The 47,405-nt window shown below is 55.3% G+C and carries 44 protein-coding genes and 1 tRNA gene; 29 read left to right on the plus strand and 16 right to left on the minus strand.

What is annotated here, in order from left to right:
• On the plus strand, window positions 1-1,847 hold a 1,847-nt coding region (locus VNX88_25000), incomplete at its 5' end, for an ABC transporter permease (protein ID HWY71949.1).
• 138 nt (window positions 1,848-1,985) lie between these two features.
• Here VNX88_25000 and VNX88_25005 read toward each other — a convergent pair.
• Both VNX88_25005 and VNX88_25010 read right to left on the minus strand, forming a co-directional pair.
• Window positions 1,986-2,489 (minus strand): SRPBCC family protein, encoded by a 504-nt coding sequence (locus VNX88_25005; protein ID HWY71950.1) that lies wholly within the window; start codon window positions 2,487-2,489, stop codon window positions 1,986-1,988.
• A gap of 17 nt (window positions 2,490-2,506) precedes the next feature.
• Window positions 2,507-2,863: a metalloregulator ArsR/SmtB family transcription factor gene (locus VNX88_25010; GenBank protein HWY71951.1), complete on the minus strand. Its 357-nt coding sequence runs from the start codon at window positions 2,861-2,863 to the stop codon at window positions 2,507-2,509.
• Window positions 2,864-3,296: 433 nt separating this feature from the next.
• On the opposite strand from VNX88_25010, the gene VNX88_25015 reads away from it, so the two are divergent.
• The 16 genes from VNX88_25015 (at window position 3,297) to tsaE (ending at window position 22,195) form a co-directional block, all read left to right on the plus strand.
• The gene (locus tag VNX88_25015; GenBank protein HWY71952.1) at window positions 3,297-5,417 is read left to right on the plus strand and encodes a penicillin acylase family protein; all 2,121 of its coding nucleotides are present in this window, start codon (window positions 3,297-3,299) and stop codon (window positions 5,415-5,417) included.
• A gap of 631 nt (window positions 5,418-6,048) precedes the next feature.
• Window positions 6,049-6,288, plus strand: a complete 240-nt coding sequence (locus VNX88_25020; GenBank protein ID HWY71953.1) for a helix-turn-helix domain-containing protein — start codon at window positions 6,049-6,051, stop codon at window positions 6,286-6,288.
• Between the two features lie 11 nt (window positions 6,289-6,299).
• Window positions 6,300-7,349 (plus strand): type IV pilus assembly protein PilM, encoded by a 1,050-nt coding sequence (pilM, locus tag VNX88_25025; protein ID HWY71954.1) that lies wholly within the window; start codon window positions 6,300-6,302, stop codon window positions 7,347-7,349.
• Between the two features lie 50 nt (window positions 7,350-7,399).
• Window positions 7,400-7,963: a PilN domain-containing protein gene (locus tag VNX88_25030; GenBank protein HWY71955.1), complete on the plus strand. Its 564-nt coding sequence runs from the start codon at window positions 7,400-7,402 to the stop codon at window positions 7,961-7,963.
• A gap of 15 nt (window positions 7,964-7,978) precedes the next feature.
• Window positions 7,979-8,644: a type 4a pilus biogenesis protein PilO gene (gene pilO, locus VNX88_25035; GenBank protein HWY71956.1), complete on the plus strand. Its 666-nt coding sequence runs from the start codon at window positions 7,979-7,981 to the stop codon at window positions 8,642-8,644.
• 13 nt (window positions 8,645-8,657) lie between these two features.
• Window positions 8,658-9,347 (plus strand): hypothetical protein, encoded by a 690-nt coding sequence (locus tag VNX88_25040; protein ID HWY71957.1) that lies wholly within the window; start codon window positions 8,658-8,660, stop codon window positions 9,345-9,347.
• Window positions 9,348-9,661: 314 nt separating this feature from the next.
• Window positions 9,662-12,109 carry a type IV pilus secretin PilQ gene (pilQ, locus tag VNX88_25045; protein HWY71958.1) on the plus strand — a complete coding sequence of 816 codons (2,448 nt, stop codon included), beginning with the start codon at window positions 9,662-9,664 and terminating at the stop codon, window positions 12,107-12,109.
• 88 nt (window positions 12,110-12,197) lie between these two features.
• Entirely contained in the window at window positions 12,198-13,301 is a 1,104-nt protein-coding gene (locus VNX88_25050; GenBank protein HWY71959.1) for a Xaa-Pro peptidase family protein, read from the plus strand.
• 22 nt (window positions 13,302-13,323) lie between these two features.
• Window positions 13,324-13,800: an acetyl-CoA carboxylase biotin carboxyl carrier protein gene (gene accB / locus VNX88_25055; protein ID HWY71960.1), complete on the plus strand. Its 477-nt coding sequence runs from the start codon at window positions 13,324-13,326 to the stop codon at window positions 13,798-13,800.
• A gap of 24 nt (window positions 13,801-13,824) precedes the next feature.
• Window positions 13,825-15,189: an acetyl-CoA carboxylase biotin carboxylase subunit gene (gene accC / locus VNX88_25060; protein HWY71961.1), complete on the plus strand. Its 1,365-nt coding sequence runs from the start codon at window positions 13,825-13,827 to the stop codon at window positions 15,187-15,189.
• A gap of 15 nt (window positions 15,190-15,204) precedes the next feature.
• Window positions 15,205-15,855 (plus strand): thiamine phosphate synthase, encoded by a 651-nt coding sequence (gene thiE, locus VNX88_25065; protein ID HWY71962.1) that lies wholly within the window; start codon window positions 15,205-15,207, stop codon window positions 15,853-15,855.
• 12 nt (window positions 15,856-15,867) lie between these two features.
• Window positions 15,868-17,433, plus strand: coding sequence for an amino acid permease (locus VNX88_25070; protein ID HWY71963.1), 1,566 nt, complete (start codon window positions 15,868-15,870; stop codon window positions 17,431-17,433).
• A gap of 14 nt (window positions 17,434-17,447) precedes the next feature.
• Window positions 17,448-19,004: an amino acid permease gene (locus VNX88_25075; GenBank protein ID HWY71964.1), complete on the plus strand. Its 1,557-nt coding sequence runs from the start codon at window positions 17,448-17,450 to the stop codon at window positions 19,002-19,004.
• A 148-nt stretch (window positions 19,005-19,152) separates the two neighbouring features.
• Window positions 19,153-20,184 carry a potassium channel protein gene (locus VNX88_25080; GenBank protein ID HWY71965.1) on the plus strand — a complete coding sequence of 344 codons (1,032 nt, stop codon included), beginning with the start codon at window positions 19,153-19,155 and terminating at the stop codon, window positions 20,182-20,184.
• Window positions 20,181-21,758: an NAD(P)H-hydrate dehydratase gene (locus VNX88_25085; GenBank protein HWY71966.1), complete on the plus strand. Its 1,578-nt coding sequence runs from the start codon at window positions 20,181-20,183 to the stop codon at window positions 21,756-21,758. The genes VNX88_25080 and VNX88_25085 overlap by 4 nt, the downstream gene beginning before the upstream one ends.
• Entirely contained in the window at window positions 21,755-22,195 is a 441-nt protein-coding gene (gene tsaE / locus VNX88_25090) for a tRNA (adenosine(37)-N6)-threonylcarbamoyltransferase complex ATPase subunit type 1 TsaE (GenBank protein HWY71967.1), read from the plus strand. The genes VNX88_25085 and tsaE overlap by 4 nt, the downstream gene beginning before the upstream one ends.
• Window positions 22,196-22,299: 104 nt before the next feature.
• On the opposite strand, the gene VNX88_25095 is transcribed toward tsaE, so the two are convergent.
• The 3 genes from VNX88_25095 to VNX88_25105 are packed head-to-tail and all read right to left on the minus strand — an operon-like array spanning window position 22,300 to window position 23,534.
• A complete protein-coding gene (locus tag VNX88_25095; GenBank protein ID HWY71968.1) occupies window positions 22,300-22,485 on the minus strand; it encodes a hypothetical protein in 186 nt (61 codons plus the stop codon).
• Window positions 22,486-22,534: 49 nt separating this feature from the next.
• A complete protein-coding gene (locus tag VNX88_25100; GenBank protein ID HWY71969.1) occupies window positions 22,535-23,302 on the minus strand; it encodes an enoyl-ACP reductase in 768 nt (255 codons plus the stop codon).
• 19 nt (window positions 23,303-23,321) lie between these two features.
• The gene (locus VNX88_25105) at window positions 23,322-23,534 is read right to left on the minus strand and encodes a hypothetical protein (protein HWY71970.1); all 213 of its coding nucleotides are present in this window, start codon (window positions 23,532-23,534) and stop codon (window positions 23,322-23,324) included.
• 51 nt (window positions 23,535-23,585) lie between these two features.
• Here VNX88_25105 and VNX88_25110 point away from each other — a divergent pair, with 51 nt between their 5' ends.
• The 3 genes from VNX88_25110 (at window position 23,586) to VNX88_25120 (ending at window position 24,957) form a co-directional block, all read left to right on the plus strand.
• A complete protein-coding gene (locus tag VNX88_25110) occupies window positions 23,586-23,801 on the plus strand; it encodes a hypothetical protein (protein ID HWY71971.1) in 216 nt (71 codons plus the stop codon).
• Window positions 23,798-24,538 carry a septal ring lytic transglycosylase RlpA family protein gene (locus VNX88_25115; GenBank protein HWY71972.1) on the plus strand — a complete coding sequence of 247 codons (741 nt, stop codon included), beginning with the start codon at window positions 23,798-23,800 and terminating at the stop codon, window positions 24,536-24,538. Before VNX88_25110 ends, VNX88_25115 begins: the two co-directional genes overlap by 4 nt.
• 80 nt (window positions 24,539-24,618) lie before the next feature.
• On the plus strand, window positions 24,619-24,957 hold the full coding sequence (locus VNX88_25120) for a histidine triad nucleotide-binding protein (protein HWY71973.1): 339 nt from the start codon (window positions 24,619-24,621) through the stop codon (window positions 24,955-24,957).
• A 23-nt stretch (window positions 24,958-24,980) separates the two neighbouring features.
• Here VNX88_25120 and VNX88_25125 read toward each other — a convergent pair whose 3' ends face one another.
• Window positions 24,981-25,796: an isocitrate lyase/phosphoenolpyruvate mutase family protein gene (locus tag VNX88_25125; GenBank protein ID HWY71974.1), complete on the minus strand. Its 816-nt coding sequence runs from the start codon at window positions 25,794-25,796 to the stop codon at window positions 24,981-24,983.
• A 93-nt stretch (window positions 25,797-25,889) separates the two neighbouring features.
• On the opposite strand from VNX88_25125, the gene VNX88_25130 reads away from it, so the two are divergent.
• Complete coding sequence (locus VNX88_25130; GenBank protein ID HWY71975.1) at window positions 25,890-26,639, plus strand: methyltransferase domain-containing protein; 750 nt, start codon at window positions 25,890-25,892, stop codon at window positions 26,637-26,639.
• 226 nt (window positions 26,640-26,865) lie between these two features.
• Here the strand turns inward: VNX88_25130 and VNX88_25135 are convergent, their stop codons facing one another.
• From VNX88_25135 to VNX88_25155, 5 genes are all read right to left on the minus strand, one after another.
• Window positions 26,866-27,375 (minus strand): nuclear transport factor 2 family protein, encoded by a 510-nt coding sequence (locus VNX88_25135; protein HWY71976.1) that lies wholly within the window; start codon window positions 27,373-27,375, stop codon window positions 26,866-26,868.
• Window positions 27,376-27,711: 336 nt separating this feature from the next.
• Window positions 27,712-27,939, minus strand: a complete 228-nt coding sequence (locus tag VNX88_25140; GenBank protein HWY71977.1) for a hypothetical protein — start codon at window positions 27,937-27,939, stop codon at window positions 27,712-27,714.
• Window positions 27,940-28,125: 186 nt separating this feature from the next.
• Complete coding sequence (locus tag VNX88_25145) at window positions 28,126-28,305, minus strand: hypothetical protein (protein HWY71978.1); 180 nt, start codon at window positions 28,303-28,305, stop codon at window positions 28,126-28,128.
• Window positions 28,306-28,379: 74 nt separating this feature from the next.
• Window positions 28,380-31,463, minus strand: coding sequence for an efflux RND transporter permease subunit (locus VNX88_25150; GenBank protein ID HWY71979.1), 3,084 nt, complete (start codon window positions 31,461-31,463; stop codon window positions 28,380-28,382).
• Complete coding sequence (locus tag VNX88_25155; protein ID HWY71980.1) at window positions 31,464-32,588, minus strand: efflux RND transporter periplasmic adaptor subunit; 1,125 nt, start codon at window positions 32,586-32,588, stop codon at window positions 31,464-31,466.
• Between the two features lie 667 nt (window positions 32,589-33,255).
• Here VNX88_25155 and VNX88_25160 point away from each other — a divergent pair.
• From VNX88_25160 to greB, 4 genes are all read left to right on the plus strand, one after another.
• On the plus strand, window positions 33,256-34,374 hold the full coding sequence (locus VNX88_25160) for a DUF2235 domain-containing protein (protein HWY71981.1): 1,119 nt from the start codon (window positions 33,256-33,258) through the stop codon (window positions 34,372-34,374).
• 628 nt (window positions 34,375-35,002) lie between these two features.
• Window positions 35,003-35,386: a DUF5681 domain-containing protein gene (locus tag VNX88_25165; GenBank protein ID HWY71982.1), complete on the plus strand. Its 384-nt coding sequence runs from the start codon at window positions 35,003-35,005 to the stop codon at window positions 35,384-35,386.
• Between the two features lie 145 nt (window positions 35,387-35,531).
• Window positions 35,532-37,121 (plus strand): phage terminase large subunit, encoded by a 1,590-nt coding sequence (gene terL / locus VNX88_25170; protein ID HWY71983.1) that lies wholly within the window; start codon window positions 35,532-35,534, stop codon window positions 37,119-37,121.
• A 385-nt stretch (window positions 37,122-37,506) separates the two neighbouring features.
• Window positions 37,507-38,109 carry a transcription elongation factor GreB gene (greB, locus tag VNX88_25175; GenBank protein HWY71984.1) on the plus strand — a complete coding sequence of 201 codons (603 nt, stop codon included), beginning with the start codon at window positions 37,507-37,509 and terminating at the stop codon, window positions 38,107-38,109.
• A 318-nt stretch (window positions 38,110-38,427) separates the two neighbouring features.
• Here greB and VNX88_25180 read toward each other — a convergent pair whose 3' ends face one another.
• From VNX88_25180 to VNX88_25190, 3 genes are read right to left on the minus strand one after another with little or no spacing between them, the layout of a single operon-like run.
• Window positions 38,428-39,198, minus strand: a complete 771-nt coding sequence (locus tag VNX88_25180) for a hypothetical protein (GenBank protein HWY71985.1) — start codon at window positions 39,196-39,198, stop codon at window positions 38,428-38,430.
• A gap of 1 nt (window position 39,199) precedes the next feature.
• The gene (locus VNX88_25185) at window positions 39,200-39,766 is read right to left on the minus strand and encodes a hypothetical protein (GenBank protein HWY71986.1); all 567 of its coding nucleotides are present in this window, start codon (window positions 39,764-39,766) and stop codon (window positions 39,200-39,202) included.
• A gap of 30 nt (window positions 39,767-39,796) precedes the next feature.
• A complete protein-coding gene (locus VNX88_25190; protein HWY71987.1) occupies window positions 39,797-40,123 on the minus strand; it encodes a hypothetical protein in 327 nt (108 codons plus the stop codon).
• 1,541 nt (window positions 40,124-41,664) lie between these two features.
• Between VNX88_25190 and VNX88_25195 the strand changes: the two genes are divergently transcribed.
• A complete protein-coding gene (locus VNX88_25195) occupies window positions 41,665-42,396 on the plus strand; it encodes an AAA family ATPase (GenBank protein HWY71988.1) in 732 nt (243 codons plus the stop codon).
• A complete protein-coding gene (locus VNX88_25200; protein ID HWY71989.1) occupies window positions 42,393-42,974 on the plus strand; it encodes a hypothetical protein in 582 nt (193 codons plus the stop codon). The genes VNX88_25195 and VNX88_25200 overlap by 4 nt, the downstream gene beginning before the upstream one ends.
• Before the next feature lie 194 nt (window positions 42,975-43,168).
• Here the strand turns inward: VNX88_25200 and VNX88_25205 are convergent, their stop codons facing one another.
• Window positions 43,169-43,987 carry an alpha/beta fold hydrolase gene (locus VNX88_25205; GenBank protein HWY71990.1) on the minus strand — a complete coding sequence of 273 codons (819 nt, stop codon included), beginning with the start codon at window positions 43,985-43,987 and terminating at the stop codon, window positions 43,169-43,171.
• Between the two features lie 1,306 nt (window positions 43,988-45,293).
• On the opposite strand from VNX88_25205, the gene VNX88_25210 reads away from it, so the two are divergent.
• The gene (locus VNX88_25210; GenBank protein HWY71991.1) at window positions 45,294-46,214 is read left to right on the plus strand and encodes a hypothetical protein; all 921 of its coding nucleotides are present in this window, start codon (window positions 45,294-45,296) and stop codon (window positions 46,212-46,214) included.
• 286 nt (window positions 46,215-46,500) lie between these two features.
• Here VNX88_25210 and VNX88_25215 read toward each other — a convergent pair.
• Window positions 46,501-46,575 (minus strand) — tRNA-Glu (locus tag VNX88_25215).
• A 188-nt stretch (window positions 46,576-46,763) separates the two neighbouring features.
• Here VNX88_25215 and VNX88_25220 point away from each other — a divergent pair.
• Window positions 46,764-47,342 (plus strand): DUF2867 domain-containing protein, encoded by a 579-nt coding sequence (locus tag VNX88_25220; protein ID HWY71992.1) that lies wholly within the window; start codon window positions 46,764-46,766, stop codon window positions 47,340-47,342.
• Window positions 47,343-47,405: the final 63 nt, after the last annotated feature.

Below are 47,405 nucleotides of genomic sequence, written 5' to 3' on the forward strand. Positions count from 1 at the left end.
CTTTCTCCAAGCTCTCGGAGCCGGATGAGCCGGGAGAATCTGTCATGACTGAGCAGCGAGGAGCCCACTTCCTCGAGGTAATCGGACGCCTCAAGGCGGGCGTAACCAAGGTCCAAGCGACAGCCGACGTAACTAACATCGCGCAAGCTTTATCTGTACAGTATCCGAATTCGAATAAGAACAACGGACAAATGCGGGCACGGCCACTGGTGGAGTACTTGGTCGGAGATAGCGCGCGGGCGCTAAAGCTTTTGCTAATGGCAGTGGGTTTAGTTTTGTTGATTGCATGTGCGAATGTCGCCAACCTGCTGTTGGCCCGGAGCACAGCGCGCGCAAAGGAAATTGCCATCCGTTCGGCGCTGGGTGCAAGCATGAGCCGCCTTGTGCTGCAACTCATGACAGAATCGGTCGCTCTGGCGCTAACCGGCGCCGCAGCCGGAACACTCTTGGCAAGGTGGGCGCTCACAGCGTTGGTTAAGTTTTATCCGAGCAACTTGCCGCGTCTGCAGAACGTTTCGATCGATATGCGGGTGCTTCTATTCACCACGGTTCTCGCGCTCGTAAGCGCGGTGCTGTTTGGACTCGTGCCCGCGATACGCGCCGCTCGTCCCAATTTGGTCGAGGCAATGCAGGCAGGCATACGGAGCTCGAGCGGCTCACAGCACAATCGCTTCCGATCGGTGTTGGTCGTCTCTCAAACCGCGCTTGGGTTGATGCTGCTGATCGGAGCCGGACTGCTCATCCGCAGCCTCTATCGCCTCTCGCATGTGGACCTTGGCTTTAATCCATCGCATGTCTTAACTGTGAACTTTGATCTTTCGCAGACACGCTACAACTCCGATCAACAGGATCGGTTTTACCAGGAGTTGCTGCGCCGCTTGCGCAACCTGCCCGGGGTGAACGCTACCGGTGCGGCAATGCCGCTACCACTCAGCGACGATGACTGGACCATCTCATTCGATCTGGTGGATCATCCGCTGTCAGAATCGGAGCAGCCCTCAGCGGGTTTTTATATTGCGGCGCCCGGATTATTCGAGGCAATGCAGATCCCGCTGCTTCGCGGACGCTTTTTCGACGACCGCGACCAGCGCAATGCGGTGCAAACGATGATTGTTAATCAGGCATTCGCAGAGAAGTTTTTTCCGAATCAGGACCCAATCGGACGTCACATCAAAATCGGAGCGGGAGACGGCAAAGGCCGGACAAAAGAACGTGAGGTCGTAGGCGTCGTTGGAAACGTGCGCACTGGAACCCTCACCAGGAGCCCGCGCGCTGCATATTACGTTCCGCTATCGCAAATGATCTGGTCCCCTCCCAGCCTGGTGATCCGCACGACCGGCGATCCGCTCGGCAGCGCGGAAGACGTGCGCAAAACGCTCGCGGATATGGATCGGGAAGCTCCGCTGTTCAATGTCCGCACCATGGAAGACCTGCTCGCACTCGATATTGGCGAAGCAAAATTTCAGACGCTGCTCCTTAGTGTCTTTGGCGGAATCGCACTGTTGTTAACGGCAGTCGGCCTGTACGGCGTGATGGCTTACTCAGTCGCGCAACGAACGCGAGAGATTGGAATTCGTCTGGCGCTGGGCGCTTCTAAGCACGTCGTGCTAAGTATGGTGCTCCAACGAGGCGCGATACTAACTGCAGCAGGATTAAGCGCCGGCATCCTAGGCTCGCTTTGCCTCACGAATTTCATGGAAAAGATGCTCTTCGAAACAAAGCCGTTCGACGCACCGACGATCGGGGCAGTCAGCATCTTATTAGCTTCCATCGCGCTTTTGGCCTCATATCTGCCTGCCCGGCGAGCAACGAAAGTGGATCCTCTCGTGACGCTGCGCTATGAATAGTTCCCGAGAGTTCGCCGGACAGGAAGAAACCGAAAATCCCTTCTCGGTTCACTTGGAAGTCCCCAAGAGAAGTGGCCCGCTCGCGCGCGGCGTTCGCGAGTCCGGGCCAGGTACCCCATCTTTTGTCCGGTCTTCTCTCTACGACGCCTTTACACTCATTGAAGCCAGCAGTTCTTCAAGCCTGTTGTAGCCTGCCACCATGCCGTGTTCCATACCGGACCGAGTCGCGGCGTCGCGTGCTTCTTTCGATTGGTAGAGCACCGTGAGTTTCACTTTCGTGACCTCTCCCTTGTCTTCGAACACCGTCGTGTCGACGGCCTCACCCGGATACCACGCGTCGTCGAATTTCTCAGTTGCAACCAGTTGTTTGGGAGTAACGACTTCGCGGAACACGCCGCCCATTCCCATTTCAGTACCCGCTGATTCCTTGCGCCAAACGTAGCGGTAGCTACCTCCGACCCTCAGGTCGATCTCGCAAACCGGCATGGTCCAGCCTTCTGGGCCAAGAAGCCAGCGCCGGACCAATTCCGGCTTGGTGAACGCATCAAAAACCACCGCGCGTGGGGCATTGAAATCACGTTCGATCGCAATCTCCCGGTCGCTGGGTGTGGATAGTTTGAAACTCTCGGGATAAAACCGCATATTCGCTCCTTTGTCGTTTAAAGTTTCTTGGATTTTTCTTGGGTCTTTAGCTCCTCGAGAACATGGTCAAGCCGGGCAAACGATGTCTCCCAGAATTGGCGATATTGCTCAAGCCACGCGCTGGCCTTCGCGAGTCGCTCGGGCTCAAGTCGGCTTGGCCGGCGTTGAGCATCGCGATCTCTAGAAATCAGGCCAGCACGCTCCAACACCTTCAGGTGCTTTGAGATAGCAGGTTGCGTCATCGAAAACGGTTCGGCGAGTTCGTTCACCGCGGCCTCTCCCAACGCCAAGCGGGCGAGGATGGCGCGCCGAGTCGGATCAGCCAGAGCCCCGAAGATGGCATCGAGTTGGCTTGCTTCCAAGTTAATAACCATGTGGTTGTATAACTAGATGGTATATTAAAGGTTCGGCAAGATCTCTGTCAAGCTGATTTTTCAACCGAATGGAAGGTGGGGTTCCTGCGAGGTCCTGCCGCCGAAAAGGCGAACACGAAAGGTCACGAAGGAACAAAAGAAGGTCACGGGGGCTGAGTCTCCTCCGTGACCTCTTTTTTCGACTTCGTGACCTTCGTGTTCGCCTTTTCAGGGCCCCGCTAGTTCCCTAAATGCAAGTCGGTCCACATGGTGTGCCCGGTGCGACGGTAAGACTGCCAAAGAGGCCGAGCCACCCTTGAGATCGAACGTGTTGACGATGCCACGATGCCGGCCAGCCAAGTCGTCGTGCCTAGTCTTATCCTGCTTCGCGTATGTCACATACAACTCCGAACATCGAGTGCTGTCTCGCTATACTCCCAGAATGAATCGCTGCATGGAACAGAAAATCAGGCAACAGGTTATTGGGGACAGGGAAGACTACACAGAATTGGTTCGCGGGACTACCTGGTGGAGGATTGCGGCGATCGTGTTTTGCGTGCTGGTAGTGTTTGCTCTTCTGCCGCTACCAATCCGCGGCGACGAGAAGGTGGAAATCCTGCGCGACGAGTACGGAGTCCCGCATATTTTCGCGGCTACTTCGGCTGCGGCTGCATTTGGATCCGGTTATGCGCAGGCTGAAGACCGTCTGGAAGAATTGTTGCGCAATTACCGCAGGGCTGAGGGCACCATGGCTGAGGCTTTCGGGGAGGAGTATGTCTCGCAGGATTATTGGCAGCGGGTGTGGCGACACCGTGACGTTGCGCAACGGCACTACAGGGATCTGGATCCGCAGTTGCGTGCTGTGTGCGAGGCGTTTCAGGCTGGGGTGAAGAAGTTCATGAGCGAGCATCCTGAGCAGGTGCCCGCCTGGGCTCCCAAACTGGAACCGTGGCAGATCGTTGCTTTGAGTCGCTACATCATCTGGGCGTGGCCGGAAGACGAGGCGCGGGCTGATTTGAAGCGAGCAGGCATCGAGCCCGATCGCACCGGGCCATATCGTGGATCGAACGAGATGATACTCGGTCCATCGCGGACCGCGATGCATGTCCCAATCGCCATCGTCGATCCGCACGTGAGCTGGTACGGCGAGCGCCGCTGGTACGAGATGCGGATCTATGGCGGAGAGTTGAACGCTGCGGGTGCGGCGATTATAGGACTTCCGTTTCCCGTTTTGGGACACAGTCGTTATCTTTCGATTGCCATGACTACGGGCGGTCCGGACACGTCGGATGCGTACGAGGAAGAAGTCAAGGACGGCAAGTACAGATTCAAAGATGAGTGGCGGCGGTTGGATGTGCGTACCGAGCGCATCGGCGTGAAGGTGGGAGACTCGGTCAAGTGGCAGGAGATGCGGATCGAGTCCACCCACCATGGACCAATCGTCGCGCACAAGAATGGGAAGGCTTATTCCGCGGCGATTCCTTATGCCGAAGAGTACAAGCTTCCGGATGAGTTATGGCGGATTATGACGGCACGCAATCTGGCCGAGGCGAAGAATGCGCTGGCAGAACTACAGTTAATGCCCCAGAACGTGATGATTGGCACGGTCGACGGCGATATTTATTACGTTCGCACTGGGCGCGTTCCCGTCCGGCCAAAGGCGTGCGACCCGTCCAAGCCAATGCCGGGATCCACAGGCGAGTGCGAATGGCAGGGAATCCATGCCTTCGACGACCTGGTGCAGATTACGAATCCTCCGCAAGGCTACATGCAGAACTGCAATGCTCCACCGTTGACGATGATGAAGGACTCTCCTCTGGCGCCGGAAAAATGGAGCGAGCATCCATATCTCTACAACGACTCGCGGCGTGTGCCCCTTCAGCGTCCAGCAATGGTGTTGGATCTGCTGGATGCAACCAAGAATGCAACGCTGGAACAGGCGACCGCGATCGCGCTCTCACCCCAAGTGTGGCACGCGGAGCTTTGGCAAGAGAGAATCCGGAAGGCGGCTCCGGAAAGCGCATTCGGCAAGATGCTCGCCACGTGGGACCGCCGCAGTGACGCGGATTCGCACGCAGCGCTGGGCTTCTATCTCTTCAAGACAGCCTTGGGCGTCGATGGTCGGGCCGTGGATCCGCCGGACACTCTGAGCGATGACGCGGTCAGGGACGCGCTCGCAAAAGCGGATCAGCGTCTGAAGGCCGACTTTGCGCCGGATGCGGCATTCGGCACCCTGTTCCGAGTTGGGAGAAAGGGCGGCTCGCGCACCTGGCCGGTCAGCGGCGGAACATTGAACGAAGCTGCGATGGCGACTCCACGCGCGATCCATTTCCTCAAAGCAGGGAAGGAAATGGTGGGTGTCGACGGCCAGTCCGCAACGCAGATCGTGATTCTGACGAAGCCACCGCAGTCGTACATGGCCATGCCGCTAGGCGAAAGCGACCATCCTGAATCGGAACATTGGGACGATCAGGCAGAAAAGCTCTTCAGCAAGAGCAAGCTTGAGTCGACTTATTTCGCGAATCGCGCAGAGCTGGAGAAACATGTGACGCAGAGGGAGGAGCTTAGGTTTTGAGCGCTAGTTGTAGCTGTCTTCCCCCCAAGTGTTGAGTAACAAAGCGGTATCCCGATCGACTCTCGTGCCGCGAGACGGGGCACGTCACACAGCCGAGGGCGGCCGTGCCACACGGTGGGTCTCTGGTGCGTGTCTTCTCCGAGTGGGCCAGGTCGATCCGTTGCAGTACCGTCGGCGGTCTTTCAATCGAGGGCTCAAGCCTCTTTCGCGCACTCACCGCACCCAGCGGCTACCGCCGGTACTGAACCCTGATCGCCGTTACCCTATTCTCTGTGCCCTAAGGGGATGCAAACGGGGCGTTTTAGGGCTGACTTACGAAAGGGCTCGGTCTTCTTTCAGTCCAATCTGCATCAACACCACAAGGTATTGCGATCCACGTGAACGTTTGGCACAGCATGTCGCAGGGAGTACCAAGGTACATGTACGAAAATCGGAAGAAAAGGGGGCAAAACCCGGAAGAAACCCGGAACTCTCCCTTGACACACCCCGGAGTAACCGGGGTATAACACGCCTACCTTAAGTTTCCCCCCGAGAAAGCAGAGGGCTCTTCCTCTTCAGGCCCCAGTCAGATGAGGCAATTCCCGTGGAGTTCGATTCAGGGAAGCAACATTCGTGGAAAGGTCTAGGCATTATGGGCGCAGATTCGCGTGAAGTGATGAATATCCGCCAGGCGTCGCAGTACCTGGGCGTCAGTCCCGACACGCTCTACAAATACGTTTACGAAGAGAAAATCCCGGCTTTCAAACTGGGCAACCGCTGGAAGTTCAAGAAAACCATCCTCGACCAGTGGATGGAAGAGAAGAGCTCAGTTGGGGAAGCAAAGAGCACTAAGAAGCGACCGCGGGCCGCACGGGCCGCCATCGGTCAATAGCGAGGCTAAGCATGTTCGGATTTGGATCGTCGAAATCAGTGGTTGGGCTGGACATTGGCTCCAGCAGCATTAAGGCCGTTGAACTGAAGAAGGTCAAGGGCGAAATCCAGGTGGCCCATCTGGGCGTGGAACGGCTGGGCTCCGACATCGTGGTTGACTCCATGATCGTCGACTCCGGCAGCGTCTCCAGTGCCATTTCCAAGCTCTTTTCAGAGCGCAAGTTTGGCTCGAAGCTGGTAGCGACAGCGGTGAGCGGTCACTCCGTGATCGTAAAAAAGATCTCGATGCAGACGGTGCCGGAGAACGAGGTTCCCGAACTCCTGCAGACGGAAGCCGCGCAGTACATCCCGTTCGACATGAACGACGTAAATATCGACTACCAAGTGCTCACGGAAGATCCAAATGAGCCGCACATGGATGTTCTGCTCGCCGCGGTAAAGAAGGACAAGATCCTCAATTACACGAACGTCCTCTCGCTGGCCGGCAAGATTCCCGAAGTGGTCGACATCGATGCGTTCGCACTGCAGAACTGCTACGAATATAACTACGAGCCCTCCCCCACATCTACAGTAGCCCTGCTGAATCTTGGCGCGAGCGTGATGAACATCAACATCGTCAAGGGCAGCACGCCGCTGTTTACGCGCGACGTCAGCGTTGGCGGTAATCAGTACACCGACTCGCTGCAGAAAGAACTCGATCTGAGCTTTGACGATGCTGAGGCTTTGAAGATGGGAGAGACGAACGGGAAAGTAAGTCCCGATGCGAAGCTGCCGATCCTAAAGCAGGTGACGGAGATCATCGTTCTGGAAATCCAGAAGACGTTTGACTTCTTCCGAGCGACCGCCGCGGGACAGCACATCGAGAAAATCTATCTAGCAGGCGGCTCGTCCGCAGTTCCCGGCCTCACGGAAGCGCTGCGTCAAGAGTTTTCGATGCCAGTGGAGATTCTCAATCCTTTCCAGCGCATTCAGGCGAATGGAGCTGGTGATCTTGTTGGACAGAACGCGGGGCAACTCGCCGTAGCCGTGGGACTCGCCCTCAGGAGTTTTGAGTCGCTATGATTCGCATAAACCTTCTTGGGAAATCCAAACCGAAGAGCAGGCGTTCCGCGATGGCAACCACAGCCATCGAATTCGAAAGCAGTGGCTCGCCGAATTCCTCGAATGCACTGGCAGCCATCATTGTCCTTGCCATCACGGCGGGCGGCATTTGGTGGTACCAGAATCAACTGAACAACCAGGCGCTCGACATCAAGAAGCAGATGGATGCGGCTCAACGTGAAGCCCAATCCCTGGCCCAAACCAAGGCTCGCTTCGAACAGCGGCAGGCGGTCAGAGACGAGTACGAAGCGCGAGTGAGAATGATTGACACTCTGCGCGCCAATCAGTCTGGTCCTGTCGATCTACTCACGATGGTCAGCAGCACAGTCAACAACACTGATGAGGTGTGGCTCATTGCCATGAACGATGCCGGACCAAACGTGAACGTGGACGGTACGGCGCTGAGTTCAAACGCAGTCGCGAACCTGATGACCAACCTTATGAAAACCGGCTACTTCAAGTCCGTGGAGATCAAGGAAACCTACCAGGACGAAACGGAGAAGAAAATACAGGCATTTAACTTCAGCCTGACGTGCCAGAAGCAACCACCAACAGCATCGGGAAAGAAGTCGTAAGCACGGAGAACTACCATGAGTAAATTTAACGAGCTTCCATTCATAGCGCGCTTCGCAATATTCGCCGTGGTTGGCGCCGCGATCTTTGCGGGCGCCTGGTATGGTCCAGTCCCTGGCTTCGCGGCAATGCGCGCAGCGAACGATGCATCGATGGCACGATTGAAGGCGCTGCAGGCGGAAAACGCCCGCATGAAACCTTACGAATCGCAGCTCAAGGAGATTGAGTTGCAAATCGAATCATTACAACGACAGATGGAACGGCAAAAGCAAATCGTTCCGGATGAAAAGACAGCGGACCAGTTCATGCGAGATCTGCAACAGAATGCTCAACAGGCCGGCGTTTCAATTCGCAGCTACGTTGCCAAACCGGTTGCCCAGAAACAGTACTACAGCGAAGTTCCATTCGATCTTGAAATCGATGGACCGTACTTCTCAATGCTTAATTTTTTCGAGAGAGTGGGGACCAGTGAACGAATCATAAACGTCGAGAATCTACGGATGTCCGGAATCGGAAGCAAAGCTCCGTCCAGTGTGCGCCGCAAGTATGACTACCTCCCAGGCGAAACCGTAACCGTTGCTTGCACGGCAAAGACTTTCTTCAGCACACAAGTCACAGCCAAGCCGGTCCCGACAACCACGGCGACCGCTCCTGGGCAACCGCCGACGAAGAACGCGAGCTAACGAGAGGAGGCACATGAAAGTCAGAGCTTACATTTTTGCGACTGCCCTTCTGGCAGGAGCGGTCGCTGCGCAAACAGCACCTGCATCCCAGACAGTGAAACAGAATCCTCCTCAAGCGCAGGCCAAGAAAGATTCAACAACATCGAAAACTCCAGCTAAAAACCCGTTCAAGCCCAAGGCGAAGGCCCCGGAATCTTCCACCAAACTACCGGTGAAGCCGCAAGCGAAGGCCCAACCTGGCTCGAACAAAGCAACTCCGAAGCAAGCCGCTCCTGTACAGGCTAAAGCTGCTCCAACAAAGGAAACTGCCAAGCCAGCGGAGGTAAAAAAGGAAGCTGCTCCCGAGGTGGCACAGATCCCACCGAAAAAGCTTCCCAGCCCAGGGGGGCGTGATCCTTTCGTGAGTCCGCTTGCGGCAGCAGCGGAGCGCGGCCCGGGCGCGGGCTGCACGACGGGAAAGCGTTGTCTGATGGTTGACCAGCTTGTGCTCAAGGGCATCGTGCAAATGAGGACAGGGAATTTCGCCCTTGTCGAGAACATCTCGAAGCGTCCTTACGTGCTTCATGAAAACGATTCCTTGTTCAACGGCAGCGTTGTGAAGATTACTGGCGACAGCGTCGTCTTTAGGGAACAGAGCAACGACATCCTCGGAAGGCCAGTTTCCAAGGAGGTTGTCAAGAAAGTTTCTGCCCCCGCAGTTTAGTAAGCGGGTAGGCATCAAGTATGTAAGAGTGATTCCATGTCCCCGTGCGGGCTTGGAAGACGAACCCAGTTAGTAAACACGGGATCTTCGTGAACATCCGAACAGGTTCACGAAAGGTTTCAAAGCAGTTGTCGTAATTCGTTACTGGGCGGAATCCGACCAGGTTCCTGGGATGTAGTAACCGCGCTCGGCGAGATCGATTGCGGTGGGCAAATTCCAAAGCGGCGGTTAGGCTCCGTTGGTGTAACTTCACCGCGGACCTTTCACGTTGCGGCGCGTTCCGGCAGAGATGCTGAACCGTGAGGAGAGACGAGATGAGGCTCAAGCAACTTCTGGGTGTCGGGCTGGCGGTCCTCTTATTGACCGCGCTTGCCACTGCCGATTCGCAGTTGACGGATATCACTGTGCAGGGCAAAGGCAACGCTGCCACCATAACCATTCACGCGAATGGCACTCTTACTCATAACGAATACAGACCAGTCGACAATCTATTGTTGGTTGACTTTCCTGGAGTGGATGTCGGCACACTGGACTCGAATACTCACACCGTGAACGTTCCCGGAGTAACCTCCTACCAGGTTCACTCATACAAAGCAGCCAACGGAAGTCAGATCGCAAGAGTTGAGTTGACCCTTGCATCACATGCGAATGTTCGACTATCGAGTGAATCGAATGCTGTGCTGGTAGCGGTAAGCACTGACTCGCAAGCGCTGCCGACTATAGCCAAAACCTCTCCAAGCGCCGTACCAGCATTCACGCACTCTCCCGCGATTACTCCTTCTGCTCTCCCGGCTAGCGCACAAGTGGTACGTGTACGGGGTATCTCTGTGGTTCGCGGGCACGAGGGAACCAATGTGGAGATTCGGGCAACCGGGACCATCAGTCCAAGAACCCTGACGCTTAAATCGCCGGATCGGTTAGTCATAGACTTGCCAAATGCCTTGCCGGAATCACGGCCTCATAACATACCTGTGCATGCCGCAGATGTAGACATGGTTCGCATGTCGCAATACCAGGCGCAACCTCCGATGACGCGGGTGGTACTTGATCTGAAAGCGCCGCAGGATTTTCAGGTTGCAAGCGTGAACAACAAAGTGGTTGTGAAACTTCGCCCTCTGGCGAGTCGTGGGACCTCATTGGCAGCAAGCGGCACGCCTAGTGCGCCATCTATCCCGCCCTCTGCGAAATTGTCTTCTGAGCGCTCGACGATAACAACTTCTGCACAGGCATCCAAAGCTCCGGCCCGCGACTTTATTGTGGTGGAACCGCAATATCATGAAGTGACCAGGGAGCAGCAAGCACAACAGGAGAAGACGGCCGCCGAACGCGCTTCCGAGGCAGCTAAAACTCTGGGCGCGGCGCCTCCAGTCGAGATTCCGCTGTCGTTGGGTCCAACTCAAGCGGCCATGAAGCCACAGGTTGTCCAGGCAGCAATGATGCAGGCCGCACAGTCTGCTGGAAACGCTCAGGCTCTCAATGCAGTAACGGCAACTGCGAACTGCAATACGGGACGCTACACCGGCGAACCAATCTCAGTGAATCTCAAGGATGTCGATCTCAAAGACTTTTTTCGCCTCATTCATGAAATCAGCGGGCTGAATGTCGTTCTCGATCCCGGCGTTACTGGAAACTTGACGATCGTACTTGACGATGTACCGTGGGATCAGGCGCTCGCTATTGTGCTGCAGAACAACTCACTGCAATGCCAGTTGAATGGCAATGTGCTCCGCATCGCCCTTCCCGATACATTGCGCAGGGAGGCTGATGCTATCCGAGCTACCGAGGAAGCTCAGGCGCTGGCTGTCGATCGTGTCACGGTTACGCGCTACCTCAGCTATGCATCGGCAAAAAACGTTGTGCCAACCTTGAAGGCATTTCTATCTAAGCGCGGCAACATCATTGCAGATGATCGTACCAATTCATTGATCGTCCAGGACATTCCAAGCGTCATTCCCGGGCTTGATCGTTTGGTGAAGGAGCTGGATCGTAAGACTCAACAGGTTGAGATCGAAGCTCGCGTCGTCGCTGCGACCCGGAGTTTCGCTCGCGACATTGGCACACAGCTCGGCTTTGGCTTTGGAAACAAGAACAGCGCGGTCGGGGGAGCGGGAGCAGTCGGAACCTCGCCAATCCAGAACGCAGCAGCTACGGCCCCTCAATACATTACTGTGGGCAGCAACCAGATTCCGCTGTTCAGCAATTTCCCGGCTATCGGCCCGACGAGCGGTCTCAGTTTCCTCAACGCTACCAACAACTATCGGCTCGATGTGATTCTCACGGCCGCAGAGAATCGAGGACTGATCAAGATCCTCTCGCGTCCGAGAGTGGTAACTCAGAACAACATTCAGGCGTTAGTGCGGCAGGGCGTTCGCATTCCGGTAGTCACTGCGGCGCAGTTAGGCGGACCGCCTACTACGACGTACATTGACGCATTTCTCCGACTGCAGGTCCAGCCGCAAATTACGTCTGAAAACACGATCTTCCTGAATGTAGATGTAGAGAACACTACACCAGACTTCGGAACCCAAGTGGGTGGCAATCCGCAACTGCTGACGCAGCAAGCAACAACCCAAGTACTCGTATCTGACGGTGGAACTGTGGTCATCGGCGGCGTGATTCAGACAACGGATAACATCTCGCGCCAACAGGTTCCGCTACTCGGAGATGTTCCAATTTTAGGAAATCTGTTTAAACGGAGGGCGGTCAGCACCTCAACCCAGGAGCTGATCTTCTTCATTACGCCAAGAATCGTTCAGTCCTAAACCTGGGTAGCTAAACGGTTCGCGAGGGCCTCCGGTACAGTAGTACTGGAGGCCCAAAGTTTTTTGTAGGACAGCGTCCCGGAACTACATGAATTATCTTTCTCGTCTGAAGAGCCTTCAAACCAAATTCGAGTTCGACCGGCTCGATGCAGCCTTCGTTACGCACCTTGCCAATATTCGATATCTGTGTGGATTTAGCGGAAGTTCCGGCATTCTCGCATTCTCTCGAGGGGTCTGGGAGCTGTTCACTGATGGCCGTTACACAGAGCAGGCGAAAAGGCAGGTTAAAGGCGCGGCGGTACGGGTGGACGCGCTGCCTCCCCTTGCGCATGCCGCGCGATCGATCGGCAGCAAACTCAAACGGAGCCGGGGAGTAGTCCGCATCGCCATCGAACGTGATTACATGACCCTGGCAATGCAGGCGCGTCTTGCATCTGAGTTGGAACAAGCCATTCCCAGATCCCGACTCCGGCTGATCCCGATCGCCGGTGCGGTAGAACATCTCAGGATCAGAAAGGATAAAGAGGAGATCGACCAAATCCGCCAAGCCGCTGATCTCGCTTCGAGCGTATTTCCCGATGTATTGCGGGCAATCGAGCCACAAGTAACCGAGAATGCCGTCGCCGCTGAACTCGATTACCTGGCGCGCATGTCTGGCGCGGAAAAAATGAGTTTCGACACCATCGTTGCATCGGGTACTCGGTCCGCTTTACCGCACGCGCGACCGACTTCGGAGAAGATCGGACGCGGATTCGTCGTCCTCGACTATGGTGTTATACTCGGCGGTTATTGCTCAGACATGACTCGCACTGTGTGGGTCGGTCGCGTGGACCGGGCAATGCGAGAATTGTATTCTGCGGTCCTTGAAGCACAGCTCTCCGGGATTGCTGCCGTGCGCTCCGGAACAGAGGCTCAACAGGTTGATGCCGCTGCCCGGAGCGTGTTGCGCAAGCGCAAGCTGGACAGGTATTTCACCCACTCGCTGGGTCACGGAGTCGGAATTGAGATTCACGAGTCTCCCCGATTAGCCAAGGGAGAGACACGGATACTGGAAACCGGAATGGTAGTAACTATCGAGCCAGGCGTTTATGTTCCGGGCAAGGGAGGCGTGCGAATCGAAGACATGGTTTTGGTTACCGACAAAGGCTGTGAAGTGCTCACTCCGACATCAAAAGAACTCGTAATCCGCTGAGCCCAATTCCCCACGAGATCAAATGAATCAAAAAGAGCTTAGAGAGCTGATCGAGTTCCTCAAAGAGCAGGACATTGCGGAATTTGAACTAGAACGCGGCGATGTAAAGGTCCGCATTAAACGCGGAGTCCTGGCGGCAGCACCTGCGGTCCCAGTTCAAGCCGCTCCAGTTACGACTGCGCAGCTGTCAAGCCTTCCAGCGCAAGCTCCAACTGAAGCGTCGGGAGCGCCAAAGACATCTGCGGCCGCCGACGAAGGACTACACGTAGTTAAGTCTCCCATTGTGGGAACCTTCTATGAGTCTCCGTCACCTGGCTCACCGCCCTTCGTGAAGCCAGGGGATACGGTCGAAGCAGGACAAGTGCTTTGCATTATCGAAGCAATGAAGCTCATGAACGAGATCGAGGCCGACATTGGCGGTGAGATGGTAAAACGCTTGGTCAATAACGGACAGCCAGTGGAGTACGGACAACCGCTGTTCAGCATCCGCCCGCACTAATCGGACGAGGCCTGCAGTCTTAGCATGTTCAATAAGATCCTGATTGCCAATCGCGGAGAGATCGCTCTTCGCGTCATCTGTGCCTGCAAGGAACTCGGAGTACGGACCGTCGCGGTCTATAGCGAAGCCGACCGTAATTCCCTGCCGGTTCGCTTTGCAGATGAAGCTATCTGTATCGGTCCGCCACGTTCGGCGGAAAGCTACCTGAATATTCCTGCAGTCATTAGCGCTGCCGAAATCGCAAATGTCGATGCCATCCATCCGGGATACGGACTCCTAAGCGAAAACGCGAACTTTGCCGAAGTGTGCGAAACCTCGCACATTAAATTCATAGGCCCGCCTCCCGAAGTCACGCGCCTGATGGGTGAAAAAGAGAAAGCGCGCGTTGCCATGAAAAAAGCCGGAGTCCCCATTCTTCCTGGATCGGAAGGAGTGATTCAGAGCGAAGAAGAGGGTCTGGAATGGGCAAAGCAGGTCGGCTATCCAGTGATTCTCAAAGCCTCGGCCGGTGGCGGCGGTAGAGGAATGCGCGTCATTCGCAGTGGCGACGAGCTGCCGAAACTCTACCAGGCAGCACACTCGGAGGCGGCAGCCGCATTCGGCAACGGCGACTTATACATGGAGAAGTTCATCGAGCGGCCCCGCCACATCGAGTTCCAGATCCTGGCGGATCAGCACGGCAAAGTCATAACGCTTGGCGAACGCGAATGCAGCATTCAGCGCCGTCATCAGAAGCTGCTGGAGGAATCGCCGTCAACACGTGTGACTCCCAAAATGCGTAAAGAGATTGGGGAAAAACTAGAGTCCTCGCTGGCCGATATTGGATACCAGAACGCCGGCACCATAGAGTTCCTAATGGACGAAGACGGTAGTCTCCACTTCATCGAAATGAATACGCGCATTCAAGTGGAACATCCGGTTACAGAGATGGTTACCGGAGTGGATCTAGTGAAGGCACAGATACGAATCGCCGCAGACGAGAAGCTGGGCAACATCATCACCGCTCCGATTGAAATGCGCGGACATTCGATCGAGTGCCGCATTAACGCTGAGCATCCGGAGAAGTTCACCCCGTCGGCCGGAAAAATTACTGCTTTTAACACTCCCGGTGGCACTGGCGTTCGTGTAGATACTGCTGCATACACTGAGGGCGTGATTCCGCCTTACTACGATTCTTTAATCGCGAAACTGATAACTCACGGCAGAGACCGTGAGGAGGCAATCGCGAGAATGTCGCGCGCTCTGGAGATGTTCATTGTTGAAGGGATCCACACGACCATTCCCTTACATCGGCGAATTATGGAAAATGCAGATTTTCGCGCCGCCGAATTTGACACCAAGTTCATGGAACGCTTCCTGGAGAAGAGTAGGAACGGAACCGGCCGATAGCGCCGAATAGTACTTTTGACGGTCATTCCAAAGCCCGCCTTCGCGCTGCCACGCCTCTATCCCATTCTTGTACCTTCGCTTATTGGTTCGGGCACCCTGGCTGAGAGCTGCGAGTTTGCCCGCGAACTGTTCGCTGGAGGAGCAACGCTGCTGCAGCTAAGGGAGAAGAATGCGTCCGCAAAAGAAATTCTTCGATGGGCTCGTGAGCTGCGGCGTGTACTCCCGAATGAAGTCGTTTTGATTCTGAACGACCGCGCAGACCTCGCCATTGCCGCGCAAGCAAATGGAGTTCATGTTGGACAGGACGACATTCCTCCTGAAGCAGCTCGGCGAATTATTGGAAATCAGAGAATACTGGGCATCTCAACGCATAACGTGGAACAACTTGCTGTCGCGCAACAAACCTCGGCGAACTACTTGGCCGTCGGACCAGTTTTCACTACTACCTCCAAGAATAAGCCTGACCCAACAATAGGATTAGAAGGCGTTCGCCAAGCCCGCGCCAGCACTCGCAAGCCGCTGATAGCCATCGGCGGAATTACTCTCCAGAACTGCCAGTCTGTCATCGAAGCAGGAGCCGACTCCGTGGCCGTAATCGGCGAGTTGCTATCTAATCCCCACAAAGTGACTGCGCAATTCCTGCTCAAAATGGCTAAATTGGGGTAAAACTATCAGGCAGTGACTACACAAACTCAGGTCCGCGTTCTCGCCTCCAAATCCGCCGAGTTTGTTCAAGGCCTCAATCTCACCAGCGCAACGACCCTCGTTGTCGGCTCGATGATCGGCTCAGGCATCTTCATCGTCTCCGCCGACATTGCACGCCTGGTCGATTCGCCTGCGCTGCTGATTCTCGCTTGGGTAGTGACAGGATTCATGACTGTCGTTGGCGCATTGACCTATGGCGAGCTCGCGGCCATGATGCCGAAGGCGGGTGGGCAGTACGTGTTTCTGCGCGAGTCTCTAGGGCCGCTCTGGGGATTTCTCTACGGCTGGTCGATGTTTGCCGTAATTCAAACCGGCACTATTGCCGCGGTCGGCGTGGCGTTCGGAAAGTTTCTAGGGGTATTGTTCCCTGCTATTTCCTCAGACAAATGGCTTTGGCACATCGGACACGTTCCTCTGTGGAAGGTCGGTCCGCTGGCGCTCGGCAACATGGACGTTGGCTTGAACAGTCAGAACCTTGTGGCCATCGCAATGGTCCTGCTTCTCACCGCAGTGAATGTGCTTGGTGTCAAAACTGGCGCGATCGTCCAGAACATTTTTACGTTTTCCAAGACCGCCGCACTGTTCGGACTCGTTCTCGTTGGCGCAATCCTCGGCAGCAACGCTGAAGCCATTCGTCAGAACTTCGGACACTTCTGGCAAAATGCGTCATTCAGCGTACTTCATCCAGTGCAGGTCGGAGTTGGCGGCCCAATAGCTCTAGTAGGACTACTTACGATCGTGGCCGTCGCGCAAGTGGGATCGCTCTTTTCTTCCGACGCATGGAATAACGTCACTTTCACTGCCGCGGAAGTTGAGAATCCACGCCGCAACCTTCCCCTGTCTCTTGCAATCGGAACCGGGCTTGTAACCCTGCTGTATATCGCAGCGAACTTCGTCTATTTGATGGTACTGCCGCTGCACGGGGATGCGCATGGCACTACGGTGCTGGCGCGAGGAATTCAGTACGCGGCCGACGACAGAGTAGGCACTGCCGTGATGCAGCAGGCCTTCGGAGCATCAGGAGCCGTACTGATGGCGATCGCAATCCTGATCTCCACCTTTGGCTGTAACAACGGACTGATCCTTGCGGGCGCACGTATCTACTACGCCATGGCCAAGGACGGCCTTTTCTTCCGCTCCGTCGGTAAGCTCCATCCCGCCTACAAGACGCCTGCAGTCTCGCTGATCGTTCAAGCGCTCTGGACTTGCGTTCTCTGTCTCTCGGGCAGCTACGGGCAGTTGCTCGACCTGACAATGTTTGCAGTCATCATCTTCTATATTCTGACCATTGGCGGGCTGTTCGTTCTGCGGCGAACCCGGCCCGATGTTCCGCGCCCCTACCGTGCTTTCGGGTATCCTGTGTTGCCCGCGATTTACATTGTGATGGCAACATTCATCGAGATTGTGCTACTCCGCTACAAACCGCAATACACTTGGCCAGGATTGATCATTGTGCTGCTCGGAATTCCTGTCTATCTGTTCTGGTCGCGAAATGCACAGGTTGAATCCGTCCAAGAAAGTGCTGCTCTAAATCCATAGGAGATACGAACCGCATGGCCAATTTGCTGGCGACAAAGCCCCTAAGTGTCCTAATGAATGAGGCTCAGGAAACTGGCGAGCACAGCCTGAAACGCGCGCTGGGTCCGGTCAACCTCGTTACTCTCGGCATCGGCGCCATCATCGGAGCCGGAATCTTCGTGCTCACCGGAAATGCTGCCGCACAGTATGCGGGACCAGCTATCACTCTCTCTTATGTGCTTGCCGGCCTAGGCTGCGTCTTTGCCGGACTTTGCTATGCGGAGTTCGCTTCGCTCATTCCCATCGCGGGATCGGCATACACATACGGCTACGCGACGCTCGGCGAGTTCTTTGCCTGGATCATCGGCTGGGACCTGATCCTTGAATATGCTTTTGGCGCGGCGACCGTTGCGTCGGGCTGGGCAGGCACCATCATCTTCTTTTTGCAGAGCTTCGGGATCAACCTACCGCCTCGTTTGACCGCTACGCCGGGAACCGATCTGTACTTTGTCAATAACGCCTGGCAAGCGGCCGGAGCGCCCTCCCTAGTCGGGTTGAGTCCGTCTCAACTGGCGGCCTTGCCCCATGAAGTAGGCATCTTCAATCTGATCGCATTCCTTGGGATCATGATGATTACCGTCATCCTGGTTGTCGGCATCAAGGAGTCTGCCAACTTCAACACAACCATTGTGTTCATCAAACTCGTGGCCGTTGTGATTTTTATCGCGGTAGCTGCCAGTTGGGTAATCGCACATCCGGCGCAAGCGCGCGCAAATTGGACTCCGTTTATCCCCCTGAACACCGGATCATTCGGATCCCACGGATGGTCGGGCATAGCCCGCGGAGCCTCAGTCGTCTTCTTCGCATACATTGGCTTTGACGCCGTTTCTACTGCTGCGCAAGAAGCGCGCAACCCGCAGCGAGACATGCCGATCGGCATCATGGGGTCGCTCCTGATTTGCACTTTCCTCTATATCGTGGTCGCAGGTCTGCTCACCGGCGTCGTGCACTATCCATCGCTCAACGTCGCAGCCCCCGTGTCTTTGGCAATGCAGCAGATCGGGCTCAGATGGGGCAGCATCCTGGTGAATGCCGGAGCGATCGCCGGACTGAGTACCGTCATGCTGGTCATGATGCTGGGACAGACGCGAGTCTTCTACTCAATGTCACGCGATGGATTACTTTGGAAATGGGCTGGCGAAATCCATCCACGTTTTCGCACGCCGTGGAAAAGCACAATCATCATGGGATTGTTTGTTGGCGTTTTCACGAGCGTTGTTCCTATCGGCATTCTCGGGCAGCTCGTCTCGATCGGTACTCTGCTCGCATTCGTGATCGTCAGTGTTGGTGTGATGATCCTCCGGAAACGTCGTCCTGATCTTCACCGGCCGTTCCGCACTCCGTGGGTCCCGTTCGTGCCGATTATGGCCATCGTTCTGGCTCTCGGGCTTATGCTCGCGCTTCCACATGACACCTGGATTCGCCTGGTCGTGTGGCTGGCGATCGGCATGGTCATTTACTTCACCTATGGCCGCCATCACAGCAAGGTGCAGCAGGGGCATCCAGAAGCAGTACTCGAACCAACGCGGTAAACGCAAGAAATACTTCAGGCTTGGTATCATCCTCAATCGGGTGATTTCGTGATCGGGTGATTTGTGATCGCGAAATCACCAAATCGCGAAATCACGCAATCCTCCCATCCTCCGCTGCATTCTCGTCCTCCTATAGAATTCCTCCGCGATGGCGCTCTCACTTGCCAGAAATCCGCTTCATGCATTTCGCAGACTGCTATGGATCGGCGTTGCTCTATTACTGGTTTCCGCAATTGGAACCATCGGTTATCGCTCCATCGAAGGCTGGAGTTGGCTTGATAGCTTGTACATGGTTGTGATCACCTTCAGTTCCATCGGATATGGAGAGGTCCATCCGCTTAGCCCAACGGGTCGTGAGTTCACGATTGCTCTAATCAGCTGCGGAGCGGTGCTTGTCGCTCTCGGCATCGGGACACTCACCCAAGCTCTGCTAGAATTCGAGCTTCTTCAATTCTTCGGCAGGCGCAGAGTGGAACGGCAAATCGCTCGTCTTTCCGGACACTACATCATCTGTGGCGCCGGACGCGTGGGCCGCAGCACGGCTCGCGAGCTTGCCCGCAAGCCCGTCCCATTCCTGATCATCGAGAAGGATCAGGCAAAGGCCGAAGGTTTCCCTCCCGAATGGCTAACTATGTTCGGAGATGCCACGCAGGAGAGCACGCTAATCGCAGCGCGCATCGATCAGGCTGCGGGGCTCGTGGCTGCAACTACAACCGATGCCAGCAACATATTCATCGTTCTGAATGCGCGCAGCCTGAATGGAAAATTGAAGATCATCGCGCGGGCCAGCGAGGAGGAATCCGGCAAGCACCTTACCAAGGCGGGCGCCAATTCTGTAATCTCGCCGTACGCGTTCGCCGGGCATCAGATCGCGCAGGGTCTGCTGCGTCCCAACGTTGTCGATTTCCTCACCCTTACTACAGGGCGCGACGGTGGGCACGAAATGGTGATCGAAGAAATCGCGGTTGCACCTCGCTCTCCCCTGGCGGGAATAACAGTCGGGGAGTCGGGAATCCATCGCGATTACGGCATCATCATCCTCGCCATCAAACATTCAGACGGCAACACTTCATTTAATCCAAGAGCCCGTGATGAGATCCGAGCGGGCGATTACCTGATCGCCATGGGGGAACCCGCAAGCATGTCCAACCTCGAGCTGGCCGCCGGCAATCCCCAATGAAAATCGTTACAGCCGCTGAAATGCGGGAGATCGATCGCATCACCACTGAGAAATACGGCGTCCCTTCCTTAACCCTCATGGAGAATGCGGGTGGCGGGGTTGCGCGATTTGTGTTGCAACAGTACCCGCAAGCAAAGCGAATTACTGTCGTATGCGGCAAGGGAAACAACGGTGGTGATGGATTCGTCGCTGCGCGGAAGCTACATGAAGCTGGACGGGATGTTCGAGTCGTGCTGCTGGCTGAGCCCAACGATGTAAAAGGAGATGCACGCGAGAATCTGAAACGACTGCCCTTATCGCCAACAATTGCCAACTCGACGGCAATGCTCGATGCGAACAACAGCCTCTTCAGCGAAACGGACTTGCTGCTCGATGCGATCTTTGGCACAGGCTTTCGTCCTCCCCTGCCCGAGCTTGCGAACCATGCGATCGAGCTGATCGGGAAGTCCAGCGCTGCAGTGATCTCGGTCGATATCCCTTCCGGCGCTGATGCCGATTCATTCAACGTGGATCAACCCGGCTCTTGCCGCAGCAGTGCGATCGTAACCTTCACCGCATTGAAGCCGGGCATCGTTTTCTCTGCGCTCACGCGCGGCCCAATCGTGGTCGCGAGAATTGGCTCACCCGACGAAGCCATCGTCTCGAAGCTTGGTTTGGAGTGGAACGAAGTGCCGACGCTTCTGCGCAGGCCGCGGAAACTTAATTCCAATAAGGGACTCTACGGCCACGTGCTGATCGTCGGCGGTTCGCTCGGAAAGTCGGGGGCTCCGACGATGGCATCGACGGCAGCTTTACGAATCGGCGCTGGGCTTGTAACCTGTGCCGTGCCCAGGAGCGTTCAACCAATTGTGGCCGGAGCCATTCCGGAACTGATGACCGAGCCACTGGACGAGAATGCGGCCGGAACAATTTCAGAACGGGCTCTCGATGAAGCTGAATCGAAGCTCCTTCTCCAACGCAAGAATGTGGTGGCGGTTGGCCCTGGATTAGGTCGAGATGCGGAAACAGTGCGAGCGGTTCGTGGCTTCGTTGCGCACTGCCCGCTTCCATTAGTGCTCGACGCCGATGCGCTAAATGCATTCGAACGCGAGAGCAGGCTCCTCGATGGCAGCAAACGGCTCCTCGTGCTCACACCGCACCCGGGCGAGATGGCGCGCCTGACCGGAAGCACGGTCAAGGAAGTCGAAGCCAATCGCATTGATGTTGCGCGGAAATTCGCACGCGAACATCGCGTCATCTTAGTGCTCAAAGGTTGGCGGACACTCATCGCCGATGGCGAAGGCAACATCTGGGTGAACACCACCGGGAATCCGGGACTGGCGAAAGGTGGAAGTGGCGACGCGTTAACCGGAATTATTGCTGGTCTAATCGCCCAGCATTCAGATCACATCGTCGATGCTGCCCGAGCGGGAGTTTACCTGCACGGCTTGGCCGCAGATGCTGCGCTCTCCGCTCAAACTGAGGAAACCATGCTCGCCAGCGACGTAATAGGCGCCCTGCCTGCCGCTCTTCGCATCGCTCGAAAGCCCGCAGATGAATTCATGTTGATCCAACGCGGAGAGCCGCTCTGGTGAAGGCAAATCAAGAGTTGCACAGTCATTCTCCGGAAGAAACCATTGCCGTTGGACACCAGCTCACGCAGTATCTCGAGGCCGGTCAGATGGTTATTTTGCGTGGTGATCTAGGGGCTGGAAAAACAACATTGATAAAGGGCGTCGCTGAAGGCTTTGCCGCCGCTCCTCAGGAAGATGTCACCAGCCCAACTTTCACGTTGGTCCACGAATACCGCGGGCCGGCCATCACAATTTTTCATATCGATTTATACCGAATCGACACAGAGCGCGAACTGTTAACGTTGGGCATCGACGACCTTCGCGCCGAACTCGGAAGCATCTTACTAGTGGAATGGGGAGAGAAGTTTCAGCAAATCACGGCTCAGAGCGACGGGGAAATATCGATTACGAGAACAGGCGAGAGTGACAGAAGAATTATCTATCGTTCGCGAAAGTAGGTCGATTCGATTCTCCAAGGCACAGGCGCTCTCGTGTGTGTCGACTTTGGGCGGAGCCACGGCCGAGGGTCTGCCGCGGCGGATGCCACAAACTCACCAACAACTTACTTCTGCCGAGGCTCAGTTCTCCTCACCACAGTGACTATCAGAAATATTCCGTTAATCGCAGAGAACGCGATGAATCCCATCATCACGTGGAAAGGCTTCACGTGGCGCAGAACAGCGACAATCGCCACCGCCACAAGAATCAGGTCAACCACCACGAAGACAAGCAGTTGTTTTTTGGGCATCAGGTAAAAGCTGTAATCCAGCAGCTAGTAGCCGGCAACCAGTAGCTGCCTAAAACCCCATGATGTTGTAGCCGCAATCAACGTAGATCGTCTCGCCCGTAATTGCCGTACTGAGATCGGAGGCGAGATACAGAGCGGCGTCGCCTACTTCACTTGCTTCCACGTTACGCTTGAGCGGTGCGCGCTCGGCATGCGCCTTCAACATGTCTCCGAGGCCGGAGATGCCGCGCGCAGCCAGGGTCTTGATAGGTCCGGCAGAGATGGCGTTTACCCTTATCTTCTGTTGTCCCAAATCAGCGGCCAAGTACCGAACCGAGGCTTCCAGTGCCGCTTTGGCAACGCCCATTACGTTGTAGCGGGGCACAACTTTCTCGGCGCCGTAATAGGTGAGCGTAATCACGCTTCCACCTTCCGTCATAAGCGGCGTCGCGGCACGAGCAACGGCGATCAAGGAATACACGCTGACATCATGCGCAATTCGAAACCCTTCGCGTGTAGTGAAGATGAAATCATTCTTCAATTCATCTGGGGGAGCGTATGCCACGCTGTGCACGAGCGTGTGCAGTTTGCCGTAACGCGACTTGATCTGATCGAAGAGCTGATTGATCTCCAAGTCGTTCGAAACGTCGCATTGAAACGCTGCCGCTCTCGGAAGAGCTTCTATAAGATCCTTCGCCTCCTGCGCGAGGCGCTCGTTCTGGTAGGTGATAGCCAGCGTAGCCCCTGCCGCCTGCAACTTCTGCGCAATCGCCCACGCGATGCTACGCTTGTTGGCAATCCCAAAAACGATCGCCACTCGACCCTGCATGTTGATCATCAAGTGCTCCGAGAAACTTCTAAGAATACCAGAGGGCCATTTTCACCACGGAGGCACGGAGTACAGGGAGAACAATTCGCAAGTCTCTAGAAGGGTAGTAGATCACGAGCAATTCATCTGTGTGTTCCCCCATTCCTTCGTGATACTCCGTATCCTTCATGGTTAAATTTGTGCCTTTCACCGTGTTCTCCGTGCCTCCGTGGTGAAAGATGGCTTTGTCTTTTGGCTTCATCAGATTGCTTCTCACCATCTCCCCGTTCATAATCCAAGGATAGAGGTGCCCATGCCTTCGGATTTCGATCAGACAAAACGCAAGCTGGATGAAGCAGCATCTAAGATTGAGCAGGAACTCAGGAAGGTCATAAGAACTTTGAACAATGAGGTGGTACCAAAGATGCGAACCGAAGGAACGCAAGCGCTCCGCAGCGTTGCCCAGGAGCTGCAAAAGCTCGCTGACCGGCTCGACGACTCTAAGAAATCGGCTACGCAGCAAAAATGAGATTTACCTTCCTGTTCTTGCTGATGTTGTTGCTGCCACTTGCCGGGTGCGGGCACAAAGAAACTAAGGTGAGCGTTCCTCCGCCACCGGACTTGCCGCCACAACCTTCGGCTACGGCGAAGCCGGCTCCTCCACCAGTCGAAAATCGCGACGCAACGACGCCAACCTTGCCCGCACCAGCAGCCACGAAGCCTATATATACGGAAATGGGACTGGCTAGTTGGTATGGTGCTCCATATCACAATCGGCGCGGCTCTAATGGCGAGAACTACGACATGAACGCGATGACGGCTGCCCATCGCACGCTGCCGCTCAACAGTGTCGTGCGCGTTACGAATGTCAAAACAGGAACGTCCGCTGTAGTGCGCATTACCGACCGTGGGCCGTTCATTGGTGAACGCATTATCGATCTTTCGCTCGCTGCTGCGAAAGCTATCGATGTATGGGAGCCCGGGACCGCATGGGTCCGACTCGAACTCCTCGGAACTCCGGTACCTCTGAATAGCGGGGGGAAATGGGCGGTACAGATTGGCGCATTCGATACTCGCGAAGCTGCGTTGCAGATGAAGCAGTCCGTAATCGACCACTACCACCCGAGTGACGTGCGGGAGTTTACTGGCCCAACAGGGGAATGGGTACGCATCCGCGTCCAGAATGACGACCGCGAATTAGCGGAGCGCATTTCGCAGAGCATCACAACGCCGGAAGGCGGCGTTTTTCTAGTGCGACTAGACTAGGTTTTCCCGGCTGCTTCGTAGAGACGCAGCCCGCCGCGGCGGGCGCCTCTACCTGCGGAACGGGTTAAAGAGGAACGAGAATGGACTGCCTTTTCTGCCGCATTATCCGGGGTGAAATTCCCGCAAAGAAAGTCTATGAAGATGAGGAAACCTTCGTCTTCGAGGACATCAAACCACAAGCTCCAACGCACGTCCTGATCATTCCCAAGAAACACATCGTTGGAGTTAGGGAAGCAAAGGCCGAAGATGCTTCGATCATCGGGAAGCTTCACCTGGTCGCGGCGCAGATCGCGCGTGATCGCAAAATCGAGAATGGATATCGGACGGTGTTCAACGTTGGGCCCGGCGCGGGACAGTCAGTATTCCATTTACATCTGCACCTCTTGGGAGGACGGCTATTGAGTTGGCCTCCGGGATAAATCGATAGGCTGGGCCGGTAGCATCACCCGAACATCGCGTTCAAATCTGCGTACTTCACTGAATCTTCCGCGAAGGTGAATGTTCCGTGCGCCTGCATCTCCCGGGCTGCGCGAAGGAAAGCACTGATCGCCGCCCGCGCTAGCGCGCTGCCGACGCTGACGCGTCTTACTCCGAGCTCCGACAAGTCCGCGAGACTCAGTTGCACACCCTGCAGTCCCATAATGACATTTATCGGCCGATCCAACGATTGGACCACGGTTCGGATGTCCTCCCTGGTCTTCAATCCAGGTGCGAATAGCACATCGGCTCCTGCCTCCTGGAAGGCCTGAAGCCGCGCAACCGTGTCGCGCAGATCAGGACGTCCAACGATAAAGTTCTCCGCGCGTGCGGTTAAAGTAAACGGAAACGCCAAAGAATGTGCCGCCTCCGCCGCCGCACGAACTCGCTCGGCCGCCAGAGAGATTTCGTACGGCGACCGTCCGCGACCTTGGGGGACATCCTCGACCGAGCAGCCCGCGAGTCCGGCTTCGGCAGCGAGGCGAACTGTCTCCGCGACTTGCGCTGGTTTATCTGCGTAACCATTTTCCAGATCAGCACTCACCGGAAGGTCGGTGGCACTAACCAGAGCAGCAGCATGAGCAAGCATCGTGTCACGATCCACGGCGCCGTCCTGCTTGCCGATCGAAAATGCAAATCCGCCACTCGTCGTAGCGAGGGCCTCAAATCCCAGTGTTTGCAATAACCGTGCACTGCCGACGTCCCATGGATTGGGAATGATGAACGCTTCATCTCTCTGATGCAGCGCACGGAAGGCTCTTCCCTTTTCTGTTTGAGTCATTCTGGGCTCCACAATCATTCTAAGGCCACCTGAGGACCAAACTCTCTGAGGCCATTTCCTCTAGACTAGTCTCGCGTGATACCACCTGAACATATGCAGTCTCAACAGAATTTTGAAATACGCAAGTTGCTCGCTAAGGTCGCCTTCCGGACGCTTCAGGCGACGCTTGTTTTCGTCTTAGCGGTTCTGTTTCAGGAACAGTTTGTGCTCTGGCCTTCGCCTGTGGCTGCACAGACGGTCGCACCTCAAGAAACCGAGCATCGAAAGACAAGCACGCCCTACACAGGGGATTTATCGATCTTTGAGAATCCGGATCGTGACAAGAAGTTACAAGTTCAGCGCGTCATGGATATTCTCGGTATCCATTCGGGAAGCAATGTTGCGGACATCGGCGCAGGCTCCGGTTGGTTTACGGTACGAGCAGCAAAGCGAGCTGGAGCAGATGGCACTGTCTATGCAGTGGACATCAGTCCGGAATCGATTCAATACATAGATAAGCGCATTCGCAAAGAGAACATCCGCAATGTCCGTACCATATTGAGCGCTGCGGACGATCCGAAGCTCCCTGAGAACAGTGTCGATTCCGTCTTGATACTCAAGACCTACCATGAAATCGCCGCCCCAGTGCGCTTGTTACAGAATCTGCGGAAGTCCCTGCGAAGCGGAGCGCGCATCGGCATCATTGATCGCAACGGGAATGGCGAGGATCACGGAATCCAGAAGGACGTTGTTGTGAAAGAAGCTGCGCAAGCAGGCTATCGACTGACGGACCAGTACGACTTCGTGAAAGATGACCGGGAAGACTACTTCCTCGTCTTCCAGGTGAATTCAGATCATCCTTGACCGCTTTAGTTATTCGGGCGAATCGATGCCCTCGCACCAATCGCGAAGAGACACGGGATGTTTGCTGCGCACAATTTCTCCCTTCTCTGGCTCGACTTCTTTCGCCACGGGCGCTTCGGTTTTGGGCATTAATCTTCCAAGGCAAACGAGAAGATCTGTACCAGGCAAGCGGGTTGCTCCTGCTTAAGCAACCCGCAAAGTGCTGTTGTCTGAAGAAGCTCGCGAGCTACAGGCCCAGATCGCTTAATCCGGGATGTCCATCAGTACGCCGGCCGAGTGGCCAGCTGAACTTACGATCTGCTTCCCGAATTGGCAGATCGTTGATACATGCGTATCTGAGCCGCATCAGCCCATGCTCGTCGAACTCCCAATTCTCATTTCCGTAGGAGCGAAACCAGTTCCCCGAATCGTCGTGGGATTCATATGCAAAGCGGACGGCGATGCGATTACCTTCGAAGGCCCACAACTCCTTAATGAGGCGATAGTCCAATTCTTTGTGCCACTTCCGTGTGAGAAAGGCGACAATCTCTTTTCTTCCATTCACAAACTCCGCGCGATTTCTCCAGCGTGAGTCCTCCGTGTAAGCCAGAGCTACTTTCTCAGGATCACGCGAGTTCCACGCGTCCTCCGCCAGGCGTATTTTCTGGATCGCAGTCTCGCGAGTAAATGGAGGCAGCGGTGGGCGTGACACAATCTCCACCGGAGCTTCGACAACTGCATTTTGTCCCGGACTCATGGCATCCTCCTTTTCAAGCTTATGAATTGTAATGCGTCGGCCATCGAGGCTGACAAGGCGGAAGTTACCAGAGTCGCAAGTGTTACGAATCCCTAGATGGAGGTATCCGGCGCGGCACGGCTTTGGCGGTATGACAGGGCTCAACAGGCTGTCAGGCTGGTTTTTTATGACCGTCGTGATTCCTCGCGCAGCAAAGGGTGGTCGTCAACAACTGAAAACGCCAATGGCAGGAACAGTCATTTGCTTTCTCTTGCTCGCGGATTCCGCGCAACAGTGCGCTCAGTTTCTGCAGTGGCCGTCTTTTTTGCGTAAAGCCTCGTCAACCAGCGCGGCCGGTTAGGAGGCTGAGATTCCAAACGCAACATGACCAGGCACTTTTAGCTCAACCTCAGTCCCACCTGCCGGACGGCTCAAAACTTTCAGCCTTGCTCCGATCTTCTCAGCACGCTCGCGCATTCCCGGAAGTCCCCAATGTCCATCGCGCCCAGATTGAACTACGTGCGACTTCACCCGGCCCTCGATCACTCCGAATTTGATCGGGCCACCCGCATCCGCGAGCGGCACTATCCTGAACTCAAACGGACTGGGCTGTCCACGCCGCAGGCCGCAACCTCAGAGCAGAGAGAGAGCGATAAGCAAAATCGAGATATTGCGCAAGCCGCGACTCATTTGACGTCATTTAGCCAGGTAGCGGCTCGATTGTAACGGGAAACGAAGTGGGAAGTGCGCTTTCAGCAGACCCAAGTGCCACTAGCGCTGCAGATGGAAGGTTAGGTAAATCGCGCTCAAAAACAGAATCAGCCAGCAGAGGGCAACCGATACTAGCAAACCGGCTACGCCCTGACGTGATTCAGGATCCAGATAGCGGATAGCAGACCAAACCTCTCCATCGGAAAAGGTCTCCTCATCAAGTGTTCGTCTTGCCTTCACTCTATGTCCTCAAGGTTGGTTGCAGTGGAGACGCCCGCCACGACGGGCGTCTCTACCATGCATCGTGTCCCACGCTATACCGCAGCTTCCGCCAATTCGGGAATCTCCCCGCTTCGTTCTCCCTCTTCGACCGAGCGTGCAACGTGTTTGCGCGCCACCAGCATGTAAATGGATGGCACTACAAACAGCGTGAACACCGTTCCGATGATCATGCCACTGACCAACATGATTCCGATGCTGTTACGAGCGCCGGCTCCCGGTCCCTTTGCCAGCACCAACGGAAAGTGGCCTACCACAGTGGCTGCGGTGGTCATGAGGATTGGGCGCAAGCGCGTCTCGGCTGCTTCAATGACCGCGGCCAGCTTGTCTCTACCTTGCTCCTGGAGATGATTGGCGAACTCCACGATCAGGATGCCGTTCTTGGAGACAAGACCAACCAAAGTAATCAGTCCGACCTCGCTATAGATGTTAAGTGTAGTGAACCCGAGGAACGAGAACATCAGCGCGCCCGATATGGCAAGAGGCACTGAACCCGCGAGGACGATGAACGGATCGCGGAAGCTCTCGAACTGCGCTGCCAGGACGAGGTAAATCAGAACCGCAGAGAGCAGGAACGTGCCAAGGAATTTGCTGCCTTCAACACGAAGTTGCCTCGATTCACCTGCGTAATCGACGGTGAATCCCTGCGGCAGGATCTTTTTCGCTTCGTCTTCGAGGAACCGCAACGCCTGATCGAGCGGAACCGGCGGAGGGATCACTCCCTGAATGCGCACGGCATTGAGCTGCTGGAACTTGTTTAGCTGCCGAGGCTCAGTCGTGGTTTTCAGTTTCGCGAACGTTGACAAGGGAACCAGCTGATCGTTCGAGCCCTTAACGTAAATCTGTGTCAGTTGTTCAGGCGTCAGCCGTTCCACGCGTTTCACTTGAGGAATGACCTTGTAACTCTGCCCCTGAATGCTGAACCGATTCACGTAATTTCCACCAAGCAGCGTGGAGAGGTCCTTGCCTGCCTGGCTGAGATCAACGCCTTGAGAGCGGAGTTTGTCGCGATCAAAAACAACTTCGGCCTGCGGTTGGTCAAACTTCAGATCTGAGTCGGCGTAAATGAACATGCCGCTCATAAACGCGCGCTTCACCAGCTCATTGGCGAACTGCGCAAGCTGCTGCGGCTCTGCCGAAGAGGCAATTACGAAGTCCACCGGAAAGTTTCCGCCGCCGGGCAGCGGAGGTGGCGTCAACGGAATTACGCGAACACCCGCGATTTTCGATAGTGGTCCGGTCGATTGGATCAGAAGCTGCTGAGCGGTCTTGTTGCGCTCGCTCCATGGCTTCGTCACCATACCGCCAAAACCGCCTGTGGGATCGGTGATCTGGAAGATGCTCTCGGCTTCAGGAAATGCGTGATAGACGTCGTAGACCTGCGATGCGAACAGCTTCGTCTGATCCAGGGTTGAGTTCGGCGAAGCCTGCAACACTCCGAAGACGACACCCTGATCTTCTGCCGGCGCCAGTTCACGCTGAGAGAAGATGTAGAACGGCACGACCAGGAGCGCGACGATGATCCAGACTCCGAAAACCACCGGCCGATATCGCAACGTGCCGGTCAGCACCCGCTCATAGAGACTGCGCACGGTCTCAAAGCGGCGATTGATCCAGCCTGCAAAGCCACGTTCGGTATCTCCAGCACGGAGCAACTTCGAGCCCATCATCGGCGACAGCGTTAGCGCAACGATTCCCGAAATGATAACTGCACCTGCCAGCGTAAACGCGAACTCACGGAAGAGAGCCCCGGTCAATCCGCCCTGAATACCAACAGGCGCATAGACCGCCGCCAGCGTAATCGTCATCGCAATGATCGGACCCACTAACTCGCGGGCTGCATCGATCGCTGCCTGGAAAGGAGTCTTGCCTTCGTGAAGGTGGCGCTCGACGTTCTCTACCATCACGATCGCGTCGTCCACGACCAGACCCACCGAGAGCACGATCGCTAGCAACGTCAGCAGGTTGATAGTGAAACCCGCCACCAGCATCAGGAAAACAGCACCGACCAGTGACACTGGAATCGCGATCACCGGAATCAGCACTGACCGGAACGAGCCCAGGAATAAGAAGATCACCACGACAACGATGAGGAGCGTTTCCGTAAGAGTGCTCAGCACCTCTTTGATAGCGTCCTGAATGTAGGCCGTCGAGTCGTAGGGAATGCCGACCTTCATTCCGGCAGGCAGCTGTGCACGGATTCCCGGAATGGCATCGCGCACGTTCTTGATTACTTCGAGAGAGTTCGCCGTGGGCAGTACCCAGATACCCATGAACGTGGCTGACTCTCCATTGAAGCGAACGTCCTCGTCATAAGTCTCGGCGCCGAGTACGACGTCGGCGATCTCGCCCAGGCGAACGATCGTTCCCTTATCCTGCTTCACGACAAGTTGACGAAACTCCTCGGCAGTGCGCAGGTCGGTGTTCGCCACCAGGTTCACAGAGACCATCGAGCCCTTCGTGCGTCCGAGGGCCGAGAGATAGTTGTTGTTGGCTAGCGCGTCATGCACCGCCGACGGCGTAATCCCAAGCGCCGCCATCTTCTCCGGCTTGAGCCAAATGCGCATGGCGAAGGTGCGCTTGCCGAGAATGTCGGCGCGTTGAACGCCGCTAACGGCGCTCAGTTTAGGCTGTACAACACGAGTCAGGTAATCGGTAATCTGGTTCTGATCCAGATCCGACGAGGAGAACCCCAGGTACATCGACGCAAACTGCGTGTCCGCGGTTTGCAATTCAATGATTGGAGCCTCGGCTTCCGGCGGCAAATCGTTGCGAACCTGCGCTACCTTTGCCTGAATCTGCGTGAGCGCGGCATTGGTGTCATAGTTGAGCTTCAGGTGCACGGTGATCGTGCTTATGCCCTGCGCGCTCGACGATTCCATGTAGTCGATGCCATCAGCGCTGGCGATCACCCGCTCGAGCGGCGTCGTGATGAATCCTCGCACCAGGTCCGCATTCGCGCCGACGTACACTGTCGAAACCTGCACTACCGCGATGTCACTCCGCGGATACTGCCGCACGCTCAATGAACGAATCGCCTGCAGACCGGCGATCAGGATCACCAAATTGACACAGATCGCGAGTACCGGTCGCTTGATGAAGAGATCCGTGATTTTCATTTAGTTGTCCTCAGGCTTAGGAGCCGGATTATTCCCGGGTTGGATCTTGTTGTTCACCGCCACCGCCGCGCCATTGCGCAGCTTGAAGACGCCGGACGTGACCACCTCGTCTCCCGGCTTAAGTCCCGAGATGACGCCGACCTGATCGCCACGCGAGCCCTCAACTTTCACGAACTGCTGGCGCACCCCACGGTAAGTCTCGCCGGTGGGACTCTTCAGATCGCTGACGACAAACACCGAATCGCCAAACGGCGCATAGCTGATGGCGGATGCCGGCAGCGGAAGCACCGTGCGCTGCTCTCCCACTCCCACTTCCACCTGGACAAACATGCCGGGATGCAGCTTGCCACCAGGGTTGGCCATCGTTGCCTGCACCTGAACGTTGCGCGTCGCCTGATCCACAACCGAGTCGAGGGCGTTGACGCGGCCACTAAATACCGTGCCCGGTAGGCTATCGCTGGTGATGCGCACGTTGCGGCCTGCCTGCATCCGCCCCACAATTTGCTGTGGCACGCTGAAGTTCACGTAAATCGGATCGAGCGACTGCAGCGAGACGATCGGATTACCGGCGGCCAGGTACTGTCCCAAATTGACCTGACGGATTCCCAGTACTCCCGAAAAGGGCGCGCGAATCGTCTTACGGTCGATAGTGGCCTTGATCTCGGCAGTATTGGCCTCAGTCTGACGTTGATCCGCGATTGCCTTGTCATAATCCTGGCGCGAGATCACGCCTTCGTTTACGAGCTGCTGCATGCGGTCATAGTTGATCTTCGCCAGATCCTGCTGCGCCTTCATCGCCGCCAACTGGGCTCGCTCCTGCCGCGTATCGAGCTGCACGAGCACTTCGCCTTCCTGAACCCACTTCCCGGAATCGAACTTGATCTGGTCCACCGTGCCCGGCAGATCGGCGCTCACCGTAACTCCGTGGATGGCGTTCATCGTCCCAACTATGTTGAGCGTCGACGGCCAGATTTCCTGTTTGGTAACAATTGTCGTGATCGCTTCTGGAGGTGGAGTGAACGCGTGAGACTTTACCGCCGCCTGAACCTGCCGCATCTTGAAATAGCCGAGGCTTCCGATGACTGCTGCAGCCACGACCAACATGAGAAACATCCGCTTCGCCATTAGGTTCCCCTCGTGCGGGACGATTCTTACCCCTGAGGCAGCGGCTCGTCCCAACCCGCTTCCCCGGTAGCCCTCTTTAATAAGGAGCGCAATCTTTTTGGTGTGTTCAGCTAGCAACTGCCCCGACGCTGGCCGCCGAGTTCAATACCGATAGCCGAACGTTTACTACTCACTTGTGGCCCTATGCTGCCGAGATAGAAGATGGGATATCTCGGATGCGGGAAAAGATGCGAAAAGTTATTTCGCCCCGTAGTCCTCTCGTCCAGGCAGACGAAGAGGTGCTCAGGCACACAGAAAGACAGTATATCTGCGCGTTTCGTAATTGCTAGAGTTCGGAACATCATGTTTGCCCTTTTTACAAAGTTTTTACGTGTATTTTTCTCTTCTGTCTCCACGACGAATGGAACGCAGCGAAATCGACCGAGGTTCCAAAAGAATTCGAAATAGCTCTGATTCACGATCTCGATAAAACCCGGGCGACCTCGCCGAGCGTAGGAAAAGGTCCAAGAGAGCGAGCCAGAGCGTCCGTCCCGGTATTATCCAACTAAGAATCAAGGCTAGAGATCCTTAGAACCCCGGTGGAAGGATCTTTAGTCGTCAGCGGAACAATCAATGCGGGTGTACCATATCGCCCGCAGGTTTTTTCTTTCCAAAACGGGAGAAATCCATGCCCAAAAACATCGTCATCTGCTGCGATGGCACCAGCAATGAGTTCAGCGCTGAGAATTCCAACGTCGTTAAGCTCTACCAAACGTTGGTTTGCAATCCGACACAGCTGTGTTATTACCATCCCGGAGTGGGCACGATGGGAGCTCGAAGCGCTCTCACTGCCATCGGCAAGTGGTGGACGAAGATCATCGGTCTCGCTTTCGGCTACGGTATCTCGGACAACATCGCCGACGCCTATCAGTTCCTAATGCGGAATTTTGAAACCGAAGACAAGGTGTACGTCTTCGGATTCAGTCGCGGCGCCTACACTGCCCGGGCTCTTTGCGGAATGCTACACATCGTCGGCCTGCTGACGCGGGGCAACGAAGGCTTGATCCCCTATGCCATCCGAATGATCAAAAGCAAGCAAATCGACTTCAAAGTTGCGGCCCACTTCAAAAGCACCTTCTCCCGCGAATGCAAGCCGCATTTCATTGGGGTGTGGGACACGGTCAGCTCCCTTGGCTGGATCTATAACGCCGTACGCTTCCCCTTCACGAACCTCGCCCGCAATAGCGACATCTCCGTCGTGCGGCATGCAGTCTCCATCGATGAGCGCCGCGCATTCTTCCGCCAAAACCTCTTCGGCGCGCCTAAGAATCCGACGCAGGACGTGAAGGAGGTCTGGTTCGCTGGAGTCCACTGCGATGTGGGTGGCGGCTACGTGGAAGAGCAGAGCCAACTCTCGAAAATCGCGTTGCGTTGGATACTCTGCGAAGCGGAGGCCGCTGGGCTTGCCGTAGACCCGAACCGCGAGGCGGACATTCTCGGCGCCAAGCCGCCAAACGTAGCGCCTGATCCCAATACCAAATACCAGCACGAGTCTCTAGAGAAATGGTGGTGGATAGCGGAAGTCTGGCCGAAGATCGCGTACCGATTGGGCGCTGACGGCACATGGCGCAAGACACTTCGCATCAATCTGGGACGGCGACGCTTTATTGCACCAGGAGTGCTTGTCCATGAATCTGTGGAGGCTCGACTCAGGAATCCCGATCTAGGCTACAAGCCCAGTAACTTGCCCGAGCAGCGGCAGGTCATCTATGACCGTTGTGTAACGACCACAACAGCCTCTGCGTGACTTAGCGGTCGTGTATGACAAAAGCTAGGAAGAAGACGTCCGCCAAAGCCTCTTGTCCCGTAAGAAACATGGCCGCAGCAATAACAAGGATAAATACAGGGGAGAATCGTTGCGAGCGGCTGAACCTTTTGAATTCTGCCCAAAATCTGAAAATTTTACTTGGGCTGAGGCATTTAACAGGGATTCTCGCTTTTTTCCTCCAAAGCCGCACATTCTCCTGCCCTTAGCGCTTTTTTGGCCGGATTGCGGCAACAATATCAGGGATTCCACAGGGATTTTTCTGTTCTGAAATGGAACTACCTTTCTTCGAGATGCGCGATTGTCTTCTGAAAATAATTCGAAATATGCATTCCGAAATTCGCTAGTGCTCATTTTTCCGACGCTTCTCAGGCGGCTTACTCCCTGCAAATCCTGTAGTTAGCGCGAACGCAGCTTTGCGCTCTCGCGCCATTTGTCTGCGAACGACGGATTTCTTACCGTCGTTCTGCAACTCCGCAAGTTGTTGATCCCATTTTGAAACCAAATGTTATGCGAGCGACGGACGAAGTTTGACTCTGCTTTCGAAATCGTGGTACCAAGAAAATAAGGTAGTGAAGATTTGGCGAAGGCGACAGGAGCGAACACAACCATGCGAAAGTACAAGGTCGGATACTGCCGGCCACCCAAGCATACGCAGTTCAAAAAGGGACAATCAGGCAATCCCGGCGGACGGCCAAAGGGCACTCTCAACGTAGCCACCGTTCTCGAAAACACGCTGAGACAAACGGTGGAGGTGACTGACGAGAAAACGAACGAGAAGAGAACGATCACCAAGCTGGAAGCAGCGATCCAGCGCCTTGTCGACAACGCTGTTGAGGGCGACAACTACGCCTTCCGCGTGCTGTCGGTTCTAACCCAAGTTCTCTACGAACCGGAAAAAGCTCCAACCAGCGCGGAACTCGAAGCGGCAGATCAAAAGGCTCTCGACATTCTGGTTCGGAGCTTTAATGCCGCGCAGTCTACGCAGAACTGATTTTTCACCACGGAGGAAAAAACCGGAATGAAACCACGAAGGACACGAAGGAAGGATTTAAATCGCAATTCCTTCGTGAACCTTCGTGTCCTTTGTGGTTAACTCTTGCCTCTCTGCGCGACTCGTCGTCCCGTTTGGGGAAACAATGAATCTCAATTCCGATCAATTGGATAGTCTCTTTCGCCGTAACTTCTATTCGTTTCTTATACGCAGCTTTGTCGAGTTGAATCCGGCGACTGAGGTTGCGGAGAACTGGCACATCGAGGTGATGGCGCAGGAACTCGAGCGCTGCCGGCTTGGCGAGATCAAGCGGCTGATCGTCAATCTGCCGCCGCGGTCGCTAAAGTCGCATTGCGCGTCGGTCGCATTGCCCGCCTGGATCATGGGACACAATCCGAGCGCGCAGATCATCTGCGCCAGCTACGCCCAGGACCTTGCCGACAAGCACGCCATCGATTGCCGCGCTCTCATGAACAGCGAGTTCTACCAGCGGCTCTTTCCCGCCACTCGACTGTCACCGGAGAAGCGGGCCGTAGGCGATTTTCTGACCACAGCGCGCGGATGCCGCAAGGCAACGTCGGTAGGCGGCGTGCTCACCGGACGCGGCGCCGACTTCATCATCATCGACGATCCGCTGCAGCCCGACAAAGCGCTCTCCGACACGCGCCGCAACGCCTGCAACGACTGGTATGACAACACGCTGGTCAGCCGCCTCAATCACAAACTCACCGGCTGCATCCTCATCGTGATGCAACGCCTGCACGAAGACGACCTTGTCGGGCACGTGCTCGAAACCGAGCGCCGCCAGGCAATCGACGTCGAACCGAAATGGAACGTCGTGCGCTTTGCGGCGATCGCCGACGAAGAGGAAACCCATGTAGTCCAACGCCTCGGCCAGACGTTTACATATACCCGTCGCGCCGGAGAGATCCTGCATCCCGAGCGCGAACCGCGCGAGATCCTCGACCAACTGCGCGAAACCCTGGGCGAGTACCACTTCGCCGGACAATACCAGCAGTCACCTGCTCCTCAGGGCGGCGGCATAGTAAAGCCCGCCTGGTTCAAGACCTACACCGAGTCCGAGCGTCCGCAGCAGTTCGACTGCATCTTCCAGAGTTGGGACACGGCCAACAAAGCCACGGAGCTGAGCGACTACAGCGTCTGCACCACCTGGGGAGTACTCAGAACCCCCGGCAGTACCGGAGCGGGGAGCAGCATGAGCTGGGGTATCAGCCGGGTCTATCTGCTCGACGTACTGCGCCTGAGACTGGACTATCCCGAACTGAAACGCATGGTGCGCGAGCACGCCGCACGCTGGAGCGCAAAGAACGTGCTGATCGAAGACAGAGCCTCGGGCACACAGCTTTGCCAGGAGCTGGTCCACGAAGGCATGCACTTTATCCAAAAATGCCAGCCGAAGAACGACAAGATCATGCGCATGCACACAGTCACAAGCACCATCAAGAACGGCTTCGTCTACCTGCCGGAGAAGGCTCCGTGGCTTGCCCAGTACGTGCACGAGCTGGCCACGTTCCCAAACGGGAAACACGACGACCAGGCCGACTCCACCTCACAAGCACTCGACTGGATGAAGAGCTTTCTCTTCGAGCCCGGGATCGTCCAATACTACCGCCGGGAGGCCGAGAAGCTGAAGACGGAGCAACAACAGACAGAACCGGACCCACCCCCGCGGCTTACCAGGGAGTGGTACTACCGCACACATGGAATGAGGTAGAAGCGGCTCCGGTGGCTCGCGTCGTGCGAAGTCTGGATTACGTTCCATCTGGAAGCTGTGAAAAAATTGATTTCCGAGATTTGGGCTAATCTGATCGCCGAAAAACTTTGCGTTTAGATGGCCCATAAACGACTTCGAGCAGCTCGCCAGACATTTTTGATCACCCCAAGGATCGCAGCAAAACGGAAGAAATCGATTTTTTCACAGCTTCCTGTCCCTAGGATTCCAAGTACGGATGCGAAGTGTACTGGGAACGTTCCGTCTGGAAGACGTGAAAAAATGAGTTAGGGCCGTAGATGAAATCCCATGAACGCGGGTGACCTACTGTGTTTTCTGTGGCGTTCATTGGCGGCACTCACCGGATTCGCGCTGGAAGGACTGCGAGATGCGGAAAGGGTTTACGAGAAAACCACAAGTGGACGAGCCCGCGGCGCGAGGCAAGAACTACATAACGCGGAGCGGGCTGCAGCGCCTCAAAGATGAGCACCAGTTTCTGCTCACCAGGGAACGCCCGGCGGTGGTGGAGGTGGTGGCGTGGGCTGCCGGCAACGGCGATCGCAGTGAAAACACCGACTATAAGTACGGCAAGCGGCGGCTGCGGCAGATCGATGGGCGGATTCGCTTTCTAACGAAGCGAATCGAAGCCGCGGAAGTGGTGGACCCGGAAGCTCCGAGAGCGGGGCAGCAGAAGACGAGGGCATTTTTCGGAGCGACCGTGCGCTATGCCAATGCCGCGGGAGCGGAGCGAGTAGTGAGCATCGTGGGCATTGACGAGGTCGATCTCAACCGCAACCACATCAGTTGGGTGTCACCTCTGGGGCGCGCGTTGATAAAGTCGGCAGCGGGCGACAGCGTAGTTCTCCAAGCGCCGGGCGGTACGGAATACCTGACCGTGCTGGAAGTGTGTTACCAGCGCATTTCTGTGGAACCGTTCCGTGAACCACCTGGATCCGAGGCCTCGACAAAGGGACTCCCTCGCCGACGCTAATCGACCTGACGAAGAAGAGACGAAATTACACATGACGGTTCGTGCGGGTATGTTGCCAACGGCATCGCTGCCCACCCCGCGAACACCGCGCGGAGTGGGGCACCCACTGTATGGACCTCAACAAAAAGCGACGAACCGAATCCTATTTCGGGAATGGGTGGGCCACCCGCCCAGCAGACAGAACCGGACCCGCCCCCGCGCCTTACCAGGGAGTGGTACTACCGCACGCATGGAATGAGGTAGAACCGGCTCCGGCGGCTAATGCGGCGTTAGAAATCTGGATTACGTTCCGTCTGTTCCTGGTTTTCCGTTGTTTCGTTATTCGATCTCCACGAGATGCCTGCTCTCAATTCCCGAAATGCCCCTTCGCGTAAGTCGATATTTCCCATTTGTGCATACTATATAGTCCTTGTCATGTTCGAGTTGGGCCAAGGTTCGGGTTAAGTTTCTCCGCTGCGTCGGCTTGAGCCAGCCCGAGAGCTCGGCCGGAGTCGCACCTGAGTCGGCGCAATGATAGAGCAGCAAAAGTATGCGGTCGCTGGGACCGAGCGAGGGTCGAAGAGTTTTTAGGAAATCGCCGAACTGTTCGACGGCAGGAACTCGGCGAACGGTTATTGCCTTGACGAGGGCAAACGCTCGGTCCGGCGACACCCCATGTGCAAGGCGCACGAACTCTGCTAACACCCAATCCATCGCAGCGGACACAAAGGATGAATCTTGCAGGTTAGGATCTATGCCATCGGCAAGATGCGCCGCATCACGCTTGTTCCGTATGTCATAGATGACACGCAGAGTCCGTGGAATATGTAGCCGAATCGAGTCCGATGCACTCGTCGAAGCTAGATTAGACAAATTTCTTATAATGCCGTCAGTGTCCAGTTGAGTTCCAAGAGGTGTCACGGGAAGACCGCCAGCGTGCTGCAGCATGCGAAAAGCAGCCTCTGCAAACCTGCCCCCCTCCACCTCGTTTGGTCGCATTCGACCGAGGTAGAAGTTTTTCTTTTGCTCAACGTAACACTCGATCAGTTCGCCAACCAAGTACTCGGGAAAGCGGTTGATGAGGGAAGTCCTAACGGCAGGGTCAATCATCTCAGCTCTTGGTCATTTCCTTTACGAGTGCAGCTGCGCGCTTCAGACCTGGCGCCGTGAGACCCCATCCCTTGTCCTTGCTGCCCGTAAATTCATTTCCTTTCTCTTTCATATGGGTGGAGTGATTTGGCGCGTCGTAACAACCGAGCCGTTCGCAGAGTGCCCTACCCGACTTGTCATCGAAGTTAGGGTTGCCGATGGATAAAAGGCTCGCGAGACCAGCTAACACGTAGGCGTTGTACGTCTTTTCCTTCTTGCTTTTACCGGGAACATCTCCGGCAATGACATCAGCAGTTCCGTTCTCGAAATGGAACACTTGCTGAAGTTCATCTAGCGAGACACTGTTCTGCTTCATCCACGCTTGCGCCCGCGCAGGCAATGTCGAATGGGCCTCTTCCGTATCGGTAAGCACAGCCCTGTCTTCCACGACCTTAAACGACCCTGGCGGAAACGCTTCCCCAAGCAACGTCAACGAAGCTTGAATCACACGGAGACGCTCAGGCGATTCAATTGGCGTGAGCAGTTCCACGATTTCGGCGACAATCTCAGTCGTCTTCTTGTTAGTCATCGCTACAAGCTCCTTATCGCCAAAAGTTCGTTAGACGGCCACGCGCGGTAGATCAAACCTGACAGTGCGATCTCCGTGATTGCTCAGGCGGTACATTCCTCGCTTCGAGCCGCTTTCCAGGTAATCGAATTTGTTTTTTGCGTCTCGGAGAGCTTGGGACACAAACTTTGGCGGCCTTACTTCTGCGCGAAGGTAGGCCCGGCGAATGTCCTGCTCACTGAACTCGTTCATTCCCGATTCGGTCACAGCAAAAGCCAAGACTATGACGATTTCGTGGTGCCCCAGAGGCCGTTTTTCAGCGACGAGTTGTTTCTCTCGCGACGGTTCGTGTAGCCCTGGATTAGGCTGGGAGGCCATGGGGACTCGCTGTTCCAGAGCCTGGATTGTCGAGAATCTTTCGACTTGGGACTGAACGAATAGCGCAGGACCCTCGAACGTTACCTTAGAGTCCCCTAGCGTAATTGTAGCTTTGCATTGATCTTCCACGTCAACTCTCCAATGGATAGTTCCATATCAAGATCATATCACACATTGCCAAAAGAAGATCCTTTCCACTTGGATCCGGCGCTACCGAGCCTCCCTAATAGCGGTTCAGTATGCAGGAGTTTTTAACTCGGTCTTCAGGAAAATCAGGGTAATCTTGGTTTCACTTGACTGGAGGTCGTGGGGAGGGGTGGTTCCGGAATGCGAATGCGCGTTGGCCCTGATTGGTGGTTCGAAAGATAGTTTCAAGCTGACGGTGAGCATATTGGATGAAGTGATTTTATCTCCTTTGAAAATAAATGCCTTACAATATCAAATTGAAAAATACATTTCACGCCATTGACTTGATAGAATACTGCTGATGCCCAAGACTATCTACAGGCACTCGCGAAGTCGTTATGAACCGGTTCCCTCCGGCGAGCGCGATCGCTCTGGTGCACTCCAGCTTGCGATTGTTGGTTTCGGAGCAATTAGCCGTAATACGTTGCAAATACAAGAGCAAATGTCATTTATCAAGCTTTATTTGTTTGCGCTCGCTATCTACGGCTCTTGGTTTCACTTGACTGGAGGTCGTGGGGAGGTGTGGTTCCGGAATACGAATGCGCGTTGGCCCTGATTGGTGGTTCGAAAGATAGTTTCAAGCTGACGGTGAGCATATTGGATGAAGTTATTTTATCTCCTTTGAAAATAAATGACTTACAATATCAAATTGAAAAATACATTTCACGCCATTGACTTGATAGAATACTGCTGATGCCCAAGACTATCTACAGGCACTCGCGAAGTCGTTATGAACCGGTTCCCTCCGGCGAGCGCGATCGCTCTGGCGTATTCCAGCTTGATTAGCCGACTGCGCCTCGTTCGGTACTTATCGATTGTCCTAGCCCGCCTTAGAATCAATGCCTGGTGACCTTCTATTGCTGCAGAAAATCAAAATCGAAGGTTTCAAGTCGTTAAGAAAAGTCGATCTTAAACTCGGCGCCTTCAATCTCTTTATAGGAACCAATTCAAGCGGTAAGTCCAATTTTCTTGATGCACTTCGTGTCCTGCAGGGGATTGGCTTTGGCTTCACCTTCGACGAGGTACTCAATGGAAAGCCAAGGAGCGCAACGACAGAGGTTTGGGCGGGGATTCGAGGTGGAAGCGCTAAGGCCGAGTTTGCGAGTGCAGTAAGTGCCGAACCGGGAATTGAGCCTCTCATCTCATTCGGGTTGAGCATCGGGGACCCGCTGGTCTTTGATGACCAAATAGTCTACGAGATAGCATTCTCGGCGCGGAAAGGCGCAGTCAGAAGAGAACATCTGAAAGTTCTCTGGGACGGAGACGTTTACGACAGCACAGCTGTCCCCAACCACCCGGAAAGCCCAGTCTTTCAGGTGCGTTATTACCAGGGATATCCTGGAAGACAGCCTCACTTGGGATTTGAAAAGAGTCGTCCTGTTTTGCACCAAATCTCAAATAGGGTCGCCTTTAATGCCAAAACCGAAGCCGAGCAACTCAAGCGGACCTTAGTTAATATGCAACGGCTCGAACCGGTGCCGAGTGTTCTGCGCGAATACTCCACTCCGCAACAAGTGAGAAGGATGGGGGAGCATGGCGAGAACTTCGCCGCATTGGTCAAATCAATTCTCGATGATGAAAAAGCAAAGTCAAATTACCTCTCTTGGCTAAAGCAGCTCACTCCGAATGAGGTCGATGAGGTCAAAATCCTTAAGGGAGCTTTAGGTGAGCCTCTCTTTGCGCTCGTAGAGCGTGGGCAAGAATATCCCGCTCCCGTTCTGTCCGATGGGACGTTGCGCTTCGCTGCGATAGCTGCAGCATTTTTCCAGCCCGACATGCCAGAAATGATCACCATTGAAGAAATCGAGAATGGAATTCACCCTAATCGTCTGAGATTACTTGTCGAGTTGCTGAAATCGCAAACCATCGGCACTGGACGACAAGTGGTCGCGACGACGCATTCCCCTGTGTTGCTTTCCTGGCTCAAGCGTGAGGATTATGACTATACGTTTTACTGTAAGCGCAGCGATCAGACCGGCGAATCCATAATCAGGCCTTTAAGTCAGATTCCGCGCTTTTTGGAGCTCGCAGAGAAGCAGCCAGTCGGCGAGTTGTTTGCAGAGGGGTGGCCAGAGAACGCGCTGTGAGCTACAACGTCCTAGTAATTCCGGAAGACCCTACTTACAACGGATACATTTTGAAACCTCTCGTAAGCAGAATTCTTGAGGAGTGCGGCAAACCGAATGCTAAGGTTACTGTGCTAACGAATCCGCGAGCCACTGGATACGTGCACGCCAAATCTTTGATTGAAAAGGCGCTGCTTGTCCGCTACTCACATATGAATCTGCTTCTTTTTTTGCCAGATGCGGACGGAGCTGACAAAAGTGCGGCGCTTACAGCTCTTGAGGATGTGGCGGAACAAAAGGGTGTTGAGCTTATCTGCATAGCCGCCGTGCAGGAGATTGAAGTGTGGCTCTTGGCGGGTCACACTGACAAGCTAGACGTTCAATGGCAAGACCTTAGAGCGGATCCAGACGTGAAAGAAAACATTTTCGAACCTTTTCTCAGGGAGCACGGAGACGCTCGCAGGGCCGGCGGCGGACGAGACTTGCTGATGCAGGAAACCCTGGGTAACTATCAGGGACTGCTCGCGCGCTGTCCAGAGCTTAGAACGCTGCAAAATCGAGTTTGTGCATCAACTGCCCACGCGAACAATGATCAGTAATCGTGATCGGGTATACCAAACGAAACTTGGGTCCAATTAGGGTCCAATAAGCGCCAAATGGCTGGGTGGCCCACGCTTTTTTGATTCGGTGTTTTTAGAGGCGTCCCATTACGGAACTGTGAATACCCGGGGACAGACGGGATGTCTTCCCATAATTGTCATTCCCGATTCGGGGTCTCCTGTTTGCCGAATCTTTAACCCTGCGCAGTGGACTTATTCGCTGCGCTATGCTGACTCAAGAATCCGATGACTTCCGTTTGGCTTCGTTGTGGTTGATCCGTAAAGAACACGTGACCGGCCTGTGGCAGCAGCACAAGTCTTGCACCCGGGATGCGCTGTGCGAGAATCTCTCCATTTCGCGTCGGAATAAGACGATCGCAATCGCCATGAATGACGAGCGTTGGCACACGGATCTGATGCAAGCGGCTGAATGCTTCCCAGCTACGTATCGCCTGTAACTGTCCCAGATAACCTTTCGCGCTCGGGTACCACTTGCGCCGCAATGCAAGGTCTTCGTCGATTCGGGCGCGCGCAGTCCCAGCGGCATGGAGAATCGGCACTGCGGCCTCGGTTCCTACTTCGGGACTCATGGATCTCAACGACGCGAACAGGCTTTGCACCTCCGGATCGGCTTGCACCGCATTCTCGCCGCCGGGAGAGGTGCAGGCGAGAATCAGCGAGCGCACGCGGTTCGGATATTGAAGCGCGAGTTCCTGGGCAATCATTCCACCCATAGAGAGTCCCAATACGTGAGCGCTGGCGATGTTGGCCGCGTCCAACACGGCGACAGCGTCCGCGCTCATCTCTCGAATGGAGTAAGGGCCGGCGGGAACATCGCTTTCGCCGATTCCACGATTGTCGAATGCGATGGTTCGATATTGCGAGGCGAGAACTGGCCGGATACGGTGCCACATTGCCGACGACGAGCCAAGTCCCATGATCAGCAGGACAGGTTCACCTTCGCCTACCTCGTCCCAATAGATTTTCACGCCTGAATTAGTCGCAATCGGCATAGAGCTCTGCTCGAAAGGAAACAGGTTACAGGGAACAGGTTACAGGGAGCAGGAAGCCAAGGCGTTTCGAGTAACAGCCGACTGCACCCGGGCGCTACCGCTCGCGGTACTGACAAGGCGTTTCAAGTTTCGAGTTGAAGGGCAAAGACAAAACCAAAGCTCACACGGATAACCGGGGTCCCCAGCAAGAGCCGTGTTTGGCCGGGTGGCCCACCCTTCTTTGGATTCGGTGTTTTTAGAAGCGTCCCATTACGGAACTGTGGGTGCCCCAGCCTTCGCTGGCGTTGCGAAGCGTGGGTTAGCTGTACTGGTGGTTTACACGATTTTGACTTCTATGGCTATTCCATTCTCGAAATTCGGGGAAAGCGTATCGCCATCCTTTTCGAAACCCACCCTTCGAACGGCGCGAAGGATCGGGCGTCCACTTCTTGGGAGTACCAGCAAAAAGCCTAAACGTCCTATAATGGGAAAAAGGCAGGCCACCCGTCCGGCTGCAGTCTATGAAGCGAGTGGGTGGCCTATCTCCCAGTGATGGCCGAAAGGATCTACCACGCGCCCGACACGCCAGCCGTGCCCCTCACTTACTGCATAAACCACGCGAGCACCCGCCCCGCAGGCTTGGGCAAATACGGCGTCTGGGTTCGCCACCGTCAGAATCATTCGTACCGTACTGCCGTTTAGGGTCTCAGGACTAAAATTGCCATGTTCAGGAGATTCATCGCTGACCCAAAACTCAGAATCCCTGATAGCCAGTCTCGCGACAACACCGCCTCTTCCTTCGAGGCGATACCTTTCGTTGGCTCCAAAGGCTGATTTGTAAAACTCGACCGCCGCTGCGCTGTTGCGGACCGAAAGCCAGGGTGCGATCGAGGAAAGGACAGATGCAGTCTCGGACACGTGGAAGATTGTACTCGGTCATTCTGAGGGAGCACTGCCGGACAGCAAAGTTCTAAAAGTCCGGGCTCATTTCGATAAATGGGACGGGTTCTACAAAAGGCGATGTCAAGAGCAAACACTTCTCCCCTTTTGGTCCCACCTCCCAGGCGCTCGACTGGTTGAAGAGCTATTTGTTCGAACCGTCTTGTCTGTCCTCAAGTTTCCCCTTGGATGCCCCAAGTTTCCCGCCCGGAAAACGGGAGTCCGCATGTGTTTCTGTACAACTTGGAACATCCGCGAAGGGCTTGCGTATCAGTAATGAAACCGGCTGAACGCCAGGCGCTGTTTAAGGCAAGGGAGGGCTCCCTTGGACCTACGCCAGACTTTCAGTCGTAAAGCGGAGGCCTGACGCGATTCGTTGGGAGTGAATATGAAGCCTCTCTCGTTTACACTTAGAGTCGCCGTTCTGGCTCTACTACTCGGTATCTTCTTTATCGTTGGCGCGCAGCTTGCGGGCATCGAAAAGGTCTCTGCTTCCGGGAACTCAAGCGGGGCGGCGCCACAACAGCCACGCGCTCCTCAAGGATTTCTCGCTCCCTTTGCCTCGTTTTGTCTTGCTACGAGCCTGGTGATGTCGTGGCTTGCCGTACACTCCCGCTTGTCCGGCCGCAAGTTGATAGCGATTCTCGCAATCGCAATGTATGGTGTGATGACGGTCGCCACGCAAGTGGAATCCCTTTTTTTCCTTCGCGACAAGATGCCTGTTTCCCTTATCTGGCGTCTCTTCGTTCAGGGTGCAATTACCACCGCCTTGTTTGTTCCCGCTCTTGTCGCTCTCATGGGAAGGCTCCGCCGCCCACGAGGGATGATAACCGTCAGTTCCGCTTCTTTACCGTCTTCTGCTCTTCTGAAGAGGCTCGCCATTTCGGTCGTGCTCTTCATCTTCCTTTATATGTTCTTCGGATACTTCGTCGCATGGCGCAATCCAGTGCTGCGCCAATTCTACGGAGGGGTCGACGCTCCCAACTTCCTGGTTGCGCTTAAGAATAGCTGGCAGACCAGGCCCGGAATCTATGTCCTCCAGGTGTTTCGCGGTGTTCTCTACTTCGCCTGTGTCCTGCCGCTCGTGCGCATGTTGCCAGCACCGAAATGGGAGGCAGCTCTTACCATCTCTGCTTTCCTGTCGGTCTGGTCGCTCGCTTTACTTCTGCCCAATCCGATCATGCCGCGAACCGTAGCCTTGAGTCATTTTTGGGAAACCCTCATGTGTTTCCTTGTTTTTGGAGCGGTCCTGGGGTGGATGCTCTCAGATCGTACGCGACCAGCCAGTCTCGTAAAAACTGCTTCGTAGCCGGGCGCCTTTGGGGCGGAATCCATCCACGTTTAAAGTTCCGATTACCAACAGCTAGCCAGGATGGAGAATCACGGAATTTCCACGCCGAGTGCCCCACTCATCGCGGTGCTCGATGAGTGGGTTATCACAAGGTCTCATCTATAATTCGCCGCGTGCCGCAAAGCTGAATACAAGAAACTCACTGCCACGGCATTGGTGGCGCTTCAACGTCCGTGAAAAAGCAATAGACGCTGTTTGAGCCGATCTGGAAGAGTATGAAATGTCATCCGAAGTACGCGAGATATGGTAGCGCTACCGGGAATCGAACCCGGGTTTGAAGATTGAGAATCTTCCGTCCTAACCCCTAGACGATAGCGCCCCGCATGTGAGGTGAGGCTTAAAAATTATAGCAAACCAGGCTGCTGAGCTTCGCAGCTGCTTAGCTTCTAGCCCTCTCCCGAACACCCAAGGTTCTGCGTTCAAATGGGCAGAACTATCGACGCCCAAGATGAACGTGGCGGGAACGTATTTGTATTTGACGCCTAGGAACTAAGAATAAAATGAAAGGTGCCGCCGATTTCTCCAGCAGAGTTTTCCGCGCTGCCCCTTCGCGTGCATACGTTTCTCGCCGACGTCCCGCTGCATGACGTCTGGGCGGTTGACTTACCTGCGCACCGCGACGGCGTTTCCCTTTCTGAATTTCTTCGCGGGGCGAATCAGGGCGGGATCGACAGATTTCCCCCAGCGACCCGTGCGCTTATCCGTCTTCGGCTCTTTCTTGGACGCATTTTTCGACTTGAGACCGAACCGAAGGATGCCTCGGCAGCCTCCTTTGCAAGTCGCCTAACGCCTGAGGATCGCGCTCGTTCTCTTGTCGTGCCCGGAACGCCGGAAGGACTGTTCCGCGTTGTCTATCGTTTCGAAAACGAACAGCTACTTGAAGTACAGAATCGTACCGTCCATGGTGCGGCCCTCAGTGCCCTCGTTGAAAGGGCCGATGGCTATCGATTCTATTTTGCAGTCTACGTGCGCCCGAGCGGGTGGATTACGCCCCTCTACATGCGCTTAATCGATCCGTTCCGAAAATGGATTATCTATCCGGCCATGTTGAAAACGATTCGTGCAACCTGGGATCGGAATGTCTGACCAAACGACTCACCGCTCAGCCAGGAAGTTCTCAGCGACGAAGTCAGCCACTTGCCGGCCAAG

Source organism: Terriglobales bacterium (genome assembly GCA_035567895.1).
Lineage (GTDB): Bacteria > Acidobacteriota > Terriglobia > Terriglobales > Acidobacteriaceae > Gp1-AA112.

Excerpts from the sequence above, each read along its gene's own strand:
- VNX88_25005 (HWY71950.1), bottom strand. The coding sequence starts at position 2,489 with ATGCGGTTTTATCCCGAGAGTTTCAAACTATCCACACCCAGCGACCGG.
- VNX88_25010 (HWY71951.1), bottom strand. The coding sequence starts at position 2,863 with ATGGTTATTAACTTGGAAGCAAGCCAACTCGATGCCATCTTCGGGGCT.
- VNX88_25015 (HWY71952.1), top strand. The coding sequence starts at position 3,297 with ATGGAACAGAAAATCAGGCAACAGGTTATTGGGGACAGGGAAGACTAC.
- VNX88_25020 (HWY71953.1), top strand. The coding sequence starts at position 6,049 with ATGGGCGCAGATTCGCGTGAAGTGATGAATATCCGCCAGGCGTCGCAG.
- pilM (HWY71954.1), top strand. The coding sequence starts at position 6,300 with ATGTTCGGATTTGGATCGTCGAAATCAGTGGTTGGGCTGGACATTGGC.
- VNX88_25030 (HWY71955.1), top strand. The coding sequence starts at position 7,400 with ATGGCAACCACAGCCATCGAATTCGAAAGCAGTGGCTCGCCGAATTCC.
- pilO (HWY71956.1), top strand. The coding sequence starts at position 7,979 with ATGAGTAAATTTAACGAGCTTCCATTCATAGCGCGCTTCGCAATATTC.
- VNX88_25040 (HWY71957.1), top strand. The coding sequence starts at position 8,658 with ATGAAAGTCAGAGCTTACATTTTTGCGACTGCCCTTCTGGCAGGAGCG.
- pilQ (HWY71958.1), top strand. The coding sequence starts at position 9,662 with ATGAGGCTCAAGCAACTTCTGGGTGTCGGGCTGGCGGTCCTCTTATTG.
- VNX88_25050 (HWY71959.1), top strand. The coding sequence starts at position 12,198 with ATGAATTATCTTTCTCGTCTGAAGAGCCTTCAAACCAAATTCGAGTTC.
- accB (HWY71960.1), top strand. The coding sequence starts at position 13,324 with ATGAATCAAAAAGAGCTTAGAGAGCTGATCGAGTTCCTCAAAGAGCAG.
- accC (HWY71961.1), top strand. The coding sequence starts at position 13,825 with ATGTTCAATAAGATCCTGATTGCCAATCGCGGAGAGATCGCTCTTCGC.
- VNX88_25075 (HWY71964.1), top strand. The coding sequence starts at position 17,448 with ATGGCCAATTTGCTGGCGACAAAGCCCCTAAGTGTCCTAATGAATGAG.
- VNX88_25080 (HWY71965.1), top strand. The coding sequence starts at position 19,153 with ATGGCGCTCTCACTTGCCAGAAATCCGCTTCATGCATTTCGCAGACTG.
- VNX88_25085 (HWY71966.1), top strand. The coding sequence starts at position 20,181 with ATGAAAATCGTTACAGCCGCTGAAATGCGGGAGATCGATCGCATCACC.
- VNX88_25095 (HWY71968.1), bottom strand. The coding sequence starts at position 22,485 with ATGCCCAAAAAACAACTGCTTGTCTTCGTGGTGGTTGACCTGATTCTT.
- VNX88_25100 (HWY71969.1), bottom strand. The coding sequence starts at position 23,302 with ATGATCAACATGCAGGGTCGAGTGGCGATCGTTTTTGGGATTGCCAAC.
- VNX88_25105 (HWY71970.1), bottom strand. The coding sequence starts at position 23,534 with ATGAAGCCAAAAGACAAAGCCATCTTTCACCACGGAGGCACGGAGAAC.
- VNX88_25110 (HWY71971.1), top strand. The coding sequence starts at position 23,586 with ATGCCTTCGGATTTCGATCAGACAAAACGCAAGCTGGATGAAGCAGCA.
- VNX88_25115 (HWY71972.1), top strand. The coding sequence starts at position 23,798 with ATGAGATTTACCTTCCTGTTCTTGCTGATGTTGTTGCTGCCACTTGCC.
- VNX88_25120 (HWY71973.1), top strand. The coding sequence starts at position 24,619 with ATGGACTGCCTTTTCTGCCGCATTATCCGGGGTGAAATTCCCGCAAAG.
- VNX88_25125 (HWY71974.1), bottom strand. The coding sequence starts at position 25,796 with ATGACTCAAACAGAAAAGGGAAGAGCCTTCCGTGCGCTGCATCAGAGA.
- VNX88_25130 (HWY71975.1), top strand. The coding sequence starts at position 25,890 with ATGCAGTCTCAACAGAATTTTGAAATACGCAAGTTGCTCGCTAAGGTC.
- VNX88_25135 (HWY71976.1), bottom strand. The coding sequence starts at position 27,375 with ATGAGTCCGGGACAAAATGCAGTTGTCGAAGCTCCGGTGGAGATTGTG.
- VNX88_25150 (HWY71979.1), bottom strand. The coding sequence starts at position 31,463 with ATGAAAATCACGGATCTCTTCATCAAGCGACCGGTACTCGCGATCTGT.
- VNX88_25155 (HWY71980.1), bottom strand. The coding sequence starts at position 32,588 with ATGGCGAAGCGGATGTTTCTCATGTTGGTCGTGGCTGCAGCAGTCATC.
- VNX88_25160 (HWY71981.1), top strand. The coding sequence starts at position 33,256 with ATGCCCAAAAACATCGTCATCTGCTGCGATGGCACCAGCAATGAGTTC.
- VNX88_25165 (HWY71982.1), top strand. The coding sequence starts at position 35,003 with ATGCGAAAGTACAAGGTCGGATACTGCCGGCCACCCAAGCATACGCAG.
- terL (HWY71983.1), top strand. The coding sequence starts at position 35,532 with ATGAATCTCAATTCCGATCAATTGGATAGTCTCTTTCGCCGTAACTTC.
- greB (HWY71984.1), top strand. The coding sequence starts at position 37,507 with ATGCGGAAAGGGTTTACGAGAAAACCACAAGTGGACGAGCCCGCGGCG.
- VNX88_25180 (HWY71985.1), bottom strand. The coding sequence starts at position 39,198 with ATGATTGACCCTGCCGTTAGGACTTCCCTCATCAACCGCTTTCCCGAG.
- VNX88_25185 (HWY71986.1), bottom strand. The coding sequence starts at position 39,766 with ATGACTAACAAGAAGACGACTGAGATTGTCGCCGAAATCGTGGAACTG.
- VNX88_25190 (HWY71987.1), bottom strand. The coding sequence starts at position 40,123 with ATGGCCTCCCAGCCTAATCCAGGGCTACACGAACCGTCGCGAGAGAAA.
- VNX88_25205 (HWY71990.1), bottom strand. The coding sequence starts at position 43,987 with ATGCCGATTGCGACTAATTCAGGCGTGAAAATCTATTGGGACGAGGTA.
- VNX88_25210 (HWY71991.1), top strand. The coding sequence starts at position 45,294 with ATGAAGCCTCTCTCGTTTACACTTAGAGTCGCCGTTCTGGCTCTACTA.